Annotated in this window: 60 protein-coding genes and 1 other annotated feature (1 of these 61 running past the window's edge); of the genes, 43 read left to right on the top strand and 17 right to left on the bottom strand. The window is 40.7% G+C overall.

The features are described from left to right. Positions 1-1496: the final stretch of a Cna B-type domain-containing protein gene (locus H4683_RS11630; RefSeq protein ID WP_192599008.1), read on the top strand. The gene continues 1597 nt to the left of window position 1, outside the view; 1496 of the gene's 3093 nt are visible here — the last part of the coding sequence; the start codon falls outside the window, past its left edge; its stop codon occupies positions 1494-1496. Between the two features lie 142 nt (positions 1497-1638). Here H4683_RS11630 and H4683_RS11625 read toward each other — a convergent pair whose 3' ends face one another. Beyond that, positions 1639-2994: an FAD-binding oxidoreductase gene (locus H4683_RS11625; RefSeq protein WP_225942056.1), complete on the bottom strand. Its 1356-nt coding sequence runs from the start codon at positions 2992-2994 to the stop codon at positions 1639-1641. Positions 2995-3101: 107 nt separating this feature from the next. On the opposite strand from H4683_RS11625, the gene H4683_RS11620 reads away from it, so the two are divergent. The 17 genes from H4683_RS11620 to H4683_RS11540 all read left to right on the top strand — a co-directional run bounded on the left by H4683_RS11620 (position 3102) and on the right by H4683_RS11540 (position 17441). Then, the gene (locus H4683_RS11620; protein ID WP_192599006.1) at positions 3102-3770 is read left to right on the top strand and encodes a GntR family transcriptional regulator; all 669 of its coding nucleotides are present in this window, start codon (positions 3102-3104) and stop codon (positions 3768-3770) included. Beyond that, on the top strand, positions 3767-4792 hold the full coding sequence (locus tag H4683_RS11615; RefSeq protein WP_192599005.1) for a TRAP transporter substrate-binding protein: 1026 nt from the start codon (positions 3767-3769) through the stop codon (positions 4790-4792). Before H4683_RS11620 ends, H4683_RS11615 begins: the two co-directional genes overlap by 4 nt. A gap of 60 nt (positions 4793-4852) precedes the next feature. Further along, the gene (locus H4683_RS11610) at positions 4853-5347 is read left to right on the top strand and encodes a TRAP transporter small permease (protein WP_192599004.1); all 495 of its coding nucleotides are present in this window, start codon (positions 4853-4855) and stop codon (positions 5345-5347) included. Next, the gene (locus H4683_RS11605; RefSeq protein WP_192599003.1) at positions 5344-6630 is read left to right on the top strand and encodes a TRAP transporter large permease; all 1287 of its coding nucleotides are present in this window, start codon (positions 5344-5346) and stop codon (positions 6628-6630) included. Before H4683_RS11610 ends, H4683_RS11605 begins: the two co-directional genes overlap by 4 nt. A 62-nt stretch (positions 6631-6692) precedes the next feature. Further along, the gene (locus H4683_RS11600) at positions 6693-7847 is read left to right on the top strand and encodes an aminotransferase class I/II-fold pyridoxal phosphate-dependent enzyme (RefSeq protein ID WP_192599002.1); all 1155 of its coding nucleotides are present in this window, start codon (positions 6693-6695) and stop codon (positions 7845-7847) included. 35 nt (positions 7848-7882) lie between these two features. Beyond that, on the top strand, positions 7883-9514 hold the full coding sequence (locus H4683_RS11595; protein WP_192599001.1) for a M20/M25/M40 family metallo-hydrolase: 1632 nt from the start codon (positions 7883-7885) through the stop codon (positions 9512-9514). 93 nt (positions 9515-9607) lie between these two features. Beyond that, a complete protein-coding gene (locus H4683_RS11590; RefSeq protein ID WP_192599000.1) occupies positions 9608-10315 on the top strand; it encodes a response regulator transcription factor in 708 nt (235 codons plus the stop codon). Next, positions 10305-11666, top strand: a complete 1362-nt coding sequence (locus tag H4683_RS11585) for a HAMP domain-containing sensor histidine kinase (RefSeq protein ID WP_192598999.1) — start codon at positions 10305-10307, stop codon at positions 11664-11666. Before H4683_RS11590 ends, H4683_RS11585 begins: the two co-directional genes overlap by 11 nt. Positions 11667-11714: 48 nt before the next feature. Then, the gene (locus H4683_RS11580; protein ID WP_225942062.1) at positions 11715-12398 is read left to right on the top strand and encodes a PepSY domain-containing protein; all 684 of its coding nucleotides are present in this window, start codon (positions 11715-11717) and stop codon (positions 12396-12398) included. 87 nt (positions 12399-12485) lie between these two features. After that, positions 12486-13019: a PepSY domain-containing protein gene (locus tag H4683_RS11575; protein ID WP_192598997.1), complete on the top strand. Its 534-nt coding sequence runs from the start codon at positions 12486-12488 to the stop codon at positions 13017-13019. 148 nt (positions 13020-13167) lie between these two features. Next, entirely contained in the window at positions 13168-13425 is a 258-nt protein-coding gene (locus H4683_RS11570) for a hypothetical protein (protein WP_192598996.1), read from the top strand. A 15-nt stretch (positions 13426-13440) separates the two neighbouring features. Further along, on the top strand, positions 13441-14421 hold the full coding sequence (locus tag H4683_RS11565; protein ID WP_192598995.1) for an ABC transporter substrate-binding protein: 981 nt from the start codon (positions 13441-13443) through the stop codon (positions 14419-14421). 1 nt (position 14422) lies between these two features. Further along, positions 14423-15457 (top strand): FecCD family ABC transporter permease, encoded by a 1035-nt coding sequence (locus H4683_RS11560; RefSeq protein WP_192598994.1) that lies wholly within the window; start codon positions 14423-14425, stop codon positions 15455-15457. Next, positions 15444-16229 carry an ABC transporter ATP-binding protein gene (locus H4683_RS11555; protein WP_192598993.1) on the top strand — a complete coding sequence of 262 codons (786 nt, stop codon included), beginning with the start codon at positions 15444-15446 and terminating at the stop codon, positions 16227-16229. Before H4683_RS11560 ends, H4683_RS11555 begins: the two co-directional genes overlap by 14 nt. Beyond that, positions 16226-16636, top strand: coding sequence for an ankyrin repeat domain-containing protein (locus tag H4683_RS11550; protein ID WP_192598992.1), 411 nt, complete (start codon positions 16226-16228; stop codon positions 16634-16636). The genes H4683_RS11555 and H4683_RS11550 overlap by 4 nt, the downstream gene beginning before the upstream one ends. Next, positions 16633-16971: an antibiotic biosynthesis monooxygenase gene (locus H4683_RS11545; protein ID WP_225942055.1), complete on the top strand. Its 339-nt coding sequence runs from the start codon at positions 16633-16635 to the stop codon at positions 16969-16971. Before H4683_RS11550 ends, H4683_RS11545 begins: the two co-directional genes overlap by 4 nt. Before the next feature lie 200 nt (positions 16972-17171). Then, positions 17172-17441, top strand: a complete 270-nt coding sequence (locus H4683_RS11540; RefSeq protein WP_192598991.1) for a glutaredoxin family protein — start codon at positions 17172-17174, stop codon at positions 17439-17441. Between the two features lie 356 nt (positions 17442-17797). Here H4683_RS11540 and H4683_RS11535 read toward each other — a convergent pair whose 3' ends face one another. Continuing rightward, complete coding sequence (locus H4683_RS11535; RefSeq protein WP_192598990.1) at positions 17798-19030, bottom strand: MFS transporter; 1233 nt, start codon at positions 19028-19030, stop codon at positions 17798-17800. A 145-nt stretch (positions 19031-19175) separates the two neighbouring features. Between H4683_RS11535 and H4683_RS11530 the strand changes: the two genes are divergently transcribed. Both H4683_RS11530 and H4683_RS11525 read left to right on the top strand, forming a co-directional pair. After that, on the top strand, positions 19176-20459 hold the full coding sequence (locus tag H4683_RS11530; protein ID WP_192598989.1) for a helix-turn-helix domain-containing protein: 1284 nt from the start codon (positions 19176-19178) through the stop codon (positions 20457-20459). A 119-nt stretch (positions 20460-20578) separates the two neighbouring features. Next, positions 20579-21769, top strand: a complete 1191-nt coding sequence (locus tag H4683_RS11525; protein WP_192598988.1) for an ABC transporter permease — start codon at positions 20579-20581, stop codon at positions 21767-21769. Positions 21770-22082: 313 nt separating this feature from the next. On the opposite strand, the gene H4683_RS11520 is transcribed toward H4683_RS11525, so the two are convergent. Next, positions 22083-22886: an RDD family protein gene (locus tag H4683_RS11520; protein WP_192598987.1), complete on the bottom strand. Its 804-nt coding sequence runs from the start codon at positions 22884-22886 to the stop codon at positions 22083-22085. A 145-nt stretch (positions 22887-23031) separates the two neighbouring features. On the opposite strand from H4683_RS11520, the gene H4683_RS11515 reads away from it, so the two are divergent. Next, positions 23032-23997, top strand: coding sequence for a stage II sporulation protein M (locus H4683_RS11515; protein WP_192598986.1), 966 nt, complete (start codon positions 23032-23034; stop codon positions 23995-23997). Here the strand turns inward: H4683_RS11515 and H4683_RS11510 are convergent. The 6 genes from H4683_RS11510 to H4683_RS11485 form a co-directional block, all read right to left on the bottom strand. Further along, positions 23990-25351: a DUF58 domain-containing protein gene (locus H4683_RS11510; RefSeq protein WP_192598985.1), complete on the bottom strand. Its 1362-nt coding sequence runs from the start codon at positions 25349-25351 to the stop codon at positions 23990-23992. The genes H4683_RS11515 and H4683_RS11510 overlap by 8 nt on opposite strands. Then, complete coding sequence (locus H4683_RS11505) at positions 25302-26231, bottom strand: AAA family ATPase (protein WP_192598984.1); 930 nt, start codon at positions 26229-26231, stop codon at positions 25302-25304. Before H4683_RS11505 ends, H4683_RS11510 begins: the two co-directional genes overlap by 50 nt. Further along, entirely contained in the window at positions 26228-27361 is a 1134-nt protein-coding gene (locus tag H4683_RS11500) for a DUF4350 domain-containing protein (protein ID WP_225942054.1), read from the bottom strand. The genes H4683_RS11505 and H4683_RS11500 overlap by 4 nt, the downstream gene beginning before the upstream one ends. A 36-nt stretch (positions 27362-27397) precedes the next feature. Next, a complete protein-coding gene (locus H4683_RS11495; RefSeq protein ID WP_192598983.1) occupies positions 27398-28027 on the bottom strand; it encodes a DUF4129 domain-containing protein in 630 nt (209 codons plus the stop codon). Between the two features lie 24 nt (positions 28028-28051). Next, on the bottom strand, positions 28052-28954 hold the full coding sequence (locus H4683_RS11490) for a hypothetical protein (RefSeq protein ID WP_225942053.1): 903 nt from the start codon (positions 28952-28954) through the stop codon (positions 28052-28054). Between the two features lie 435 nt (positions 28955-29389). Next, entirely contained in the window at positions 29390-30064 is a 675-nt protein-coding gene (locus H4683_RS11485; protein ID WP_192598981.1) for a GNAT family N-acetyltransferase, read from the bottom strand. Positions 30065-30251: 187 nt separating this feature from the next. On the opposite strand from H4683_RS11485, the gene H4683_RS11480 reads away from it, so the two are divergent. After that, a complete protein-coding gene (locus H4683_RS11480; protein ID WP_192598980.1) occupies positions 30252-30425 on the top strand; it encodes a hypothetical protein in 174 nt (57 codons plus the stop codon). Between the two features lie 11 nt (positions 30426-30436). After that, a complete protein-coding gene (locus tag H4683_RS11475) occupies positions 30437-31399 on the top strand; it encodes a nuclease-related domain-containing protein (RefSeq protein ID WP_225942052.1) in 963 nt (320 codons plus the stop codon). A gap of 318 nt (positions 31400-31717) precedes the next feature. Here the strand turns inward: H4683_RS11475 and H4683_RS11470 are convergent, their stop codons facing one another. From H4683_RS11470 to H4683_RS11455, 4 genes are all read right to left on the bottom strand, one after another. Continuing rightward, positions 31718-32608 carry a glycine betaine ABC transporter substrate-binding protein gene (locus H4683_RS11470; RefSeq protein ID WP_192598979.1) on the bottom strand — a complete coding sequence of 297 codons (891 nt, stop codon included), beginning with the start codon at positions 32606-32608 and terminating at the stop codon, positions 31718-31720. Between the two features lie 2 nt (positions 32609-32610). Then, positions 32611-33264, bottom strand: coding sequence for an ABC transporter permease (locus H4683_RS11465; protein WP_192598978.1), 654 nt, complete (start codon positions 33262-33264; stop codon positions 32611-32613). Next, positions 33261-34391, bottom strand: coding sequence for a betaine/proline/choline family ABC transporter ATP-binding protein (locus H4683_RS11460; RefSeq protein ID WP_192598977.1), 1131 nt, complete (start codon positions 34389-34391; stop codon positions 33261-33263). The genes H4683_RS11465 and H4683_RS11460 overlap by 4 nt, the downstream gene beginning before the upstream one ends. 174 nt (positions 34392-34565) lie before the next feature. After that, complete coding sequence (locus tag H4683_RS11455; RefSeq protein ID WP_192598976.1) at positions 34566-34787, bottom strand: hypothetical protein; 222 nt, start codon at positions 34785-34787, stop codon at positions 34566-34568. 61 nt (positions 34788-34848) lie between these two features. On the opposite strand from H4683_RS11455, the gene H4683_RS11450 reads away from it, so the two are divergent. The 6 genes from H4683_RS11450 to H4683_RS11425 all read left to right on the top strand — a co-directional run bounded on the left by H4683_RS11450 (position 34849) and on the right by H4683_RS11425 (position 41624). Beyond that, positions 34849-35526 (top strand): response regulator transcription factor, encoded by a 678-nt coding sequence (locus tag H4683_RS11450; RefSeq protein ID WP_192599072.1) that lies wholly within the window; start codon positions 34849-34851, stop codon positions 35524-35526. A gap of 15 nt (positions 35527-35541) precedes the next feature. After that, positions 35542-36588: a sensor histidine kinase gene (locus tag H4683_RS11445; protein WP_225942051.1), complete on the top strand. Its 1047-nt coding sequence runs from the start codon at positions 35542-35544 to the stop codon at positions 36586-36588. A 125-nt stretch (positions 36589-36713) separates the two neighbouring features. Next, the gene (locus tag H4683_RS11440) at positions 36714-37502 is read left to right on the top strand and encodes an ABC transporter ATP-binding protein (protein WP_192598975.1); all 789 of its coding nucleotides are present in this window, start codon (positions 36714-36716) and stop codon (positions 37500-37502) included. Next, complete coding sequence (locus tag H4683_RS11435) at positions 37486-39471, top strand: FtsX-like permease family protein (protein ID WP_338062460.1); 1986 nt, start codon at positions 37486-37488, stop codon at positions 39469-39471. The genes H4683_RS11440 and H4683_RS11435 overlap by 17 nt, the downstream gene beginning before the upstream one ends. Positions 39472-39711: 240 nt before the next feature. Beyond that, positions 39712-40068 (top strand): YxeA family protein, encoded by a 357-nt coding sequence (locus tag H4683_RS11430; RefSeq protein WP_192598973.1) that lies wholly within the window; start codon positions 39712-39714, stop codon positions 40066-40068. Between the two features lie 152 nt (positions 40069-40220). Further along, the gene (locus tag H4683_RS11425) at positions 40221-41624 is read left to right on the top strand and encodes an alanine/glycine:cation symporter family protein (RefSeq protein ID WP_225942050.1); all 1404 of its coding nucleotides are present in this window, start codon (positions 40221-40223) and stop codon (positions 41622-41624) included. A gap of 144 nt (positions 41625-41768) precedes the next feature. Here H4683_RS11425 and argS read toward each other — a convergent pair whose 3' ends face one another. Continuing rightward, entirely contained in the window at positions 41769-43439 is a 1671-nt protein-coding gene (gene argS / locus H4683_RS11420) for an arginine--tRNA ligase (RefSeq protein ID WP_420826558.1), read from the bottom strand. A gap of 44 nt (positions 43440-43483) precedes the next feature. After that, positions 43484-43691 (bottom strand) — a binding site (T-box leader). An 85-nt stretch (positions 43692-43776) separates the two neighbouring features. Between argS and H4683_RS11415 the strand changes: the two genes are divergently transcribed. The 6 genes from H4683_RS11415 to H4683_RS11390 all read left to right on the top strand — a co-directional run bounded on the left by H4683_RS11415 (position 43777) and on the right by H4683_RS11390 (position 48910). Beyond that, on the top strand, positions 43777-44013 hold the full coding sequence (locus H4683_RS11415; RefSeq protein ID WP_192598971.1) for a hypothetical protein: 237 nt from the start codon (positions 43777-43779) through the stop codon (positions 44011-44013). Positions 44014-44508: 495 nt separating this feature from the next. Continuing rightward, on the top strand, positions 44509-46731 hold the full coding sequence (locus H4683_RS11410; protein ID WP_192598970.1) for a ribonucleoside-diphosphate reductase subunit alpha: 2223 nt from the start codon (positions 44509-44511) through the stop codon (positions 46729-46731). Beyond that, positions 46716-47156: a flavodoxin gene (locus H4683_RS11405; protein WP_192598969.1), complete on the top strand. Its 441-nt coding sequence runs from the start codon at positions 46716-46718 to the stop codon at positions 47154-47156. The genes H4683_RS11410 and H4683_RS11405 overlap by 16 nt, the downstream gene beginning before the upstream one ends. After that, positions 47111-48172, top strand: coding sequence for a ribonucleotide-diphosphate reductase subunit beta (locus H4683_RS11400; RefSeq protein WP_192598968.1), 1062 nt, complete (start codon positions 47111-47113; stop codon positions 48170-48172). The genes H4683_RS11405 and H4683_RS11400 overlap by 46 nt, the downstream gene beginning before the upstream one ends. Positions 48173-48410: 238 nt before the next feature. Then, positions 48411-48662 carry a type II toxin-antitoxin system Phd/YefM family antitoxin gene (locus tag H4683_RS11395; protein ID WP_192598967.1) on the top strand — a complete coding sequence of 84 codons (252 nt, stop codon included), beginning with the start codon at positions 48411-48413 and terminating at the stop codon, positions 48660-48662. Beyond that, on the top strand, positions 48647-48910 hold the full coding sequence (locus H4683_RS11390; protein WP_192598966.1) for a Txe/YoeB family addiction module toxin: 264 nt from the start codon (positions 48647-48649) through the stop codon (positions 48908-48910). The genes H4683_RS11395 and H4683_RS11390 overlap by 16 nt, the downstream gene beginning before the upstream one ends. Before the next feature lie 190 nt (positions 48911-49100). On the opposite strand, the gene H4683_RS11385 is transcribed toward H4683_RS11390, so the two are convergent. From H4683_RS11385 to H4683_RS11375, 3 genes are all read right to left on the bottom strand, one after another. Then, a complete protein-coding gene (locus tag H4683_RS11385) occupies positions 49101-49808 on the bottom strand; it encodes an ABC transporter permease (protein ID WP_192598965.1) in 708 nt (235 codons plus the stop codon). Further along, entirely contained in the window at positions 49805-50653 is an 849-nt protein-coding gene (locus H4683_RS11380) for an ABC transporter ATP-binding protein (RefSeq protein ID WP_192598964.1), read from the bottom strand. Before H4683_RS11380 ends, H4683_RS11385 begins: the two co-directional genes overlap by 4 nt. A gap of 194 nt (positions 50654-50847) precedes the next feature. Next, positions 50848-51867: a LytTR family transcriptional regulator DNA-binding domain-containing protein gene (locus tag H4683_RS11375; RefSeq protein ID WP_192598963.1), complete on the bottom strand. Its 1020-nt coding sequence runs from the start codon at positions 51865-51867 to the stop codon at positions 50848-50850. 223 nt (positions 51868-52090) lie between these two features. Here H4683_RS11375 and sigY point away from each other — a divergent pair, with 223 nt between their 5' ends. From sigY to H4683_RS11335, 8 genes are all read left to right on the top strand, one after another. Beyond that, complete coding sequence (gene sigY / locus H4683_RS11370) at positions 52091-52621, top strand: RNA polymerase sigma factor SigY (protein WP_192598962.1); 531 nt, start codon at positions 52091-52093, stop codon at positions 52619-52621. Further along, positions 52608-52952, top strand: a complete 345-nt coding sequence (locus H4683_RS11365) for a YxlC family protein (RefSeq protein WP_192598961.1) — start codon at positions 52608-52610, stop codon at positions 52950-52952. The genes sigY and H4683_RS11365 overlap by 14 nt, the downstream gene beginning before the upstream one ends. 297 nt (positions 52953-53249) lie before the next feature. Beyond that, the gene (locus H4683_RS11360; RefSeq protein WP_192598960.1) at positions 53250-53453 is read left to right on the top strand and encodes a PLDc N-terminal domain-containing protein; all 204 of its coding nucleotides are present in this window, start codon (positions 53250-53252) and stop codon (positions 53451-53453) included. Then, positions 53453-54358 carry an ABC transporter ATP-binding protein gene (locus tag H4683_RS11355; protein ID WP_192598959.1) on the top strand — a complete coding sequence of 302 codons (906 nt, stop codon included), beginning with the start codon at positions 53453-53455 and terminating at the stop codon, positions 54356-54358. The genes H4683_RS11360 and H4683_RS11355 overlap by 1 nt, the downstream gene beginning before the upstream one ends. Further along, positions 54355-55134, top strand: coding sequence for an ABC transporter permease (locus tag H4683_RS11350; RefSeq protein ID WP_192598958.1), 780 nt, complete (start codon positions 54355-54357; stop codon positions 55132-55134). The genes H4683_RS11355 and H4683_RS11350 overlap by 4 nt, the downstream gene beginning before the upstream one ends. Positions 55135-55739: 605 nt before the next feature. Next, positions 55740-56024 (top strand): hypothetical protein, encoded by a 285-nt coding sequence (locus H4683_RS11345; RefSeq protein ID WP_192598957.1) that lies wholly within the window; start codon positions 55740-55742, stop codon positions 56022-56024. Between the two features lie 209 nt (positions 56025-56233). Next, entirely contained in the window at positions 56234-56992 is a 759-nt protein-coding gene (locus tag H4683_RS11340; RefSeq protein WP_192598956.1) for a hypothetical protein, read from the top strand. Positions 56993-57187: 195 nt separating this feature from the next. After that, positions 57188-57394 carry a hypothetical protein gene (locus tag H4683_RS11335; RefSeq protein ID WP_192598955.1) on the top strand — a complete coding sequence of 69 codons (207 nt, stop codon included), beginning with the start codon at positions 57188-57190 and terminating at the stop codon, positions 57392-57394. Positions 57395-57671 lie beyond the last annotated feature (277 nt).

Raw genomic sequence — 57671 nt, 5'->3', positions numbered from 1 at the left:
TCACAGCGACAGAAGATTGGAAGTATAGCTTTCCTGACTTAGCTGGTTTCGACGTCAAAGGTAAACCCTACACTTACTCGGTAAAAGAGCAAGTAGTTCCTGAAGGCTATGAAGCCACTGTTGATGGGTATAATATTCACAATACTCTAATTGCCGTACCTGTCACGGTTAACGTAGAAGGAATAAAAACGTGGGTAGATGGCGATTCAAATGAGCGTCCAACGAAAATCGTTGTTGAACTTTTTCAAGATGGGTCCTCCTATGAAGAAGGAGCAACAATGGAAGTAACAGTAGAGAATGATTGGAAATACAGTTTTACTGAACTTCCAAAATTTAATTCCGATGGGAAACTTTATATTTACACTGTAAAAGAAAAAGAGATTCCTGTAGGTTACAGCTCTAGTGTTGAAGGTTTTAATATTACCAACACTTTAATTTCGGTACCTGCCCCGATTGAAGTGGAAGGAATAAAAACATGGGAAGATGGAAATTCAGTTAACCGTCCAACATCAATCGTTGTTGAGCTTCATCAAAATGGCGAGAAAATAAAAGACGTACCAGTAACAGCGGCAAAAGATTGGAAGTATAGCTTTACGAATTTAGCTCGTTATGATGAAGGTGGAAAAGAATTTGTTTACACAGTAAAAGAACAACCTGTTCCTGGTTATACATCAACTGTGAATGGCTATGATATTACAAACATAAAATTTGCAACAGTTGAAGTAGAAGGAACGAAAACGTGGAAGGACGACGAATTAGCAAATCGTCCAGAATCAATCGTTGTTGAGCTTCATCAAAACGGCGTACAACTAAAAGAGATAACGGTCACAGTAGCTGGAGATTGGAAATATAGCTTTAAGGACTTAGCAGGTTTTGATGAGAACGGCGTGGCTTATAAATATACAGTAAAAGAACAACCTGTTCCTGGATATACAACAGTGATTGCTGGATATAACATTACGAATACCCTGTTACCAGTAACACCACCAGTAACACCACCAGTAACACCACCAGTAACACCACCAGTAACACCACCAGTAACACCACCGGTAACACCGCCGGTAACACCACCAGTAACACCGGTGACGCCAGTGACACCAGTAACACCAGTAACACCAGTAACACCACCAGTTCTAGTGTTTCCGGTAGATCCGATATCTCCTTTGAACCCAGTCACTCCGGTGATTCCGGAAACACCAGAGATACCGGAAACACTAGAGATACCAGCCATTCCGGAAACTCAAGCAGAAATCCATGAACGTGCATTTAATCCAGATGAATCAGAAAACAAAGAAAATTCATCGAATGAGGTCAAATCTATAAATCCTATCGCTACAGTTGCGAAGCAATCAAAATACGTTAATTCTAGCAATGTACTTCCGCAAACTGGGGAAGAGCAATCTATGACAATGATGATGGTAGGATTCATGTTAATGGCATTAGGAAGTGTAGTATTTGTTCGTCGGAAGAAAAGCACAAAATCTATTAACTCATGATTAATCTATAAAAACTGTCTGCAGATTTAATTCTGCAGGCAGTTTTTTACTATAACGAAAGGTGAAATGGTGATATTTCAACGATTTTCAACTCACAATTCACCTGAAACCCTCAGCTATATTTTAGGATTTCTCCTGTTGGTTAGTAAAAAATCTTCCCAGGGTTCAAGAGATTACTAGGGTCAAGTAGTTGTTTTATATCTTTCATGACTTCAATTGCTGCACCGTGTTCTGCTTCTTGAAACTTTCTTTTTCCAAGTCCGACTCCATGTTCACCTGTGCAAGTGCCACCGAGTTCGATTGCTCGAAAAGTGAGTGCTTCGTTTGTATATTCAGCTTTTGTCTGCTCACTAGGAATAGTGGGATTGAAGGACACCAAGGTGTGAAAATTCCCGTCACCGACATGGCCAAGAATTCCTCCGTTTAACCCACTTTCTTCAATCAGCAAACGCGCATAGTCAACCATTTCAGGTAATTTTGAGATAGGTACACAAACATCTGCACCAGTAACAGCGACACCTTTGACATGGCGATAAGCATAGGCGATTTCATGTCTTGCTGTCCAAAGCTGGCTACGTTCCTTTGATGTACTTGCGTCTTCCCAGTTATTGCAACCAAGTTCCCGCATGACTTCTTCAGCTAATTTTGCCTCTTCCTCCACGCCTACTTTTGTTCCCGCAAACTCGAAAAATAACGAATGTGCTACTGGAATATCATAGTTCCCATAAGCGTTGACAGCCGCGATACTTTTATCATCGACAAGTTCCATCCGTAGTACTTGGATGCCGCATTGAAGGATGGTTTGTGCAGCTTCTGCGCATGCACTTAAGGTATCGAACGTGCAGCGTGCGGCAATTGTATGTTCAGGAATACCATGTAGTCGTAACGAAATTCCAGTAATAATTCCGAGTGTTCCTTCTGACCCTGTAAATAAACCAGATAAATGATAACCAGAGGATGACTTTTTCGCCTTTGTCCCGGTGCGAATCACTTTGCCACTTGCTAATACGATTTCAAGGTCAAGTACTTGGTCGCGCATCGATCCGTACCGGACTGCGGTCGTTCCACTTGCATTCGTTGCGACCATCCCCCCAATCGTAGCATCTGCACCAGGATCAATAGGAAAGATTAGTCCTTGCCGATTTGATACTTCGTTCAATTCGCTCCGTGTAATCCCGGGCTGAATTGTAATTGTTAAATCTTCTGGTGAAAAATCAATTACTTTATTCATTCGTTCAAAATTAATTGTAATTCCTTTGTTTACTGGAATTGCTTGACCCTCAAGCCCCGACCCAGCGCCGTATGGGGTAACGCTTACATTGAACTCGTTTGCAACTTGCATGATTTTAACGACATCATCAGTGCTTTCGGGGAAACAAATGATATCTGGTTCGACGGGTTGGTGGAAAGATTCATCTTTACTATGACGATATAATTCAGATTCACTAGCACTTACTAATTCAGATCCAAGTAGTGACTTCAATTTTTCAATAAACAAAAAAATCAACCTCCAAGCACCATTTTTTGAAAATTCCTATTTACAAATATAATAACTTAATATATTGTTGTTGTATACAGTATACAGAAAGAAATGAGGTGTGATAATTGGAGAAAATCATTAAATCAAAGACTTTGGCGGAACAGGCCTATTCCCTATTAAAAAAAGAAATTATTTCAGGAGAATTGGAACCCGGAACAGGATTGCGAGAAGAAAAATTGGCTTCTAAATTAGGACTAAGCCGAACACCTTTACGAGAAGCTATCCGAAGACTTGCTATGGAAGAACTTGTTGTATTAAATAAGGGAAAGCCGGCAACAGTTGCTACTTTTACTAAAGAGGAATCATTGGAATTTATGGAACTTCGTCGAATGCTGGAAATCTACAACATTGAGAAAATTATTTTTAATGAAGACACATTTTTTATTCGAGAATTAGAGGAAAATCTTCAAAGACAAATGGAAGCAATTTCAAACGATGACTTTCAAGAATATATAGATATCGATAGAGAGTTTCATCTTATTTTAGCTTCGCAAAATGACAATGGGAAAATGAGAGAATTGATTCATCTTATGAACACGGGAGTAAACAGGGCATTTCTTGTTCTTTCTAATACCGTTCATATGAGTGCGAAGGGAGCGTATGAAGAACATCTACGTATTGTTAACGCACTAAAATATAAAAATTTTGAGTTAGCAGTGCAAGAAATGAAGGAGCATCTAATAAACGTGGAAAAAAGATTTTTAGTTTACTTTAAAGGGGAGGAAGAAAGATGAAAAAGTCACTTATACTATTAACCATTGTAATGCTCATTTTGACGGCGTGTGGCAGGCCAACTGAGAAGGAGAAAACAAGCGAAACAGGTGCAAAGAGCAAGGATGCTTATACAATCCGAATTGCTCACCTCGTACCTGAAGAGCAATCTACACATGTAGCAGCTGTTACATTCAAAGAAAAACTCGAGAAAGAATCCAAAGGGCGTCTGAAAGTAGAAATTTATCCGAATGGTCAGCTTTTCGCATCTGATAGGGAAGCGATTGAAGCCGTACAACTTGGAAATGTTGAAATGACAATCCCGGCAGTAGCACCGCTAGCCTCGTTTAATAAGAAGTTTATGGTTTTTGATCTTCCTTTTATCTTCAATGATAACGAAGCTGCATATAAAGCACTTGATGGTGAACTTGGAAAGAGCCTTTTGAAAGAGCTTGAAACGAACAGCTTAAAAGGTCTTGTTTTCGCTGAAAATGGTTTCCGTAATATGTCAAACAACAAGGGTCCAATCACATCACCAAACGATTTGAATGGTTTGAAATATAGAACACTAGAAAACCCTGTACATACGGATACATTCAAAGCTTTTGGTGCAAATGCCTCTCCGTTTGCGTTTGGAGAGCTTTATACAGCATTACAACAAGGGACTTATGATGCAATGGAAAGTCCGATATCCCTTTACTATTTAAATAAATTCTATGAAGTACAAGACTATTTGTCACTTACAGGTCATGTTTACGCGGCTACGATATTACTTATGAACAATGAGTTTTATAATGAATTGCCAGAGGACCTTCAAAAAATGGTAGTAGAGGCTTCAGAGGAATATCGTACGGAGCAACGTAAATTGGCTCAAAAGCAGGATATCGAGTTTCTTGAAAAACTAAAAGAAAGTGGTATGAAAGTAAATGAAGTCACTGCTGAACAGAAGGATGTATTCCGAGAGGCAGCAAAAGTTGTTTATGATAAATATACAACTGAAATTGGTGAAGATCTTGTAGAAAAAGCAAAAGCAGCCAACAATTAATAACGCAAAGAGTCAAGGTGCAAGCCTTGATTCTTCCTTTTTTGAAGGGAGATGAATAGAATGGGGAAAAAGTTCAATCGGTTTGAAGAAAGTGTTCTAGTGTTAACATTAGCCGTCATGGTCATTTTAATATTCGGACAAGTCGTAGGTCGTTATGTTTTTGGATCGGCTCCTAGTTGGACAGAAGAATTGGCTCGTTATATACATATCTTCCAGGTATGGGTGGGTGCTAGCTATGCTGTGAAAATCCGTCAACATATTAGGGTAGGCGCTTTCATCGAACTATTTAGTGGAATGAGAAGGAAACTATTGGAGACGATTAGCATCATTGTTTGGTTCGCACTAGCCCTATTTTTAGCAATATTCGGCACACAACTTGTCATGACGAGCATTCAGAATGGTCAAGTGACACCAGCTCTTCAATTGCCGATGTGGATTCCATTCATTGCGATTCCGCTTGGGGGCGGAGGCATGGCTTTAAGGTTGATTTATCAAATTATCAAGGTTTGGCAAGGGGATTATGAGAAGCCGGAAAATGAGGAGGTTGCGGCATGACAATCGGTTTACTGTTTGGTACATTATTCATCTGTTTACTTATTGGTGTTCCGATTGCAATTTCTCTAGGTGTATCGGCATTGGTTGCGATTTACTTCGGTTCAACTCTCCCACTTTCGATTATTACACAAAAAGCATTCACATCGCTTGACTCTTTCCCGCTACTTGCTATTCCTTTCTTCATGCTTGCGGGTATTTTAATGAGCAAGGGAGGCGTTTCAAAGCGTCTACTCGATCTTGCGACAACAATGGTCGGATGGATGACAGGCGGATTATCTATGGTAACAATTGTTGCTTGTATGTTTTTCGCGGCAATTTCAGGCTCTGGTCCAGCAACGGTCGCTGCAATAGGCGGATTCATGATTCCTGCAATGGTTGCCCGAAAATATGAAGGGGGTTTTGCTGCGGCAATTTCAGCTTCGGCAGGTTCTATTGGAGTCATTATCCCGCCAAGTATTCCATTTGTATTATATGGCGTTATCGGTGGTGTATCCGTAGGGAATATGTTTCTAGCAGGGATTATTCCAGGGATTCTAATTGGAGTAGGTCTCATGATTACGGCATATATCATTTCAAAAAAACGCGGATATAAACCAACTTCGGACACAAAGTTTAACTTTATGGACGTGTTAAGATCGACTTATGATGCGAAGTGGGCGTTATTGATTCCAGTCATTATATTGGGTGGGATTTATGGGGGGATTTTTTCCCCAACAGAGGCAGCTGTCGTTGCAGTTGTTTACGCGTTCATTATCGGGAAATTCGTTTATAAAGAATTATCTTGGGAAGAAATGTTTGTGGCCTTTCGTGAAGCGGTCATCATTAATGCAACAACGATGATTATTATTGGGCTATCTGTTTCATTTGCTTATTTTATGACACTGGAACAGATTCCGAACCAAATATCGACTTTCCTAATTGAGTTTTCTCAAAATCCAATTGTTATCTTGTTAGCAATAAATATCTTGTTATTAGTTGTTGGAATGTTCATCGATACGATTTCAGCACTCGTCGTTTTAACGCCGATTTTGTTGCCAATCGTGACAGCTGTCGGAGTGGATCCAGTTCATTTCGGTGTCATTTTAGTTGCTAACTTGGCAATTGGTTTCATCACACCGCCCTTAGGTGTTAATTTATTCGTTGCATCTAGTGTTGGGCATGTGAAATTTGAAAAGATTGTGGTTGGTGTACTTCCATTTCTTTTGACGATGATCATTGCGCTATTAGTGATTACCTATCTTCCATCACTATCACTGTGGTTACCGAATCTTCTTAATAAATAAAAGGATTTTTACTAATCAAATTGAAACTTGTATGAGCACAATGATTTTGAAGGGTGAAAAAAATGAAAATATCCATTAATAAGATGGCAGAAATGATTGAAGTTCCAGGTATTAGAAAGTTTTCGAATAAGTTAGTTGATTACCCGAATGCCGTAAATTTGACAATTGGTCAACCGGACTTCCCAACACCGGAGCTGGTAAAGAAGGCGGGGATAAAAGCCATTGAAAATAACGAAACAGGCTACTCCCATAATGCAGGTTTACTAGATTTACGTAAGGCTGTATCTTTGTTTTTTAAGGATTGCTATGGTTTTTATTATAACCCAGAGCATGAAATTGTAATTACGAATGGTGCAAGTGAAGCAATTGATTCTACTTTTCGAACAATTTTATCACCGGGTGATGAAGTTATTTTACCGACACCAATCTATCTCGGATATGCCCCGATAATTGAGATGTGCGGGGCAAAAGTTGTGTATTTGGATACGACGGATACGGGCTTTACGCCTTCTCCACAGCGACTAAAATCACTTATTACCGCGAAAACAAAAGCAGTCCTTTTTAATTTCCCGTCGAATCCGACAGGAATGACGATTGAAAAGGAGCAGATGGATGAACTTGTTGCCGTTTTAGAACAGCATGAAATTTTTATCTTATCAGATGAAATTTACAGTGAAAATACGTTTACTGGCGAACATGTTTCATTTGGGCAATATGAGGTTATACGTGATCGTTTATTTCTTATTCACGGATTATCGAAGTCACATTCGATGACCGGCTGGCGAATTGGTTATGTTTTAGGCCCGAAAGAATATATGGCTCACGTGCTAAAAGTGCATTTATATAACTCTGTTTGTGCTTCTTTACCGAGTCAGCATGCTGCTATTGTAGCCTTGAATGAATGCAGACATACACCGGAAGAAATGAATGTGGAATATATGAGGCGCAGGGATTTTGTCTACAATCGGCTAGTGAAGATGGGGTTGGATGTTATTAAACCAAATGGTGCCTTTTATATTTTTCCTTCCATTGCGAAATACGGGATGGATTCTTACAGTTTTGCAACGAAATTATTGAAAGAAGGTGGGGTTGCTGCTGTACCAGGCAGTGCTTTCTCTACATATGGAGAAGGATATCTTCGCATTTCTTACGCTTATGCAATGCCTGTTCTCGAAGAAGGAATGGACCGATTGGAGAAGTTTTTACAACAATTTTGAGTGTTCCATATTTTATTAGGAAAGGGGATAGTGTGATGAAACAACTTCTATGGGGAACTCCTTCTACACTCCGGTCACTATTATGTGAGCTTGTTAGTTGGGATAGCCGGACGTTGACGGAAGGGGAGCGGGCATTTGCGCCGAAATTGACAGCGAAAATGAAAGAGCTTTCTTACTTCAAAAACAACCCGGAACATCTGGCTTTGCATGATGCCGGACTGGGGCGCAATGTTGTCACTGCTTTGTACAAACACCCAGAGGCAACTGAAACGATTGTACTAATTAGCCATTTCGATACGGTATGGACTGAAGAATATGGTGTGCTGGAACCACTAGCATTCCATCCTGAGGAACTGACGAAAAAACTGCTTGAACATAAAGAAGATTTGCCGGAAGCAGCGCGCATTGATCTGGAATCTGGGAATTACTTATTCGGCCGCGGCACGATGGATATGAAAATGGGTCTTGCCCTCCATATGCAGCTCATCGAAAAGGCGAGCATCGAAAACTGGCCCATTAATCTCCTGTTGACAACGGTGCCTGATGAAGAAGTAAACTCAGCAGGTATGCGCGCTGCTGTAACAGAGCTCGTTCGTCTCCGCGCGGAACATGGCTTGATGTATAAACTCTTTTTAAATAGCGAACCGTCATTTTCACAAGGCCCTACGGATACGAACGAATACATTTACTCGGGCACCATTGGCAAGATCATGCCGGCAGCACTGTTCTACGGAAAAGAAACGCATGTCGGGGAGCCGATGAAAGGGATGACTGCGAATTACATCGCTTCATTCTTGACGCAACATATGGAATGGAATTCTCTCTTCCGTGAAACGGATCTTGGAGAAAGTACACCATTGCCGGTTTCATTGCAACAAAAAGACCTGAAGATGCAATACTCGACACAGACACCATACCGTGCAGCAGCCCTATACAATGTTTTCCTATTGAAACGAACCGCGGCGGAGATAATGGATTTATTCGAGCAAGTGACAATTGAAGCGATGGTGGCTTGCAATGAAAGCTACAAAGCCATTTGCCAACGAGAGCAAGTGGATGGCATAGGGAAAGTGAACGTGTTGCGGTATGAACAGTTGCTGGAACATGCCCTGCAAAAGCTTGGCGAGGCAGAAGTTGAACGCTTGAAACAGGAAGCACTTAAAAATGATGCGTGGGATGATCGTGAGAAATCGTTGCGAATTGTCGACAACTTGATGATTCAATGTCAAGAGCTGTCACCGGCAACCGTGATTCTATATGCACCGCCTTATTATCCGGCCATCAATTCATCGAATGACCCGCTTGTAATCGAAACGATTGAGTTAATGAAGAAAACAGCGAAAGCATTTGACATCACAGTCGAACAAATTCACTACTTCAACGGCATCTGCGATTTGAGCTATGTCAATTACGAAGATGACGCAAGTGGCTGGACCACGTTCGAGCGCAATACACCGGTCTGGGGCGACACATACAGCATTCCATTTGAAGAAATGGCGCAATTAAAAGCGCCTGTCTTGAACGTTGGCCCTTTTGGTAAAGATGCGCACCAGAAAACAGAACGGCTCCACGTCGACAGTGCGTTTAAAGAAATGCCGGTCATGTTGGATACGCTTGTTAAAAGTATGTTTGCCGTGAATGAAAACCTGGTAACAATCACAGACTAATGGAAATGACAATGGAGACCTTCGGAAACAGCGAGGGTCTCTGTTTTTTATTCGAATCTGTTAAGATGAAAGAAAAAGTGGCAGGTGAGTAAAATGAAAGAACGGATCTTGATTATCGAAGATGAAGAGAACATTGCGCGTGTACTTCAGCTTGAACTCGAGTTTGAAGGGTATGAAACAGGTGTCGCTCATACAGGTTCGGATGGACTTATTAGCTATCGAGAGCAGGCATGGGATCTTGTTTTGCTTGATTTGATGTTGCCGGGAGTGAGTGGACTGGACGTTCTTCGGCGGATTCGGGCTACGGAAGTGGAAACACCTGTCATTTTATTGACGGCAAAAAGCGATGTTGAAGATAAGGTTGCGGGACTTGATCTCGGGGCAAATGATTATGTGACAAAGCCATTTGAAATCGAAGAATTGCTGGCAAGAATCCGTTCTGCACTTAGGTTCTCGAAAGGGAAAGTAGCGTCTCTTGAGGAGGATGACTATCTTCATAAGTTCGCTGGGCTGTCGATGCACGAACAGACGCGGGAAGTGAAACGGGATGGGCGTACGATTGAGTTGACGCCGCGGGAATATGATCTAATGCTCCATCTTTTGAAGCATCCGAACCAAGTATTGTCCCGCGAGCAATTGCTTGATGCTGTATGGGGATACGATTATTACGGTGACACGAATGTTGTCGATGTCTATATCCGCTATATTCGCAAGAAAATTGATCAGGGTGAAAAACGGACGCTGATTCAAACGGTGCGTGGTGTGGGGTACGTTTTGAAGGAACAATCCCATGAAAATTAAGACGAAAATCCACTTATTGTCGACGCTGCTCATGCTCGTCATTCTCACACTTACGAATATTGGAATTTACTTTTTATTCGAGAAAATGGCTTATGACACGGAATACAATCAGTTACGCACGCAGGCAAAGGAGCTAACCACTTCATTGAGCAAGTTGACTGGCCAGAACGATCCGCGGAATGTATTGCTGGCCTATATTCCTCCAAATGGGGCTGTTCGAATTGTGGATAAAACCGGTAAAGTAAAAGCTAATGTCCAATCTGCGGAGGGAATTAAAAGCTTCAAACCCGATTTGGAACAGGGCGAGCGGTATGCCATCGATACGTTTGACGGCGTACCGGTTCTGTCCATGCGTATGCCTGTTATTTGGAAAGATGGCGAGGTTGTGGAGTTAACTATGATCCAACTGCTCGATAATACGAAGCATAATTTGAATACCCTTGTCATTGTTTTAATCGGCGTGATGTTGGTTGCGATGATCCCAATCGTCATTTCGAGCATAGCACTTGGACGCATCGTTACACAGCCAATCGAAAAATTGATCAAAACGATGGCGCAAAGTCGAAAGGCTGGGACCTTTGAAAAAATTGCCGTCGTCGCTGAAGGAAGAGACGAGATGACGCAAATGGGCCGAACGTTCAATGACATGATGGAACAACTGGAGCGGAATTACAAAAAGCAGGAGCAGTTCGTTTCAAACGCTTCTCATGAATTAAAAACCCCGCTTACAGTCATCGAAAGTTATGCCCGACTGCTATCACGCCACGGTTTTGATGATCGGTCGGTTGCAGAAGAGGCGGTCGTAGCAATCCTTGGGGAATCAATTCGCATGAAAGAGATGATTAAGCAGATGCTTTTGCTTGCGAAAAACCATGAGAAAGGTGCATTCAAATTCGGGGAATCGGATGTATACGCATTGATTGAGAAAACGTTGCAACCAATGCGTCAAGCGTATGCAAGGGAGTTCTATTTGGAAGGGAATGGCCCAGCGATTGTCGTTACGGATGCGGAAAAATTAAGGCAACTGCTTTATATTTTGCTCGACAATGCACGGAAGTACAGCGATAAGGAAATAAAAACGGTTATTGAAGAAAACGTTACGGGTTTCACTATTTCAGTTATCGATGCGGGCAATGGGATCCCGCAAGATGCTTTGCCCTATTTATTCCATCGTTTTTATCGGGTTGATGAAGACCGTAATCGGAAAACAGGCGGTACGGGACTTGGGCTCTCGATTGCGAAGGAAATTGCGGATGGACTGGGTGCAGAATTGGAAATTGAGAGTATAGTTGGTGAGGGAACGACAGTCTGGCTTTTCATTCCGAAAAATCGGATTCTCACCGTTTCTTAATGTTCGCAGCGTATGGTGGATGAAAGGAGGTGGCCGGAATTGCGAGTGATGAAAAGGCCGTGGTTCATTCCCATGCTTTTGACGCTTATTATTTTAGCAGTTGGCGGGTTGTTCATTGGGAGTTTATTGACGAAAGAAAAGGTGTTAGCTGATGTGGAAATCCGGTCGCTGCTTGAAGGTATGTACAATGGAAGCGTTGCGGATTTGACGATGGAGAATGGCGTCTATGGAGCGGAAATAGTCCGTAATGATGCGGTTTACGTAGTTGAAATTGATGCTGTGACGGGGAGCGTACTGTCCCTAGTCCAAACAGGAGGGGCAGGAAAAGCGTCGACACAAGTGCTTTCTGAAGAGGAAATACGCGGCATGATTGCCGAGAAAAACACGGGTGAAGTAGAGCATATTTCATTGGATGAAAGCGATGGCGAGCCAGTTTACGAAGTGAAACTATCGAAAAATCAGCAGCTTACGACAGTGAAAATGGATGCCAAAACTGGTTTGGTTCTGTCTGAAAAAATAGATGAGACAACAATTGAAAATGCAGTCATTACAAAAAAACAGGCGATTAAAATAGCACATAAGAAATTGAAAGGCGAAGTGGAATATGTAACCTTTAAAAAGACGGATGATGGGGGTTATTACCTCATTGAAATAGACGGAGATCATGATGAAGCCGTCTTCCAAATCCACGCCATTTCTGGAAAAGTTCTATCCATTATTTGGGATGACTAGTCTCTCATCAAATTCTAATAAACCTCTCCCTGTCCTCTCATCTTCGTCGGGTAGTATGAAGATAACAACAAAAAGGAGAGATGCGAGATGAAGAAATGGTTAGCAATTCCGGCGTTGGTCGGAGTAGTAGCGATAGGCGGAGTGGCGATGGCGGCGAACGTTGAAAAGGGTGCAGTACCCGCATCGAAAGACCTTTTAACGATTGAAGAAGCGAAAGCAATCGCAGTTAAATCAGTCGACGGTAAAGTGACAAAAATTGAACTTGAACAGAAAAAAACAGGCACGGTGTATGAAGTCGAAATCCAATCAAAAGGTGTCGAATATGATCTCGACATCGACGCGAAAACAGGAAAAGTGTTAGCTACAGAAAAAGATGACGATGATGATGATAAAGACGAGCAAGAAATCATCCCAGAGGGCAACTATATAACGGAAGATGCTGCTACTGCAATCGCAATGAAACAAGCAAAAGGCACAGTGAGCAAAATCAAATTGGACAATGAAGACGGTCGCGTAATCTATGAAATTGAAATCACAGACGACACACATGAATATGATTTCGATATCGATGCAAGATCAGGTGAAGTTTTGAAGTTTGAAAAAGAGCGCAACGATGAGTGAAGAAAAAGGGCTGTTTCCTAAACAGCCCTTTTTTTGTGGAGAAAATGTGGGGAGTGATGATGAATGCCATGTTGGGGTTGTGATAATGTACTAATTTGAAGGCAAGTCGCATCCTGATGCTGCAAGAAAATGTCAAGGCGGTGATAAAGTGCATCAAGGCGGTGATAACGTGTGTCAAGGCGGTGATAAAGTGCATCAAGGCGGTGATAACGTGTGTCAAGGCGGTGATAAAGTGCATCAAGGCGGTGATAACACATGTCAAGGCGGTGATAATCAACATCACGCCATTGATAACCCCCAAAACTGGCCAAGTCTTCACACTAATTCATCATTTCCAAATTATTGCTTGACAATGAGAAACGTTATCAGTAGAATGACAATTAGTGAGAATGATTATCATTATTAATTAGGAGGTTGAGAGATGAAGAAAGCGTTATTGGTTGCCATATCACTGCTGTTGCTGATTGTTCTAGCTGCATGCAGTACAGGGGAAAAGAAGACGGTTGAGAAAGACGATGCAGTAAAAGATAAGCCCGTAAAAGAGGAAAGTGTTGAGAAAGAAAGTCCGTCGGTTGAAGTGACGGATTCATCTGGACAGCTTGTTACGTTTGAAACCGTCCCCGAATCTGTCGCAACATTGAACTCTGGCGACTTGGATATCCTATTAAATCTAGGTGCAAATGTCACGGGACGTCCGACATCGAGTGGACCCGTAGCAGCTGAGGCGGAATCGATTCCGGTGATTGGCAATCCTCACCAACCAAACTTTGAAAAAATCGCAGAGGTTCATCCGACCGTCCTGTTGGCTGGAATGAGTTTCAAGCAACATGCTGAAAATATAGAACGACAAGGAACGAAGGTACTTTATACGCAAGCGAATTCGATTGAAGATATTCAATCGACCATCACTATGTTTGGAGAACTTTTCAAAAAGCAGAACGAAGCTGAAGGTTTGAATAAAACCATTACAGACAAAGTCGAAACGGCTATAGCCGACAAAGCTAAACCAGTTAAAACGTTGCTCATTTACGGCGCACCAGGAACTTATTTAGCAGCATTACCAAACTCTCTCACAGGAGATTTACTAGAAAAAGCAGGCGGAGAAAATATCGCATCTGATTTTCCTAAAGAAGAAAACTACCCGCAATATGCAAGTTTAAGTGTTGAAAAAATCATTGAGCGAAATCCACAAATGGTTATGCTCATCACGCATGGCGAACCCGAAGCAGTGAAAGCGGCATTTGAAGAGGAAATGATGAAAAATGCCGCTTGGAAAAATCTTGATGCCGTTAAAAATGGGAATGTAGTAATCCTACCATCACATCTCTTTGGTACAAACCCAGGAACTAAAGTGACAGAAGCACTTGAAGTAATGAAAGAAAGTTTAGCGAAGGCTAAATAACATGAAGGCGGCAGGGGTTAAAGAACATAAGAATGCACATCCATTCGCCAAAAAACGTACGGTTGTACTAGTTGCATTAAGCATATTACTCGTACTCTCTTGTACAGTAAGTCTGATGATCGGCCCTGTTTCCTTCTCTTTCAATGAAATATGGAGTGGACTCTTCTATTCCGACGAGTCACTCGAAAGACGAATTGTATGGGAGCTTCGTTTTCCGAGGGTCTTAATTGGACTAATTGTCGGCATGTGCCTTGCGACATCAGGTGCTATTTTACAGGGTGTAATGAAAAACCCGTTGGCAGATCCCGGGATAATAGGCGTATCATCGGGCGCAGGTCTTGCAGCAACAGTCATCATGATTATTTTTCCAGCATATATATTATTTTTACCGCTTGCAGCTTTTCTAGGAGCTCTTATCACGGCTCTCGTCATTTACACATTGTCCTGGAAAGGTGGAACTTCGCCTATCCGCATTATTTTAGTCGGAGTCGCCATCAACGCCATCATTGGTTCATTTATGAGCGCGCTTATGCTTTTGTATAGTGATCGCGTGCAATCGGTTCTTCCATGGCTTGCCGGGGGAATTGCAGGAGTCGGTTGGGTTCAGTTTGAAATGATCATTTATTATGCGATTGCTGCGCTCGTCTTTGCATTATTTTCGATTAAACATATTCGGATACTCAGGCTAGGGGATGAAGTTGCAAAATTACTAGGTCACAACGTTGAAAAGAGTAGATTTTTCCTGATTATCTTAAGTACACTATTGGCGGGTATTGCCGTAAGTGTTTCGGGTTTAATTGGCTTCGTGGGGCTTGTGGTGCCTCATATATTGCGAATCATGATCGGCGGGGATTACCGGTATTTATTGCCGGCATCTGCACTTGGGGGTGGCCTACTTGTGGTGTTAGCAGACACAGTTGCACGCAGTGCGTTTAACCCAATCGAGTTACCAGTCGGAATTTTGTTAGCCTTTTTCGGCGGACCATTTTTCTTGTATATGATTCAAAGACGGAGGGATTCTTTTGCTTCTAACTAAAGATGTGTCGTTCGAACATTCTTCTTCGTTTCAGTTGGAATCCATTGATTTACACATCAAAGAGGGCGAGATTGTTAGTTTAATAGGACCGAATGGCTCTGGAAAGTCGACATTCCTACGACTCATTTCGAGGCTCATTTCCCCAAAAACGGGTGAAGTTTTTCTTGACGGGCAAAGTGTTGAATCAATGAAGAGCCAAGACGTCGCCAAAAAACTTGCGATGCTCCCCCAAATGCAAGATCATGAACTAGATTTAACAGTGGCGGAACTTGTTGAATTCGGAAGGTACCCGCATCGGGGCGCATACAGTAAATTAACAAAAGAAGATGAGGAAATCGTTCAATGGGCAATTGACGTCACAAGATTAAATGACTTTAAAAACCGGATGTTGCAGTCACTTTCCGGCGGTGAACGGCAGCGAGCTTGGATTGCAATGGCGATTGCACAGCGTCCCAAGATTTTATTGTTAGATGAACCCACGACATTTCTTGATATTTCTCATCAGCTTGAAGTGATGGAACTTGTGAAAGAATTGAATGCGCGATTTGATATGACGGTTGTAATGGTATTGCACGACATCAATCAGGCAGCCCGTTATAGCGACAGGTTAATTGTGTTGAAAAAAGGCAAGATCCAGTTCGATGGTATTCCGCAATGCGTGTTATGCAAGGAAATGTTTCAATCGATTTTTGAGATTGATGCAGACATTTATCAGGAAAATGGGAAGTCATTTTTCACTCCAATTAAGCTACGAAAGGAAGGTTTTGTATGACAAAAGAACAGTTAAATAATGAGCTGGTTAGGTCATTTATTATCGCCGCACATGGAGATTTTGAGGGTGTGCAGACGTTGTTGGAACAGGAGCCGGCACTCGTTCATTCCGTAATGAATTGGGGTGGAGATGATTGGGAAAGTGGTCTCGGGGCGGCGGCACATACCGGGAATCGAGCGATTGTTGAATGGCTTCTCGACCGTGGCGCAAGAATGGACATCTTCACAGCCGCGATGCTTGGCGAATTGCCGATTGTAACCGCAATGATCGAGCGCGTTCCAGATAGTATTCATGCGAAAGGTCCACACGGTATTCCACTCATTCGCCATGCACAAATGGGCGGGGAAAGCGCGTTGCCAGTGTTCGAGTACTTAAATTCTTTATCAAATAGGGAGGAAGCGATATGAAAATGATGACTGCGGTAAACACGATTCGAATTGAAAAAGGACAAGTGGATGACATACTTGTTCGTTTTAAAACAGCGAAATCGGTCCATACATTTGAGGGATTCATTTTAATGGAAGTGTTGAAAAAGGAAAATAGTTCGGAATATGACGAGCTGAAGATTTGTACAACATGGGAAGATCGAACGTTTTTTGATAAATGGCTGGAAAGTAGAGAATCTCAAAAAGCACATGGCAAGAAAAGTGAGCAGAAATCAGAAGAAAACCCGATTATAAGTTCAGAACTGACCACATTTGAAGTTGCAATTCAGCACAAACCGGCTAAACAAGAAGTTTAATTTTATTCAGCAGGTGAAAAAAACTGCTGAATAAAATTAAAGCCTCCGGGGCATGCCGTGGATTTTGAAAGGAATTAATTGAGCAAGCTCAACTCAAAATCCAGGCGCATTTGATTAGGGAAGGTAGTCCTTTACGGGGCTATCCTTTTTTTGTTATATAGAGATTCATTTAGTTGGTTAAATACCAGTGGAGGTATATAATGAAAGCACAAGAAAATAGGAGGAGAAATAAAATTACAAATGTAGCGACAGTTTACACATCATCCACATGCCCATATTGCACAATGATGATAAACTACCTAAAGGAACAAAATATCCCATACAAAGAAGTAAACGTTCAGAAAGACCAAGCAGCTGGCCAAAAACTTGTCGAAAAAACAGGTCAAATGGGCGTCCCACAAACAGAAATCAATGGCAAATGGGTAATCGGTTTTGACATGGACGGCATTCAAGAAGCGTTAAAAGGGTAAGTGATTTGGTGAAAAAGAAGAAGTCCACACGCTTTTGCAAAACATGTTCCATGGATCCGCCGGAGATGTGGGAAAAGGAACTGAACCGAAAATTATTTCCCCGAATCTGCATCGAGCATATAGCTCTTTTTCTTATAGGGGTTATTATAGTGGTGATGGAGTTCATGAAGTAATCATTTACAAAGCAGGATTCCCTAGACTGAAATGGTCGATGGGTATCCTGTTTTTATTATGGAGATAGGGGAATTTTAACGCGAATATAGTGAGTGGCGGTGATAAAGTATGTCAAGGCGGTGATAACTCGACCCAAGGCGGTGATAATCAACACCAAGGCGGTGATAACTCCTAATTCACATTCATTCTTCGCGCGGTAACCGCTCAATTGCGCGAATATCACGGTCAAATAAGGGAAAGAGTGAACAGATAAGTACCCAGCAACCCCCAAAAATGAAAAGATAGTTAACTGGAATCGAATCTGCAATAAGTCCACCCGCCAGCGAAAAAATTGGAATAAGGAGTGATGCAATGGCAACTTTCAGCATGAAAACACGTCCGCGGAATTCATCTTTTACAAGCACAATCATCAATGTGTTGTCGATAATGCTAAAAATGATGATTGAAGCGGTCATCATCATAAAGAACAATGTCCCGAAATAGAAATTCGATGTAAGCCCCATTGATAGAAAGGCAACTCCACTTATTCCAAGCGTAATGGCCATAACAAGATAGGGTTTTGCGAAATTCGTCAGCTTATTTGCCACCAATCCGATGATAATTCCACTTACAGCAGCTACAGCATTGATCAAGCCAAATTGTACTGCGCTTGCACCATAATGATCCGAAACGAGGACGACGAACAAAGCGCCTGCAATTGTTGTCGCATTTAGGGCGGTAGCTAGAAAAACTAGTTTAAAGATAGGACGATTTTGTTTCAAAATAAGCATACCTGCTTTTAATTCGGCCAACATAGAAGTTTTCGGGGTGACTGTACTCTCTTCTTCTGTTTGAATTTTGTCCTTCACCAATGAAACATTAATAACGAAAATAAGTAAAATACTAGCAAGTAGATAGACGCCTGAATGAAAGAGCATCACTCCAACAAATCCGATAATTCCAATTAGCACACCGCTTATGGCCTGACCGATTAGATCGGCGGTTTGGCTAGTAGAATAAATATACCCGTTTACTTTCACAATTTTTGATACGCCGACAATTCGGGGAAGTAACTTGTTTTTAGCGGGAGAAATGAACATCATACAAATGTGATGTACAACAAGCGATAAATAAATTACGACAATGAGTATGTCGACGAAATAGAAATAGACAATAGCTAAAATAATTCCAACTAAAATCATGCATGCATATCCGATTTGCATGGAAGTTTTCGGCTCCCTACGATCGACTAATACTCCTATAAAGGGCCCAACGATAATACCAGTGAGTGATATGATCACCATAATAAGTGATGCTGATAATGCTGATTTTGTGATTTCATATACATACCACATGATTGCCAGCGAAAAAATACTATCCGATAATGCTGTTAAAAACTGATTCGTAACGATGAGTGAAATATTGCGTTTAATCATTCGTTCTCCATCCTTTCATTTTGTTTAATATACTAAACAAAACTATACACGATACAGACATGGAGTTCAATATAGTAAACAATTTAATGTCGTAAATTAAACATGATATACTAAAAGGAATAGAAAGGTAGAGGGGATGAGCGCGATGAAGCATGTCGGGGAAAACATTAAAAGAATTCGCACAGCGAAAAAAATGACGATTTCTGACTTGGCAAACGAGCATGTTTCAAGAGGAATGATTAGTTTAATAGAAAATGGTAAAACACAGCCATCGATAGAACGGCTGCATCATATTGCGGTTCAGTTGGATGTAGATATTACCGAGCTTGTTGAAGAGATTTCAAAGGAGAAGCTCCGAAGTAAAATAAATGAAGCATTCGAGTTGCTAAATAGACATGACGTTGACGATGTTTTAGCAACAATCTCATTATTACAGCCACTGCTAAAGAAATTAGATCAAAGTTATGAAGCGGCACGAATTTACGAGTTATATGCGAAGTCCCTTTATCATCTGTATGTTTATTCCAATGAGGCGTATTTAAAAATAGAAGAGAATAAATGGGAGCAATATGTGGAGAAAGCGATAGCTATCTATGTCAACTTGCAAATGGAATGGCGTGTCATCAAATTATGGTTATTCTTAGCGAACATCGAGTTTCGGCGAGCTAACTACCGTGAAACGATAGCCATTATTGATGAAGGGCTTGATAACTTAACAATCAAAGACAGCTTGGAGACTAAAGCGACATATATTGAATTGATGTTTGGGAAAATTTCTACACTTATATCGATGGGGGAAACCCTAAAAGCTCATGAACTACTAGATGAAACAATCGATTTTTCACGTATGAACCTTGTGTTTATAAATTATTACAGTCTGTTAAATATGAAGGCCTGGCTTTATTATGATGAACAAAAATATGATGAAGCACGAAAGTATGTCGCTGATGCTACTTCATTTGTTCAACTAGTGAAGAAAGAGGATTTATTTATAGAACATGAGGGTACGAAGATTTTAATTGAAGAGTTTTTTGAGGGGAATTATGAAAATGCAATTCAATTAGAATCCGAATTTGAACGGTATTTGTTGAATGAAAGCACCATACAAGATTCAATCAAAGAGGAAATAATGGTATTTACGCGAAATGTAAAAGCGCGAGCGTTAACAAGGTTAGCACGTTACGAAGAAGCACAAACCTTGTTTAAGGAAAATCAAATCGTGATGAACGACTTTATGGAAATGGCTCCATTAGATGTAGCTATCCGAGAAATCTCAAAAAGTTATGAGGCACTCTGCCACTTTCATTTGGGCGATGCTGCGAAAGCGCAGCAACTGGCAAGACATGTAGTTGATAAATTACATAAAATGCCGTATTCATCGTTTTACCATTTTGCACGTGAAGTATTGGCGGATGTAATGAGAGGGTAGGATTTTAATGGCTAAAGCATATTTCCTGAAGAAATAAAACAATAATTGTTTACCATTTCCAAATCGTTACCTAGGGTCATTAAATATGAATTTAAGTAGTTGAAAGTTGAGGTGTAATTTTGGAAGTTAATTCGATATGGAATAAAAGATTTAAGGATTTTTATATTGAAATGGCTAACTACTTTGCGGTAATTGCGATGAGTGTTCTTTACTCTTTCATCATTTTTGGTAGTGTCTTCATATACTTTTATATGAAGTTTATCCAATGGTTGCCTCCGTCTGTTTCAACTGAAATCATAGCCGCAGTAGTAATTACTTTTATCTTTTTGCAGACAAGAGTTCGAACATTTGTGAAAAAAGCGGATGTTGTTTTTCTTATGCCAACCGAGGCGGCATTATCTTCATATTTCAGGAATTCAATACTTTATAGTGTGTTTATGGATGTAATTAGATTACTTATTTTTATGATAGTAATGAGCCCTTTGATAAAAAATAAAGAAGTTATCAATCTCCCATTTGTACTTATTATTCTAGGCTTAATTATCTTGAACATTCGTTTGACTTGGGTTGAACAATGGCTAACTACTAAAACTCAAAAGGTAGTTCATAGATCTATTAGGTTAATATTATTTAGCACGGCTCTCTATTTTATGTTTCTAGGCATATGGGAGATTTCAGGGATAGTAATAGTTGTTAATTTCATTATCTGGTTTTATGTGTTTGGTAAGAGGGCGAGAGGGATTAATTGGAGTTTTTTAATAAACCAAGAGGAAAAGTCTAAGTTGAAAATATATAAATTCATTAGCCTATATATCGATGTTCGGCACCTTGAACGTTCTTTTAGTCGTAGAAGACTTTTGGGATGGATTGTGAAAAAAGTCGTAACTCATAAGCAATCCTCATCCCACGTTTATTTATTCTCACATTTATTTGTCAGGTATGACGATTTTTATTATCTATATGTAAGGCTATCACTCATTGGTTTTAGCATTATTTATTTCTTACCCGATTATGGGTGGATAGTTGCCTTGCTACTATTATTTTTAACAGGGTACCAACTATTACCTTTGCAATACTCGGTAAATGACAGTATTCGTTTATACCCCATTTCATTCAATATATTTAAAAAGTCTTTCAAAAAACTTATAATGAATCTATTGATTTTACAGTTGATTATTATAAATTTAGCTTTACTTATTCATGTTCCTGAGATGAAGACTTTTTTTTCCATAGTTATAGAATTATTATTTGTATATTGGTTCGTTCATTCTTTTGCATCCAAGCGAATTAGTAAGGATTCCATATCATAGTGATAAAGAGCCTAGAGCAGTGATAACTTCCTGAATTTATGCAAAAAAGCGTACCTATTTTCAAGAGGTACGCTCCCACATTCAATTCTTTTCCATCAAACCTACTTTCACAAGAAAATCTTGTGCGGCTTGTTCAACCATCATGCCATTATGTTGCTACAAAACTTTCTCGATTGATGGATATCTGCAAGCGTCTCTTTCCCTAGACCGAAACGTCCTTTCAATGGATACCCCTGGAAGACATATGCCATTGATCTGGCAGCATGTACTGCTTTAAGTGTTTCAAAACATTCGTATCTAGTAGTACCGTACACTACAATTCATACGCCCACTCCTCTTTCAAGATTAAGTAAAGGACAAGCAGGGTATTTTCTAAATCAAGGTTGCTTTTCCCTACTAATTCTAATCCGAATCGCGGGAATAATAACCAAGCCATTTGTAGAGTGAGTTCAGATCGCTCATTTGTTGGCAACTGCATAAGACGATTGCTATAGGTTTTAATTAGGTTCCAATCTTTTTGACTGATCGATTTTAAAGACCATTCCTCAATGGTGAGATCGTCTTTCGTAAGGCCTTTCTTAGCGATTTCTTGTTCAATCGGTGAAAGCTTCTTCTTTCGTTTCCCTTTTCGCTCATGAACGACAATCGTTCCGGCGACAAGGTCCCCAATTCTTTTATGTTTTGAGTGGAAGAAAATCATTATGATTCCAAGAAAATAACCTGCTGGCAAGTTATCAATAACCCGAAGAAAGTTACGGATAAAACTGGATAACAGTGTTAAACTATGACCGTTTTCCTGAATGGCCCGAATTCCGATGACTCGCTTTCCAATCGTTCTTCCACCTGAAAAGTATTCAAGAGCGATAAAGTATCCCGTGTTAATAAGAAAGAGTCCAACGATTGTAATCCCTAATAGAAGGGAGTCTGTTCCTGTAAAATCCAATAAATCTCTCCCACCAGCAAAAACGATAATGAGGGCAATGATGATTAATATATTCACGACTAGTAGAATAAGTAGGTCGATTATAAACGCTGTGGCTCTACTACCAAGGCCTGCGAGCTGAAATTGAAGGGACACGAATTCTGGTGTTTTAATTCCTACTTGCTCTTGGTTCATAATGGTGTCCTCATTTCCATGTTATTTTATTCTGAGTTCTTTACATTCATCTGTTATACTAGCAGATATACATCTGAGTGCTTACTAGCCATTCTCCAGTTCGTATGTAAAGTCCTCGGATCCAGAGAAGTAGGAAGGTGACTATATGAATATAAAGCAATTTGTAAAGTTGCATCGTGATGATTGGAATCAGCTTGAAGATTTAGTATCAATCGTACATAAAAGAAAATCCAGTATGACGGGTGCCACGATTGATCAATTTTATCAGTTCTATCAAAAAACAAGCCAGAACCTTTCCTATGCGCAAACATATTTTCCAAATGCTGAAGTGACACTTTACTTAAATGAACTTGTGTCAAAATCGCATAATCTTTTATATAAAGACCAAATATCGAGTGTGAAACAAATTGGACATTTTTTAAGCACAACATTTATACGCTTACTTTTGGAACAATGGAAGTTTATCATTGCCGCAATGCTGTTGTTTGTACTAGGTACGTTAGGTAGCTTTTTTGCAGTTTTCAATAATCCGCAAACGATGTATGCGATCCTACCCGCAGAAGTAGCCCAAGGTGTGGACCCTGAGCAACTGGGTAGCGCGGATGGCCAAGTTAATTCCTCGATGATGTCTGCTAGTATCATGACAAATAATATCAAGGTAGGGATTTTGGCATTTGCTGGCGGAGTCACATTTGGATTATTAACAGTCTATGTGCTCATTTATAATGGTATCTTAGTAGGGGCACTCGCTGCCTTGTTCTTTCATCACGAAAAATCGTATGAGTTCTGGGCATATATCGTTCCCCATGGGATGATTGAACTTGCAGCCATTTTTATCGCCGGTGGTGCTGGTTTATTAATGGGCTACAAGCTCCTTGTCCCAGGACAGTTCTCCAGAGGCTATCAATTAAAGACACAGGCGAAACGTTCTGTCCAACTATTGATTGGAACAATTCCTTTATTTGTGATTGCTGGATTGATTGAAGGCTTCATCACCCCAGCAGCGATTCCCTTAGCAGTAAAATATAGCGTTGCATGCGTAACTGTGATTGGCTTAATTCTTTATATATTGATTGGCAGGGTATTATTAGCAAAAAGACAGCTTATATAAGATTTCGATTCATAATATCGATATAATGGGAGACTGCTGCTACTGCAAGCTTTTCCTCACGGGCCTCGATCATTTGCAGGCCTTGCTTTTCCCATTGTAGTTTTCTCTTTTTCTTGATTAGGATTTGCTGCTGCGCAATACTTTTCACCATTGCGCTCCGAATGTCTACGGGCTCCTCATTGATTTTTTTCAATATCGCTACATCTTCAATTCCAATCATTACAAACAAATGTCGTTGTCTAAGTCGCTGTAAGTATGCAAGTGCGCTTTCCTCATGAAGAAATGTGCGTACATCACTAAATAATAACAGCAAACTCCGTTTCTTTTGCATTGTTTCTAAATAGGTGAGCACAGCTGCATAATTTGACTCTGCCGGATCGACTTTAAGATTGTAAATCGCCTGAAGAATTGTCTGTAAATGCGTCATACCTTTTGCCGGTGGTACAAATACTTTTACTTCTTTCGAAAAGGCTAATATAGAGACATAATCACCTTTTTTCAAAGCAGCTGCGGTCACTGTTAATGCGGCTTCCAACACTTTTTCAAGGCGATTGTCTACCGTCAATTCCGCGCCCATCATTCTTCCACAATCGATTAAAATTGTTACATACTTTCCGTGCTCAGGTTCATATTCATTTGTCATTACTTCCTGGACCTTCGCTGTTTGCCGCCAGTTGATCATCCGTGGATCATCACCGACAACATAGTTTCTAATCTGTGCGAAATCTCCAACACCACGTTGTTGTTTGCGGATTTTTGAGCCTTCATATAATAAAAATCGCTGGGCGTTCCCTAAATAGTGTTTCGTCTCTGTTAAATCGGGAATCACTTTTACAGAATCAACTAATCCAATCGTCTGTTGCTTTTTCCACAACCCAAAACGACTTGTATAACGAAAGTAAAGTTTCTCAATTTCATACTTTCCCCTAACGGGAGCATTTGTTTCATATGTAACTAGACTTGTTGATGCTTTTTGAGCCTTCCCCTGGAGAGGAAAGGGTTGCTTAAATGATTGGGGAATACCATCCACTAGGAAAAAGCTAAGATCATGTTCGGAAGTATTACTTACTTCAATTTCTACCGTGTAGGTAAGATTTCGTTCTAACTCTTTAGTGATTGTACGGCGAAAGCTCAGTTGCTTTTTCTTTGGCGAATAATTTAAATCTAGTAGACTTGCCAAAATAATAATGATGTTCAGGGCAATGATCAAGGACCAAGTAAGATCGAACAGGCTTACAAGCAAAATGATTAGTAACGAAAAACTAAGGTAAGCGCTGAGTAATCGTTTCGTCGGTAAAATCCCTCTACCTTGGAACAGGAATCGACCCCACAAGTTCTTCAATAATTTGGTCAACGGCCGCTCCCTCCAATTCTACATGTGGCGATAATTGAATCCGGTGTCTTAATGAAGGTTTCGCTACTATTTTAATATCATCTGGCGTTACATAGTCTCGACCTGCTAAATAGGCCCATGCTTGACATGCCTTTCCGATTGAAATTCCTGCTCTTGTACTCGCCCCAAAGCGGATTGACTCCGTTTCCCGGGTTTTTCTGACAATCTGCATAATGTAATCTAACACGCCATCTCCAATCGTAACACGCTGAATTTCTTTTCTGATTGTTAAAAATGCCTCCATATCTAGCACGGGGGCAATTAGACTTGTATCAAAACTTTTTTCAATCACTTGTTTGAGCACATTTTTCTCTTCTGCAAATGAAGGGAAGTCAATCTGCAACTTAAACAAGAAACGATCCTGCTGGGCTTCGGGCAATGGATATGTCCCTTCAAATTCAATCGGATTTTGGGTTGCTACAACACAAAATACATCGGCTAATTGATACGTATTTCCTTGAATAGTAACTTGCTGTTCTTCCATTGCTTCTAAAAGTGCTGCCTGCGTTTTTGCTGGCGTCCGGTTAATTTCATCGGCCAAAAGGATATTCGTAAATACAGGTCCCTTTAGCGTTTCAAACGTGCCTTCTTTCATGTTGTAAATCATACTTCCGGTAATATCACTTGGAAGTAAGTCAGGCGTAAACTGGATTCGACGAAAGCCTCCACCAAGTAGATTAGCGAGCGTTCTTACCATCTGTGTTTTTCCTGTACCTGGAACTCCCTCCAGTAGGACATGTCCTCCTGATAAAGCCGCCGCTAATAAAAGCTTTAGGTTGGTACTTTGACCTAAAACACGCTCTTCATATCTTTCCAGTAAGTTTAAAACTTGTATTCTCATCCTTCTTCCACCTCTTTCCTGATTTTTTCTAGCCTTTTAGACCATAACAAGTATTCCTGCTTGCTGACTTTGCTCTTTTCTAATACTTCCGTCAAACCATTTAGTAAAGAGTGAATCTCGTCTTTTCGCATATCCGGCCACTTTCGTTCGAACTGTTCGGTGAGATCCTTCCATTCTTTATGATAAGGAATTCTCCAATGTTCTTGCAGCAAGGTCTTTACATAATTAGCTTGAATGACTATCGAATCGTGATAACGACGCCCCCTTATATACCAGGCAGCTAATGCTTTTATCCCTTCATCACTGAAGCGGACTGTTTCTTCTCTTGAAATGAAAACAGGCCCGAATCGTTTTCCACGGGTCCATAGCCAAAGAATCGTCAAAAGAGACCCTTGGATCATTATCAATATAAACCAACGCGGATAGATGGTCAAAAGGGTTGCAGCATTCTTTTCACCATGTATGTATTCATCAAATAAAATTGTTTTTTTATCCTCGTCGTTGACAAGTGCTAAAATGAGTGCGAGGTAATCTTCAGTTACTATTTCCCCGTTTGTGATCCATTTCGGTGAATTAGCCACAATCAATTGGCCCTCTCCAACTACTCGCTTTAGTGCAATCGTTCCCACGTCATCAGATAGTAAGATTTCATCTTGAGCATTTTCCAGAAGTCTAAATGGGCTGTTTCCTCCAACTTTAGTACGATAAGTAGCACCCGCCGGATCGAACACATTTACTTCGTCAGTTTCCACGAATTTCGTTTCTAGCCCAAACATCCCTTTCGGATTTTCTTTCAATAAAAGTATCGCATTTCCTGCTTCCATGAAACGTGTGTAGCTGTCCAATTCTTCACTAGTCGGTATAAAGTATGGTTCGACCATCACGAGTAGTTGGTTTTCTGGATTGTTCGGTAATTGGTTTGGAGAATCAGTCCATCTTTTGACAGCATCCCTATGATTCAATATATATGTATAAAATGCCTTCACACCTGTAGGAGAAGGAGAATCAGAAGCATATATCGAATAATCTTTTGGTTGTCCTTGGACTAAAACATACCGGGAAAGTAGAAGTATAGTCAAAAGAATTGCCAGCCATATCCACATCTTTTTATTCGCAAGTTGGTTCTGCAATCAGTTTTCCTCCCTCCTTTCTCCTTATCACTTTGCTCATTCATCCACTTCAACCAGGTATGTCATTACTACCTTTCGAAACTGAACGTATTCTTCCTTCTGTACTTCTCGCTCTCCGTATGTAGCTTCATCGAAAAAATAGGCGAGATGGTGAAATTGATCAGCTGATTGTTGATTAACTTTCTTTAACTCTTCAAAATACTCCCAGTTCGTTTTCCAAATTCTTGCTTCTAACCATTCCTTTTCATGGAAATAAAGGAGCAATGCTAAAAATAGATGGCGAGTTGCGGACGAGAACTTTTCCAACTTTTCTAGTTTCATCGCTTCAGTTAAGTGCATTTGATACGACCAATCAATTTCCTTCATTGCTTGCAGAGGTGTTGCCTCACGGAATTTTCGTTTTCGCCCATGATTACGAACTATAATAAATAGGGCAATTGCTATTAACGCAAGCACGGCGACAATAATAATCGTCAGAATTAGTTCAGCTAACATGCTTATTTTTTCTAATGAAGGAAATGACTGTTCCAATTGATCTGCTAGCCGATTTTCAACTTTTTCCCACCAATTCGAAAATATAGTACTGGACTGATCACTATAATCTGTATATTCCTTTTCGTTTAAAATCTTTTCTAGTTCTTCTTTTGCCTCATCTATATTACCCATAGATTATCACCTTTGATTGCTTCATTATTGAACCACGTTATAATCTTCAATCATTTCTTTTAAATCGTCTGCATCATGCCTTACTTTTAAATCTAGGTACATCACTGCATAACCAACAGAGAAAATCATTGTCGTAAATATACTCGCCAGGGATATTATCATTGAAAGGAGTACACTATTGCCTAAAAACATGCCGAAAGTGAATTCAATCGTTACATTAATAACGCCAATAATTAAAGAGAAAATAATATAGAGGCCTATTAATGGCCACCCGCGATTGCGAGTTAGTTTCCAACTTCTTGTGAATCCGGGAGAACCTTCACCGAGTACGGCAGATCCAAAATAAAAGCTCCAACGAGTTAACAGATAGGCAATTCCGATAGCAATCGTCAGAGATAGGGTGATTCCTAAAACCACTCCAATAGTTGAGGAACTGGCAGCAGCGGCTATGAATATAAATATTACTATCATCACTGAAACAAAAATCAAGCCAATTGTTATCAAAGAAAATAAGATGCTACTACCAATAATCGGACCGTATCGTGAAAAAGCTTGTTTAATGGCTGAAATGATGGTGTACGCTTCATTTTTTCTTATCCGATTAACGACTAATAAAGTGGCCGCTGAAGCGACTGGAAATAAGAAAAAACTAGTAATACCTACAAGAGTAGTTCCTAAACTAACGGATTCCGTTCCATCGAAACTTGAAATGATCTTCTCATGCCAAGCTTCACCAACTCCGAATTCTCTAAAGAAGCTTACTCCAGAAGCTAGACTAATCAATGCTTGAATCAAATAAATTGGCCCCATAAAAATAAGCGAAATAAAGAAAAAGTCCCGAAGCTTGTTTTTACTTAAGCTAAACGTCAAGTCAAGGATCTCTCCAAATCCCTTTGGTCTATTCAATCTTTCATCCACCCTATCCATCCCCCCAAAAATACTTATATTTACCATTCTATCACTAACCTAATAGTCAGTGTTTAAATAGAATTAGAAATATATGTATGGTACGAATGAGCTCCTTTATTAAAAACAAAGAAGATGTTAATTATCCATTCGTACTTACTATTTTATGCTTAATTATCTTGAACATTCGTTTAACTAGGATTGAACAATGGCAGACTACTAAACTTCAAAAGGTATTTCGCAGGTCTATTAGGTTGTTATCATATAGCATAATTCTGTATTTTACGTTTCTGGGCATGCGGGAAACTTTAGGTTTATTAATATATATGTTGAACTTATGATTTCTCCGTAATCTCCAGCGAAGGCGTCTCCTGGGGTAGCCGAAGCGATAAGACAAAGAAGGAATGTAGTTCAATCCTTCTCAAGCGCCGAGCGTTGTTAGTAAGATTCTTTAGTTCAACATATATAGTTGTTCATTTTTTTGCATCGAAGCGAATTAGTAAAGCTCAATGGGGATCCTGTTTTTTGTTTTGAAGAATAATGCGTATTCCTATTAATAAACGTTCGTTTAATAGCACCCCAATCACTATTCGTTATAGAATATAAAACGGCATTTCGAATATAGCCGCTTGAGAGAATTCTTTCATTCCTCAGGACGCCTTCTTTGGTTGCCCCTAACCGTTCAATGGCTTTTTGAGAACGCTCATTTCTCTCGTCTGTCTTAATTTGAACCCTAATAAGTTCTAATTCCTCAAAACAGTATTTTAATAGTAAGAATTTGCAGTCTGAATTCACAAATGTTCGCTGGGCATTAACTCCGTACCAAGTAGAACCTAATTCGCAAGACTTTTGATTTTTATTAATTTCGTAAAGACGGGTCGTACCCACAACTTGATTTGTCTCTTTTAAGAGCACAACAAATGGCAAAGCGGTTCCCTGATTGCGAAGTTTTACTGCGTTTGTAACCCATTCATCCATGTCCTGTTGCGCTTTTACATCAATAAGCATGAAAGTCCAAATGGCTGGATGGTTAATTACAAACAGCGATAGCGAATGTTCTACTTCCATTGGGATTAGTTTAATGCGGTCATTTTCTAATGTAGGTGGTTTTTGGAATGATAACTGGTTCATTTCTATTCGCCCCTTTAAAAACTTGTTGTGAATATTCTATCAGTTTCAAAAGGATTTGTAACGATTAATACTACTTATTTTAGCCACTATATTGCCTGTGAATAATCATTGTAAAAAAGTTTCCTAACTAATTTTCATTAATATATGCCGAGGCGGTGATAAAGGGGTACAAGGCGGTGATAAACTCATGCAAGGCGGTGATAAACCGGGTCAAGGCGGTGATAACACCAGTCAAGACGGTGATAACCAATACCAAGACGGTGATGAAATTAAGATTGGCACCAAATATCTGAAAATTCTTTCATCATACTGGATTCCCCTATCAAAACATGGTACAATCCTTATATACGGTCATGAATAAAACTAAGGGAGTTGAAAGAATTCATCATTAAGGAAAGAAGCAAACCGCTCCTTTTGGAAGGACTGAACGCAGCAATAAAACGCCTACCGACTGGGCATGTAGTTTTGCCGATGATAGAATCAAAGTATGCCGCGATTAAAGCTGGATTTGGTGGAGAACAGCAACTCGATAAGGTTTTTGAGGATTACTCATTTCCGATAAAACATCGAATTCTTCACGATATATCACTCACATCTAGCACTTGCTTTCAAATGGACTCGCTATTTATAACCCCATCATATGCAGTTATTTTTGAAGTGAAAAATATTGCAGGCGAACTCACGGTGACGGAAAATCCACCGCAATTAATTCGCACATTGGACTCTGGGCAAGTAAATGGCTTTATGAGCCCTATTGCGCAGATAGAAAAGAATTGCGAGCTGCTGCGGGACTGGTTTCATAGCCGAAATACGTCATTGCCTGTATACGGTGTCGTCGTTCTTGCGTACGCAAAGCAGCGCGTCGAATTATTCGACACAACAATCCCATTTCTTTACCCGGGTGCGGTCCCCACATACATCCGTACGTTACCAACAGAACCCCCACTGTTGGATGATGTGACTTTCGTAAAGCTCACAAATGATCTTTGCGCCGGCCATAGAGAATTCATCCCAAACCCCATCTGTTCGACCTACCCAATTAATAAAAGTGATATAAAAACAGGCGTTTCCTGTCCATCCTGTGGTTTTTTGGGAATGGGAAAATATATGGGAGGTTGGCATTGCAAGGCCTGTAATGGGACGAGTCCTGACGCACATAAGCAGGCGGTTCATGACTGGTTTCACTTGTTTGGCGGAAAGATGAAGAATAAAGATTGTCGTGTATTTCTTCAAATCGAGCGGCAACAGACCGCAAATCGGATACTGAGGAGCATGGGTTTACATACCAGAGGAGCCAATCGCAATCGGACATATGAAATGAATTTCAGAAAATAGTTTTGGGAGCGTACTTGATTTTAAGTGCGCTTTTTTGTGTGGGATTTGATTAAGGATGTGGTGAGGCTGCAATAAATTGTCAAGGCGGTGATAAACCGGTGCAAGACGGTGATAACTCGAGCTAAGGCGGTGATAAACCCTGCGACGCAGTAATAAAGTACTAATCCGGAAGTGAACCGCACTTAAAACTACTATAAAATGTCAAGGCGGTGATAACCCGAGTCAAGGCGGTGATAACCACCCCAATCCACCCGCCGACACCACAAATCATGCAACAAAAAAAGCGCACCTCCGTCTATCCAAGAGGTGCGCCCAAACTCAGTTTTCTTCCATCAAACCTGCTTCTACAAGAAATTCCTGTGCGACTCGTTCGACCATCATGCCTTCATTATCGACTTTGGCATTCATTTTTTGCATCGCTTCTTCGTCGATCATGCCTTCGAGTTGCTTCAGAACTTCCTCGATTTCGGGATATTCAACAAGTGTTTCTTTCCGTACGAGCGGAAGTGCGTGATACGGTGGGAAATAGGATTTATCATCTTCTAACACACGTAAATCGTACATTTGTAACTGTCCATCTGTCGTGTACGAGTTGATGACGTCCACTTCTTTGGCGTTAATGGAACGGTACATGATGCCGTGGTCCATTCCTTTAACATCCTTGAATTTCAAACCATATTCTTTCTGGAAACCTGGCAATCCGTCCGGTCGGTCAATAAATTCAAAAACCGCACCTAGTCTAAAATCCTCTGAAACTTTAGCAAAATCACTAAACGTCACGACACCAAGTTCTTCAGCTCTCGCTTCATCCAACGCCAGTGTATACGTATTGTTGAAGCCGAATGTATTGAAAGCGATGATGCCATCCCCGTCGACAAGTCGTTTCGTTGACGCCAGTGTTTCATCAGCCGTGCCTGGATCTTCGTGATAATAGTTAACGACAATCGTCCCCGTGTAATCAGGGATAACATCGATATGTCCATTTAACATTGCATTCCAGACGACATTCGAACCACCAAGATTTTCTTTGTAAATGACTTTAATAGCTGTTTTATCCTCAATCAATTGCCCCATTACATGCGACAAAATAATGCTTTCCGTATTGTTCCGAGAGCCGAGTGTCAGAGAATCTTTTTCGATGAAGATACACCCCGACAGCATACTCGCGACGAGAACAGTCAGGAAGAAGCGCATAAATCTTTTTTTCATAATTACTTCAATCCTTCCGGCGTTGTCCAACGTTCGACTGCACTAAAGAACGTTTCAAGGATGATGGCAAGAAGTGCGGCTGGAATTGCGCCAAGTAAAATTAGGCCGTCGATTCCGCGTGTAATTCCGAGGAAGATGAAATCACCGAGTCCGCCTGCGCCGATGAAAGCGGCAAGTGTAGCGGTACCAACGTTAATGACCGCGGCGGTACGAATGCCTGCCATAATAACAGGAATCGCAAGCGGAAGTTCCACTTTGAATAGAATCTGCATGCTCGTCATTCCCATCCCTTTTGCTGCTTCAGTCGTCGCTTTGTCTACGTCTTTAATTCCCGCGTAGGTATTTCGAATGATTGGCAACAAAGAATAAAGGAAGAGGGCTGCAATCGCCGTTTTCACACCAATCCCGAAAATTGGAATCATGAAACCAAGTAGCGCAAGGCTTGGAATCGTCTGCATGACGCCCGCGCCACCAAGTACAAGTGTCGTAAGCTTCGGAACTCGGGTAATCAAAATGCCGAGCGATATTCCAAGGACGATGGCAATTAACATCGAGAAGAAAACGAGCTGGATATGGACAGATGTCGCTTCAAGTACTTCTTTCCATCTCATTTGTGATTGTTCAACGAGCTGTTCCCAAATAGTTAAATTCTTCATTTACCTTCCTCCGTTTCTGTCCATTGGCTGGACATGGCGGATAATAGCGAACCGCGTGTAACAAGGCCTACTATTTTTTTTTGAGCGTCCACAACTGGAATCATGCCGTAAGGAGACTCGTCCATCATGATAATGGCGTCCTTGGCAGTCGCTGAATTAAGCAAGAAAAGTTCATCGGATAACATGATTTCATCAATTGTTTGGATGTCATCTAGTTTTTTTATGAGATCATAAGCGGATACAATGCCGAGTAATTTATTTTCATCGTCCACGACAATGAGGCTTGTTATTTTACGCTGACGGATAAGTGTAAGTGCTTTTTCAGGAGAACGTTGCGGGAGTGATGTGACGACTGTTTCCGACATGATATCGGTGACCGGCATTAGTTCTGGGTTTTGAATAATCCGGTGTTTTCCGATGAATTCTTCTACAAAACCGTGGGCTGGTTCGTGAAGCAGTTTCTCGGGTGTGTCTAATTGTAGAAGTTTTCCATCTTTCATAATTGCGATACGGTCGCCCATTTTCAACGCTTCATCCATATCATGCGTAACAAAAACAATCGTTTTATTTAACTTTTTGTGCAATGAAATCAGTTCGCCTTGTAACTGGTCTCGGGTAATCGGATCGAGTGCACTAAACGGTTCATCCATCAAAATAATATCCGGATTGGACGCAAGAGCTCTCGCAATTCCAACGCGTTGTTGTTGACCGCCAGAAAGTTCTTTCGGATAGCGGGTTGCGTAAATTTTAGGATCCAGACCAACCAAGTCAAGAAGTTCGTTTACCCGCGCCTTGATTCTTTTGCTGTTCCAACCTTTTAGCTGTGGCACAATGGCGATGTTCTTTTCAATCGTATAATGGGGGAATAATCCGATTTGCTGAATGACGTATCCGATACTTCGGCGTAGTTCTGACGCATTATATGAATTATTATCTTTGCCATCGATGGAAATCGTTCCACTTGTGTGTGGTTCCATCCGATTAATCATTTTCATCGTCGTCGTTTTTCCTGAACCGCTCGGCCCGATAAGTACAAGAAATTCACCTTTTTGAATCTCGAAATTGACAGACTTCACCGCTTGAAAGCCGTCGCCATACACTTTACTTACATTTTCAAATTTTAGCATGTGGACCTCCCATAGTTTTTTTAAACACTTTTTATTTCCGAATACTGTATGAAAAAATAACTCGGAGTTAATAAAAAAGAAGACATTTGTGCACCTATTCTATCCAGGTGACCTGTCTTACTAATCCAGTATATCATATTTCAGACAGATTTTCAGTTAAGTCAGCAAAATACGTTAATTCAGATAGATGGTGAGTACTTTATTTGGCTGGATAACATGGTGGAAAATGTAACAAAATGGTGAGGCGGTGATAAAGTGTTCCAAGGCGGTGATAACCCGTGCCAAGGCGGTGATAAAGTGTTTCAAGGCGGTGATAACCACGCTCAAGGCGGTGATAACTACGCTCAAGGCGGTGATAACCCATCCGCCCAACCCACATAACAACCCCACACCCAACTGTTCGTACCCACTCATTTCATTTACAATGAATGAAAGGAAGGGTGTGTCTAGGGTGGATATGAATATATTTATCGTTGAAGATGACGTTGCGATTTTTGATTTGCTTAAAGAGCGGCTTGGGCAATGGTCCTTCCATGTTACGGGGCCGACGGATTTTCATGATGTGATGGGGGCATTTTTGAATGATAAACCGCAGCTTGTTATTATGGATATCCAACTTCCTGCATATGACGGGTTTCATTGGTGTCGGGAAATTCGTGCCGTGTCGAAAGTGCCGATCATCTTTTTATCATCACGCGACCACCCGATGGACATGGTTATGGCCATGAATATGGGGGCGGATGATTATGTTCAGAAACCATTTCACACAGATGTGTTGCTGGCTAAAATTCAAGCGATTCTCCGACGAACCTATGCGTATGGGGAAGAGGCACCCGATGTTTTAGAGTGGAATGAAGCGGTTATTGATATGAAACGAGGCGTCATTCGAATGGATGGCACTGAAGTTGAACTAACGAAAAATGAGTTTTTCATCCTTGCCGTGCTCGTTCAATCAAAAGATGAAATCGTTTCGCGCGATGATCTTATCCGAAAGTTATGGGATGACGAGCGGTTCGTCAACGACAATACGTTGACAGTGAACGTGACAAGACTTCGTCAAAAGCTTGCGGATCTTGGACTCGGGGAAGCGATCGTGACGAAAAAAGGACTTGGCTATATGGCGATTACGCTGTAGAAAGGGGACGGGCATATGTTCATTCGCTATTTGAAAGATATGAAAAGCTGGATCTTCTTCTTCGTGTTTTCGCTTGCATTGACTGATTTACTCATTTGGCTCGACAAAGGGATTGATGTGAAGGCGAGTTCCACTGTTTACTTGAACATGCTGTTACTCATTGTGTTCATCACCTTCCTCATATGGCGTTACGTGAAGGAAATGAAATTTACGAATGCGCTTCATTCGCTCATAGAAGAGTTGGATGAAGATTGGGTTGAAGCATTGCCAACACCGCTCTTTCTTCGGGATGAAGTGACGAATGAAGTATTGCGTGCTGTGATGAATTCATCCAGACGGAGATTGTCCGAATTAAACAACGTACATATCATCGAAAGTGATTACACTTCCGCCTGGGTGCATGAAGCGAAAGCGCCGCTCACCGCGATGAAACTGGCGATTGACGCAAATCGTAGCGTCCCAGCCATACGGAAAATTGAAGCAGAGTGGCTGCGTGTCCATTTGCTCATCGATCAGCAACTCTATATTTCACGTTTACCCACGCTCGAAACAGATTATATCTTGGAGAAAACTAGCGTCAATCAGCTCGTCATAGCAGAAGTTCAGGAACTGGCTTCGTGGTGTATGGAGAAAAATGTTGCAATCGAAATCGAAGGTGAAAATAAGGAAATCGTCACAGATAGTAAATGGGGTCGCTTCATTGTCCGCCAGCTGTTAACAAATGCAGTGAAATATAGCCCGGACAGCGGAACAATCATCATCTCGGTAGCTGTAAAACCGAGTGGAAATACTGTCTTGACCCTAAAAGACGAAGGACCGGGCATTCCGCCACATGATCTACCCCGTATTTTCGATAAAGGATTCACGGGCGGCACAGGAAGACTACATAACGCCGCGACGGGACTCGGGCTATATCTCGCACAAGCCGTTGCAGGAAAAATAGGAATCACACTCGCCGCACAGTCCAAACAAGGACATGGAACAACGATGCAAATGACGTTTTCAACCGAAAATGATTTTGATAAAGTGAAACTTCAATCAGTGGGATCTTACTGCCCGTAATGCGGGATCAAACTCGAACATGACAACAATGTCACATTGACCAACCTGTTTGTCATCCAAATCAAACGACCGGGGTCAAACTGCGCGGTACGATAAGGATATGAAAAACAGGGAGGCAGTTTAGTATGAATGAAACAATTAAAACTACAAAAACAGTGTTACACGCCCAAAATGTTCGGAAATCATTTGGTACACGGAGCAATGTCCAACAAGTATTGAAAGGCATTGATCTTCGGGTCGCTGAAGGCGAATTTGTCGGCATCATGGGTGCTTCCGGGGCAGGAAAAACAACATTGCTCAACGTTCTCGCGACAATCGACCGTACAACAGAGGGGTCAATTCTTATCGAAGGCTCCGATATCTCTAAAATGAAAGACGCGGAATTATCCGCTTTTCGGCGCAATAAACTCGGATTCATCTTCCAAGACTATAATCTACTCGATACACTGACGGTGAAAGAGAATATTTTACTTCCTATATCACTCGGTAAAATGAAGAAAAGAGTGGCAGAAGAAGAGTTCAATGCAATTGCAGACATCCTCGGAATTAAAGAGCTTGCCAACAAATACCCTCATGAAATTTCAGGCGGTCAAAAGCAGCGGACATCTGCGGCACGCGCCCTCATTAACAAGCCATCCATGGTATTTGCGGATGAACCAACCGGTGCCCTTGATTCGAAATCGGCTTCATCACTGCTCGGTACGTTGGAAGATGTCAATAAAAAACGGGGCGTCACAATCATGATGGTAACGCATGACCCGCTTGCATCGAGCTATTGCAGTCGTATCGTCTTCTTGAAAGATGGCAATATTTACTCGGAATTGTACCGTGGTGACAAAACGAGACAAGTCTTCTTCCAAGAAATCTTGAAAGTCCAAGGCGTTCTTGGGGGTGACAGTGTTGACACTATTTGACCTTGTCGTTCGTAGTATGCGGAAGAATATTAAGCATTACTATTTGTATTTCTTTGCATTAATATTTAGCGTTGTCCTCTATTTTGTATTTTCGACATTGGAACAAGATTCGGCTGTCCTTGATCGGTCTGGTGGCAGTATGGGTTTGGCATTCAAAGTGGCTGGCATTCTTCTGATATTGATCGCAGGCATTTTCGTTGTTTACGCAAATGCGATTTTTTTGAAAAGGCGAAGCCGAGAAATCGGTTTGTATCAATTGATCGGACTGTCAAAAAATAAGGTTGCACGCCTTCTTATTATTGAAAACGTTCTTCTTAGCGCAGGGGCACTTATTATCGGGATTGGGGCAGGTATGCTCGTGTCGCGTTTGTTTTTACTTCTACTTATGAAGCTTATTGGACATGAGGGCTTCATTACCGTGTCGTTTTCGCTTGCGGCAATTATTCAAACAATCATCGTATTCATGGTGATTAGTACACTCACATCCATACAAATGCTGTTTACTGTTCGTCGAAGCACGCTGCTTGGTTTATTCAATGCTGAGAAAAAAGGCGAACAACCTAAAAAGCCTAGAACATTTAGATCAGCCGTATTGGCCCTTCTAGGAATCGGCCTCATCGTATTTGGTTATTGGTTATCAGGAAATATGATGAATAAATGGCTTCTCTTTAATATGTTAGCCGTACTTGCGTCAACGATATTGGGAACATATCTTGTATTTCGTGTCACAATTAGCTGGTTGTTTTATCAAATTCGGTCGAGAAAACAGGGACATCTAGGGTTGAATAATAGTTTGTCGCTAGGATCACTCATGCATCGAATGAAGGGGAACGCCAACTCACTCACGATTATTACGGTTTTATCAGCGATGACACTTACAATGCTTGCGGGTGCGTATTCACTTTATTACGCGACAGAGAAGGTAACGCGTTACGTGATGCCGTATGATTTCATGTTTGACGAAGATCAACAAGATGAAGAATGGATGGAACGATATGGATTCAACGAAGTATCTGTGGAGGAATTTGAAGCTGGACTAAAAGAAAAAGGCATAGCGTATACAACGGAAACCATCGAATTACTTGGGGTAGAAGGAACGTATGAAAAAGGGGTTTTCCCTATTTTGATCGGTAAGATGGAAGGAATCTATAACACGTATATGGTAAGTGCCAAGCAATTGCAAAAGGCTGGGTTCCAAGTAGAAACACCAAAATCAGGAACTCTACTTCTTCATTATGCGCAATGGGGGTCCATGCTGAAAGATATAAAAGTCCCCTTCGAGGTGAACGTTACAAGTATTGAACCAGCAAGCGCATTTACCGCTGTAAAGTATGGTGCGGGGGACGTTGTGAACGCAAGTTGGGGACCTCAATTTGTAGTCAATGACGCCGATTTTGAAAAGTATAAAAGCGCTATGGATCAAGAAAATATGCTAAATATAAGTGAGGAAAGAGTAGTGCGGAATGTCCGAGTTTTTAATGTGGCTGATAAAGGCCAGCTCGCCATTGCATCGGGTATCCGCAACCAAAATAGAAGCGAGGGTTCATGGTCCCACGGCATCGATTACTATTCAATGTATGAAGATTCCATCAAGGTAAATGGATTGTTGATCTTCATCGCCGGATTTCTAGGCCTTGTGTTCTTAATTTCAACGGGAAGCATCCTGTACTTCAAGCAGATGACCGAAGCGGAACAGGAAAAACAAAGTTATGCAACGCTTCGCCAACTTGGTTTTACAGTGAAAGACATTATGCGGGGTATTATCCGTAAACAGGTATTCGTCTTCGGTTTGCCGCTGTTAATTGGCTTGCTTCATTCGATATTTGCCATCAAATCTGCATCATTCATTTTTATGTCTGATATTACAGTGCCGACAGCGATTGCAATGGGTGTTTACGCGTTGATTTATTTAACCTTTGCATTCTTAACGATTGGTTACTACCGGAAAACGGTGAAAGCAGCTTTATAACTACAGGACTCGGGACATTGTAAATAGTTTTTTGTAGTCTGGAATCATCAATCAGTAATCACCTTTGTTCGTATCAAAGGGTTTCCGGGGGAAATAGCATAGAATTTTAGCAAAAAAGCTACAATAAACTATTTTAGTTATAGTGAAACTTAAACCCTTTAAAGTATTGACTTTTGGTTTCCTGGTTACCATCCAAATTCGCATTGTCCCGAGTCCTGAACTAGAAAAGGTGGATAGAATATGAAAAAAGGTATCGCGGCACTCGTAGTTATAGCCGTTATCATTGGTGTGGTTTTCGGTTTCAGGAATGTGAATCTAAACAGATTAGGTGCAGTTAGTCATTATGTTCAAATCACGGAAAGTGGTACTAAAATAGAAGATACGATAAGTACGGGAGAGGTAATTGTCAGATATGAATACACATTGCCTGCTTATAATAAAGAAGGAAATAAAAAAGAACTTACATTTAGGAGCAATCACGAACTGCGTAAAGATGCGTATTTAAACTTATTTTTAAAGGATGGTAAGGGAGTCACTTCCTATCAAGAAGTGAAAAAGGAAGAGATTCCAGCTGAAGCAATGAAAAAATTAAAGTGACCAAATTATTTTGACACCCCACCAGAATTGACGCTGGTGGGGTTTTCATTATGGAAATTTATTCTGGACTATTAGAGTTCTATAAATTTCATCGAAAATAGGGTAAAGTGTTCTATAAGACTTGATTAGACGAGGAAGAGGAGGGAAATTCAATGATAATGGATGTATTGGAATGGCTGGTTGGTCCAGCGAATAATTTTATCTGGACATATATATTGATAGGCTTTCTTTTATTAATCGGCATTTATTTCACCATACGTACGAAATTTGTCCAAGTGCGGTTGTTCAGGGAAATGTTCCGCCTCGTCGTAGAGAAAAAGGACAGCAACGACGGGGTCTCACCTTTCCAAGCATTCACAATTAGTGCGGCTTCCCGCGTCGGAACGGGGAACGTAACCGGTGTGGCGCTTGCCATCGGAATCGGTGGACCGGGTGCAGTGTTCTGGATGTGGATCATCGCAATCATCGGGATGGCCACAGCTTTCGTGGAGAGTACACTCGCACAAATTTATAAGGTGAAGGACGGCGATACGTTCCGCGGAGGTCCCGCTTATTATATGCAAAAAGCGCTTGGTTTCCGTAAATTAGGGGTTGTTTTTGCGATTCTATTGACGCTGTGTTTTGGATTTATCTTCAATGCGGTGCAGTCGAATACAATCAGCCAATCATTCATGGATGTCTTTGGCATACCTGACTGGCTAATTGGTTTAAGTTTGGTCTTCTTAACGGCCATTGTCATTTTTGGCGGAGTCAAGCGGATTGTCAAAGTGACGCAGTTAATCGTCCCAGTTATGGCGACGTTTTACCTGATTGTTGCCCTTTACATTGTCGCTATGAATATCACAGAAGTTCCGGCGATGTTCAAATTGATCATTGAACATGCTTTCGGCATACAGGAAATGGTAGGTGGCGGTATCGGTGCTGCAATGATGCAAGGCGTTCGCCGCGGCCTATTTTCAAACGAAGCAGGGATGGGGAGCGTTCCAAATGCAGCAGCAACGGCAAACGTCTCCCACCCAGCGAAGCAAGGCCTTGTTCAAAGTCTAGGCGTATTTTTCGACACAATCATGATTTGCTCAGCAACAGCTTTCATCATCCTGCTCGCCGGACTTTATGGAAATGGGGAACAAGATGGAATTCTTTTGACGCAAGCATCGATGGCAGTACATGTCGGGGCATGGGCACCTTATTTCATCGCGATCGCCATCATGTTCTTTGCATTTAGCTCGATTGTTGGGAATTACTATTACGGTGAGACGAACATCGAATTCATCAATGCCCATAAAAGCTGGATGACGCTTTATCGCATCTCGGTTCTTGGCATGGTTATGTTTGGTGCTATGGCGAAAGTTAGCCTCGTTTGGGATATGGCAGACCTCTTCATGGGATTAATGGCGGTATTGAACCTAACCGTCCTCCTCTTGCTAGGTAAAGTCGCTTTCAAAGTGTTGGACGACTTCTCTACGCAGCGGAATAAAGGACTGAATCCCGTCTTCAAAGCAAGTTCGATTCCAGGACTCAAGGGTGCGGAGTGCTGGGAAGACAAGGATAAGTGATTAGCTACGACAATAAACCCACCAGCGTCCAAGCGGATACTGGTGGGTTTTTAGTTTTGCTAGCAAAGCGACTGATCTTCCGCACAAGCGACCAATCCCACTAGCGAAGCGACTGATCTTTCGCTCAAGCGACCAATTCCCAACTCACATCTCTTCCGGCGCCTGCATCCCCAAAAGTCGTAGCGATTCTTTCAGAACAATCGTGACACAGGTGACAAGTGCGATTCTATAAAATCTATGCGCGGAATCCGACAACACCTGGACATTCCCGTAGAACGAGTTAAAGGCTTGCGCAAGATCGACTGCGTACTTCGCAACGATGGAGGGGTCGAGTTCATCAGTAGCACGCTTCACGGTATGCGGAAATAGCCCAAGCATTCGCACGATGGCCCACTCAAAATCATTCACTCCTTCTATCATAAAGGCGTTCGTTTCACCGGCTTTTCTCAACACCGAATGTGCTCGGGCATTCGCATACTGCACATACGGCCCAGTCTCACCCTCGGTTTGCAGCATGGATGCCAAGTCAAATTCGATATCGTGTTTGCGGTGTTGCTTCAGATCACTGAAAATGATGGCGCCGACTCCAATGGCTTCGGCGACTTCCGTTTTATTTAATAAATCAGGATTTTTCGCCTCAATTGTGGACTGTGCAAGGGCAATTGCATCGTTCAAAACTTCTTCCAACAACACAATTTTCCCTTTGCGCGTCGACATCTTTTTTCCATCTTTCAAAATGAGTCCGAATGGCATATGTTGAATACACTCCGACCATTCGTGGCCCATTTTATGGAGCACTTTTTTAAATTGTGTGAAGTGTAAACTCTGTTCATTTCCAACGACGTAAAGCGATTTCACGAAGTCGTAAGTCGCTTTCCTATCTAAAGCCGCAGTTAAATCCCGAGTCGCATACAGCGTTGCCCCATCTGATTTTTTTATCAAACAAGGCGGCATTCCTTCATCGAGTTGAACGATTAACGCCCCATCCGATTCAATCAATAAACCCTTTTCAGCCAGCTCATCGACAATAGGTCCCATTTTATCATTATAATAAGCCTCACCATTATAGGAGTCGAACGTCACACCTAACAAATCGTAGATACGTTGAAACTCCTTCAAGGATTCCGTCTTGAACCATTTCCATAGCGCAAGTGCCTCAGAATCGCCATCTTCAAGCGCTTTGAAGGCAGCTCTTCCCTCGTCATTCAGTGAGTCATTCTGCTCGGCTTCCTCATGAAAGCGGATGTACAACCTCAAAAGCGTTTCGATTGGCGCAATCTTTACTTCCTCTTCATTTCCCCATTTTCGATACGCCGTGAGCAGCTTCCCAAATTGCGTCCCCCAATCACCGATATAATTGATTTTCACAATCTTGAAACCAATCTTTTCAAGCAATAAAGCAATCGAATTTCCAATAACAGTCGAGCGCAGATGGCCCATGGAGAATGGCTTCGCAATATTAGGAGAAGATAAATCTATCGTGATTGTCTCTTCATTGCCCTCATTAGAAGCTCCATAGGATGAGGATTGCTCCAGAATCGTTTGAAGAAGGGAACTAGCAATGGTAGTGCGATCCAGAAAAATATTAACATAACCGTTTACAGCCGCTGCTTGACGGATTAACGGGTGATCAATCGCCTTTGCAATGTCCTCCGCAATAACGATAGGTGATTTCCTTAATTCCTTGGCAAAAGGGAAACAGGGTAGTGCCCAGTCGCCCAAATGTGTATGAACAGGACTTTCTAACATGTTTTCATCTAACGGAATCGGACAGAATTGTTGTAGTACTTGTACAATAGTCGCTTTCATCCTCAACACTCCTTTTGAATTAAAATACAAAAAAAGCCCTCGCCTCAAACTAATGAGACGAAAGCTTAGCTTCCGCGGTACCACTCAACTTGCCCTGAAATTGGGCCACTTTCTCATAACGGCGAGACACCGGCGCTTCCTACTACTTTCGGAATAGCATCTTCGAAATGCGGTTCACAAGCATTTTCCACCAGGCTCACACCGTCCCCAGTTCGCTAAAGAAAAATGGGTTGCTACTCTTTTCGTCATAGATATTGTATTTGAATGTAGCAAATCGAGATGTGGATGTCAATAAAACTAGATTTAATTGCAGATAGAGCGATTTTTTCCATATGGATGAAAATTGAGTGCGTCACGCTGTGATAAAGAGTTAGTTACCGATGAAACCAAGTTTAATTTTGGTGAAAAATGTCAAGGCGGTGATAAAGTGTACCAAGGCGGTGATAACCTACATCAAGGCGGTGATAAAGTGTGCCAAGGCGGTGATAACCCGACCCAAGGCGGTGATAACCTACATCAAGGCGGTGATAACTTACAACATGTTGAGTTAAACAATAAAACTCGGATAGCCCCTCACTAAAAGTCGATCGAACCCCAACTCAAAACCTACAGAAAAACGAAATAAGAAATCGACTGCGTGATTGAAAAATACACTGAGCTAAACTTTTTTTTGACCTGAATTATTGTTTATAACATTTGCGTAAACTGTGAGAATGTCGGTGATATCGGTCACTGTGATGAGGGAAAATGGCTGTGGATATGTGGATAAGTTATTGATTGTTGTTTTAGTAAACTTTCTGCCTATTTACAGGGGTATACACAACATGTTAGGGTGTACAGAGCGAACTAGACACTACATATAGTATTATTCAATGGTGGACACCCATTGTTGGTTTGAAGAAAATCAAGTTAAATGCTTGATGTTTCTCCATAACCGCGAGTGCTATACATACAACTAATGTGGACTAGCATAACAGCGCACAAAAAAGCTGATTCAGCATCTAGAGGATAGCGAAACAACTTGAAAACTAAAAAAGTCAAGCAATGATTTTTCATATAAAAGGAGACAAATCACATGACAATTATTATTGAAAAAACAGGTATCAACCAACTTCTAGAAAAACTACAAACTGAATTCGGAGCAGAAAAAATTGCACCCCTTCTCATAGCCAGCCAAAAATGGGAGCAGAGGTATCCGGGAGCGACAGATTCAGAATGGTCGAAAGCGATGATTTTGGAGACGCTCAGTATCATTGACGAAACAGCAACGTATTGGACGTTTGTGGCGGCACGTATTTATCTTCAAGACGTTTATGTTCGCCAAGAACAAAATCGGGGCGTTCAAGTCTATACCGACTTTGCAGAAAACGTCACTCGACTCGTTGAAAAAGGGTTATACACGCCTGTTTTGACGAGCAAATATTCATTTGAAGAATTAAAAGCGCTAGGCAGCCTAATTGATCCAGAGCGGGACAAGTTGTTTACCTACATTGGCTTGAAAACACTAGTAGACCGCTATGTTGCTGTGGATTTCAACAAACAATCGGTTGAACTTCCACAAGAGCGTTGGCTTGTGATTGCAATGACATTGATGCAGAACGAAACGGCCAATCGTCTTGGAAAAGTTGCTGAATCCTACTGGGCGATGAGTAATTTGTATATGACAGTCGCGACACCTACATTGTCCAACGCAGGTAAACCACATGGTCAGCTATCAAGTTGCTTCATTGACACAGTCGATGATTCACTACAAGGTATTTACGATAGCAACACGGATATCGCCAATCTGTCGAAATACGGCGGCGGCATTGGTGTTTACATGGGAAAAGTTCGTAGCCGTGGTTCATCTATCCGTGGATTCAAAGGCGCGTCAAGTGGCGTTCTACCGTGGATTAAACAATTGAATAACACTGCAGTAAGTGTTGATCAGCTTGGTCAACGTCAAGGAGCAATTGCGGTCTATCTCGATGTTTTCCACAAAGATATCTTCACATTCATGGATCTTAAATTGAATAATGGGGACGATCGGTTACGCGCACATGATGTTTTCACCGGCGTCTGTCTTCCGGATCTATTCATGGAACAAATCGAAGTGCGCGGAGAATGGCATTTATTTGACCCACATGAAGTTCGTACTGTAATGGGGTACTCATTGGAAGATTATTATGATGAAACCAAGGGTGCAGGTTCCTTCCGCGAAAAATACGAGGAATGTGTGAACCATCCGGAACTTAGCAAAGAAACAGTCCCAGCAATCGATATTATGAAACGAATCATGCGCAGCCAGCTTGAAACAGGCGTGCCATTCATGTTTTACCGCGATGAAGTGAACCGTGCGAATCCGAACAAGCATGAAGGAATGATTTATTCATCAAATTTATGTACAGAAATCATGCAAAATATGAGCGCTACACAATTCGAATCTGTAACACTTGAAGATGATGTCGTTGTCACGCGTTCTAAACCAGGTGATTTTGTCGTCTGTAATTTATCGTCCATCAATCTAGGACGTGCAGTCCCAGCTGACGTATTGGAGCGGCTCATCAAAGTTCAAGTTCGTATGCTCGATAACGTCATTGACCTCAATAAAATACCGGTCGTTCAAGCGCAACGTACAAACGCCCGTTACCGTGGTATCGGACTCGGCACATTTGGTTGGCATCATCTACTTGCACTGAAAAATATTCAGTGGGAGTCGGACGAGGCAGTGGACTACGCGGATACACTTTACGAAAAAATTGCTTATCTAACAATCTCTTCGTCAATGGAAATAGCGAAAGAAAAAGGATCTTACCCATTATTCGAAGGATCGGATTGGCAGACAGGGAATTACTTTGAAAGCAGAGGGTATGACTCGAAAGCATGGAACGAACTTCGTAACGACGTTGCAACAAACGGTATGCGAAACGGCTATTTGATGGCCGTTGCACCGAATAGCTCGACGTCAGTTATCGCCGGTTCTACGGCTTCAATCGATCCCGTGTTCAAACCGTTTTACCATGAAGAAAAGAAAGACTATAAATTACCGGTCATCGCGCCTGATCTAGATCACAACACGTATGATGTATACCGTCGTTCTGCGTATATCGTTGATCAACGTTGGTCTGTTAAACAAAACGCAGCAAGACAGCGTCATATCGACCAAGCGATTTCCTTCAACCTTTACGTACCCAATACGATTCGCGCGTCTGTTCTACTTGAACTTCATGTACAAGCTTGGAAGTCTGGCATGAAGACGACGTATTACACACGGTCAACCGCGACGGAAATTGAAGAGTGCGAATGGTGTCATTCCTAATTGCCTACGCTTCTTTGAGTGGAAACACGAAAGAAGTGGCAGATCTAATCGCAGAGACGCTAATCGCTGAAGGCATGGAAGTAACGACATATCGAATCGGTGGGGGAGTCATGCCGACCCTCCATCAGTTTGATGCGATGATTATTGGCTCGTTTACATGGGGCAAAGGTGAAACGCCTGACGAAGTAAAGAATTTCGTTGCAGATATCGGCTATAAACCGGATAGCGTGTATGTCTTCGGGACAGGGGACACCCAATTCGGGGGCGATATATTATTTTGTCATGCAGCAGTGAAACTGGCCCGGTTTTACGGATCAACCTATGATCCATTGAGAATTGAACAAAGCCCACGAGGCAAACAACAAAAAATAGTAATCGAATGGTCGAAAGGAGTCCTAAAACATTGGAAACACTTACACGAGTGAAAATACTCGAACCAGCAAACCCCAATAAATCTACGGCAATTTTCGGTGGAAAAGCGAGCGGAATTCTAAACTGGAACGACATCGCACACCCACATTTCTATACATTGCGACAACAAATACGTGCGCTATTCTGGACAGCAAATGAAGTGGACATGACGCAAGATGTGAAACAGTTCGCCTCTTTGACAGCAAGGGAACAGGATGCATTTTTGAAAGTCACCGGTTTACTTGCAACGCTTGATGGACCACAGACAGTCATAGCAATGAAAATAGCTGATTTCACGACCGATCCCTCGGTAAAATCAATCATGGCAACAATTGCTGATCAGGAGAGCGAGCATAACCATAGCTATGCTTACGTTCTATCTTCTGTTACAACGCTCGACAAGCAAATGGCCTCCTTTGAAATGGGTCGCACGGATGAGGTACTCATGCGCCGCAACGAGCGGATTGTTGATGTATATAATGATTTCTCAGAAAATCCAACAATTGATTCAGCACTAAAAGCGATGATTTATACTACGTTATTAGAGGGTTTATTTTTCTATAGTGGTTTTGCATTCTTTTACAATTTAGCTCGCAATCAAAAAATGGTTGGAACTTCAACAATGATTTCTTATATTAACCGCGATGAATTACAACATGGTAAAGCGATGAGTGACATATTCCGTGCAGCACTCGCTGAAAACCCTGAATACAATACAGATGAATTCACGGAATGGATTTATGATCAATACCGTCATTCTGTAGAACAGGAAGTTATCTGGAGCCGCTACGTACTAGCAGACATCGACGGCATCGACCTTGAAGTGATGGAAGGTTACGTGAAATACCGAGCAAACAAAATGCTTCGTATGCTAGGACTTAGTGAAATCTACCCAGAATTCACCGACAACCCTATGAAATGGATTCGTGCCTACGTCGACAACTTCGACGACACAAAAACGGATTTCTTCGAACAATCTTCACGCCAATATGTAAAAACGAGTGAATTAAATGGGTTTGATGATTTGTGATTCAAAAATAGTGGAGATTTAGATAAAAAAACGCATACACCATTGTCGTGTATGCGTTTTTACGTTCGCAAAAATAATAAAAGAACGTGACTTCCGTTAATAATAATACTGTGAAAAAGAAAGTGATAGGATGAGTATGGGTGGGTAAAGTAGCAAAAATCCACCACACTGTACATAATAGAATTAGAACGTACCATTATCTGTACGTCTAAATTCAAAGGGTGAAAAGAGGGATCTTTTGAAAAATATCAATGCAACAAACGCAAGAAAAGATTTATTTAACCTCATTCGAGAAACAAACGAGAGCAGCACACCGATTGAAATAAATAGTAAAAATGGCGATGCGATTCTTGTCTCAAAATCAGATTGGGAATCGATTCATGAAACACTTTATATTTATTCCGTGCCAGACCTGACCGAATCAATTCTCCAAGATGAAGCATCAGATGAATACATTGATTCGAAGGACATCAAATGGGATACATTATAAAAATATCACAACGTTGTCTAAAAGACTTTTCGAAACTAAAAAGGGCAGGATTTCTCGATAAGGTTCAGGCGCTTATTAGCGTTTTAGAAGAAAATCCGTATGAAAACCCTCCGCCATACAAGAAATTAGTTGGTGACTTGAAAGATTATTATAGTCGTCGTGTCAACATTCAACATAGACTTATCTATAGGGTTGACGAGGAAAATAAAACACTCTATGTCAGAAGAGCATGGACGCGTTATGAGTGAACAACATGGATGGTTTTTATCCCGCATTAACGGGCACTAAGACTCCCTGAAATCACTTCAACCCAAAAATTTATACAAGTACACAGCAATTAAACCAATTCCAACCCCAATTATAAGCTTACTAAATTGCCTTATGGTAAAGGAACCTCCCTATAAAAATTCAGCAGTCTCACAAATGAGTTCCTTTACATTAATCCACCATCCGCTTCCGATAAACGACTACTGTCAGTGCAAAGATGACAACAACCCATGCCGCGATAATCCCCAAGTTGGAAAGTACATCACCAAATCCAGCACCTACTTCCACTTTTGTAGCCAAATCAATGAGTTGGATGTTTGGCAAATAGTTTGCAACTTTCAAGATTGGATATTGATCTACAAACCCCATAACGAAAGAGCCGAAAGAAAATACGATAATGACTGGCATCACAAAGAAAGATGCTTCCATGACAGATTTCGTCAACAGTCCGAGCAATGTGCCCATCCCGATATAGAAAAATGAAGATAAAACAATGGCGATGGCTACGACTCCGATATTTGCGGGCTTATACTCTACCAAGAATGCACTGAAAAAGATAATAATGATGGTAAGCACGAATGATAATAAGCTTTTTCCACCGAGAATTTCTGAGGTAGTCGCAGGAGAAAGCATTAATCCGCGCAACGTATTTTTCTCTTTTTCTTCTGCAATCAGGCAACATTGTACAAATGTTGCTACCATCCCGAATGTCATGTTAATAATCGTATAATGTGCATCAATGGAATCCATACCCATTCGGCTATAGAACGCTGCTAGGATTAATGGCATGAAGATGATCGAAGAGACGGCCATATTCCGAGAAAAGTCTTTCAAGTCTTTTTGAAAAATCGCGTGAACTCGTTTCATTGAAAATGTCATGCCAATTTCCTCCCTGTCACTTGTACGAAAATATCTCCTAATGTCGGTTCATTCGAATGGACTGTAACTACTTGATTGTCTTTCATTAATTCAAATAGCTGCTCTGCGCCTTCCGTACCCGCTGGCAGGACGACTTTTTCATCATTGATTAACTCGACAGTAATTGTTGAATCTGAATAATTTCTCTTTAGTTTTTTCGGCGTGTCCAATAGCTGGATTTTTCCTTTATCTAAAAATGCAATCCGATCGCATAGTGTTTCTGCTTCATGCATGTCATGTGTCGACAGGAAAATGGTCGTTCCTTTCGCATTGAGTGCACGTAAACCTTCGTAAATATGGCGCGTATTCACGGGATCGAGCGCAGAAGTCGGCTCGTCGAGAAACAGCAGTTCCGGTTCATGAAGTAAAGCACGTGCAAGGACCACTCGTTGCGTCATTCCTTTTGATAATAAAGAAACCTTCTTCGACTTCTCTGCTATCAAATTAACTCCGTCAAGTACTTCATTAATTTTCGAGAGCGGTACATCGTACAGGTCACAATACAGTTTCAAGTTATCATAAATTGAAAGTCTCCCATATAGACCGCTATTATCCGTTAGAACACCAAAACGTTTACGGAATGACGATTTCTTCAGATTGGAAACGGGCTCCCCGAAAACAGTCGCTTCTCCATTCGTAGGATTTAATTGCCCAGTTAAAATTTTAATCGTTGTCGTTTTTCCGGATCCACTAGGACCAAGAAAGCCAAAAATTTCTCCTTTTTTAACACAGAAATCGACGCTCTCAAGTGCAGTTTGGTTTGCAAAAACTTTAGCTAATGCCTTCACTTCGATAATATTCTCCATATTCATCCTCCTGAATCGTGAGTTGTATATTTCGTACTTGCAACTTTAGATTAAGGGAAGATGAACTTAAAAACATCATATTTCGGGTGAAAAGAGTCGTATTGGGGTTGAATGGAGCATTTTCAACACTGAATATCCACTATTATTGTTGGTTTATGCAGAATATTCCCCAGGAAATAAGTCGTAAGTTGTCATTATTTCAGACCAAGCATTACTTTTAAGTCCGCCATTTTCGTTTTTGAAAGGGGAATTGTCGATTTTTCAGCGTCATCCAAAACAAGGCTGAAACTATTTCTTGTCCATGTAATAACTTCTCGAACTTTTTGTAGATTGACAATGTATGAGCGATGACAACGGAAAAATCCGAATGGTAATAGACGTTCTTCCAACTCGTTCAAGGTGAAAACACTTGGGAATGACTCTCCCTTTATATGTAAAAATGATTGTCCATCATTGCTTTCGATGTAGTCGATTTCCGGTGGGTCGAACAGAACGATTTTTTCATTTACCTTCGTAGGTATTTTTTCGAAACGGACGGGTTGGATGGAATCAGTTATTTCGGAAGTATCTTCATCAAGCGATTCTTCACTAATTCCAATCTGAATCGTATGAAGTCCATTTTCATCCAACCGATAGATTTCATCAGCTGCCGTAACTGCACTTTCCATATTCCCTGTTAAGATAAGAACACTTTTCTCAGCACTTCGAAGTTGGTGGAGGAGTGTGATGAAAATTCGTTTTGACTCAATATCGAGGTTTTGATCGGGTTCCTCAAATAGGTAAACGGCTGGATTTTGAAGAAGTAGGCATGCAAATTGGACACGTTTTTTCTCCGAATAGGATAAGCGTGACGTTTTCACTTTGCGTTTTGATTCCAACTGAACTGTGCGGATGATGTCTTCAATGCGATCGCTGGAACTATGCAGTCGCTTGAAAAAAGTTAAGGTTTCCTCGACAGTCAATCGATCGTACAAGCCGCCATCGAGAAAAAGAAACCCGATATCCCGTCTATTAGAAATAATATTGCTACCAGCGATCCGGATCTCTCCGTTGGAAAGGAGTGTTTTCCCAAGAAGCAAGTCAAGCAACTGCTCACGAACATTGACGCTTGAATGGATTGCAACAACGTTTCCAGCCTGTACAGATAGGTCGAAAGAAGGGAACAAAAGTGTGTCATTTATACGTTTTTCTGCATTAATAAATTGGAGTGGCATGTCATAATCCTCATCTCTCTATATACTATAAAACGTTTGCGCTGTCTGTATTATAGCAGAGATATAATTGAGAATGAGCGTGAGGACATTATGAATAATATTTTCAAAACCGTAAGAATATGCATATGCTTTAGTTGCATATGCTTATATTTATTTTGAAAATGAACGATTTTACCCAGTTAGTCGTATTACATATAGAACATTATAGTATGGAGTAGATCTCATGGATGAAAAGGATTTAATTCGAAGGGCGAAAAAAGGAGATACATTGGCGCTTTCGAAACTGCTAGAACAGAATTATTCATTCCTCGTAAAGTATTTAATGAAAGTTACCCTTCATCCACAAATCGCAGAAGATTTAACACAAGAAACGATGATGAAGTGTATTGAAAAAATCCAACTGTATAATGGTAAATCCAAGTTTTCCTCATGGCTCATCACAATCGCAACGAACCTTTTCATCGATCAACAGCGTAGAAAGAAGCGGGAGAAAAACTGGCTAGAGCAGGAACGAGCGCTCCGGAAAATGAAATGGAATGCAGCCAATATGAACGAAGAATGGACAGATGTACTTGATGTACTTGCCCATATTAATGAAGAAATACGTATGCCAATCGTGTTAAAGCATTATTACGGATATTCATATGAAGAAATCGGAAAAATTATGGGTATTGCAGAAGGAACAGTAAAATCTCGAGTTTCAAATGGTCTAAAAAGGGTAAGAAAGGAGTTGGCTGAACTTGAAGGAGTATGATTCTAAAAATAGTAATTCTATGTTGGATGATGAAGATGAATTAACGGTTAAGCAATTAATAGATGGTTTAGAAAAACTGGATCAATGGAATCCGGTATCTACTCCAAACTTACAATGGTTTCAACAGAATGTTGAATTAGAGAAAAAAAGAATACGAGAAAAACAATGGAAAGACCTCCTCACGTTTATCTCTGTTGCAGTATTTGTGCTTTCGGTTGTGATTGCTGTCGTTTATCGTCAGCCAATTATTTTTCTTTATTTTCAGCTTGTGGGGATTATCTTATTGCCCTTAGCTCTTAACAAAACTAGAAAGAAGGTCAGTAATGAATGAACTCAAACGAACTAAGTAGCACACCCCTTTGGTTATTGGTCGTGATTGCATTCATTCTGATTTGCCAGAGCTCATGGATGTTTTGGGATGCACAGAAGAGGGGACACAATGCTTGGCTATGGGGCTTTTTAGGCCTTATTCAATTTCCAATGTATCTTATTATCTATCTTATTTTTGTAAGAAAAATATTTAAAAGAAAGGTCTCAGGCTCAAATTCCTGAGATTTTTTTTATTTTATTTTTTCGTGAGTGAACGAGTAGACGAACGTAATCGTATTAAGGGTAGGGGGAGAAAAAAATGAATGAACTGTTAAATGGAATCCCATGGGGAGCGATTGTGCCAATTCTTGTCTTACACTTAATTCTTATGATTACCGCATTAGTTTCTTGTATTAGAGAAGAAAAAACGAACGGACCAAAATGGTTGTGGATCCTTATTATTCTCTTTATCAACTTAATAGGACCAGTGCTTTATTTCGTTATTGGAAGGAGAAATGATTAATGGAGTTATTAAAGGCAAGCGATTTAGTAAAAAGATTTGGAAATACGAATGCTGTTAAAGGAATCAATTTTCATATTGAAGAAGGCAGGTGCGTTTCATTACTTGGACCAAATGGAGCAGGAAAAACAACGACATTAAAAATGCTATCCGGATTGTTGAAACCGACTTCAGGCAGTATTGATTTTAAAGGGGAAAAAGCAAAGGATTTAAGGAAATTTATTGGGTATTTACCTCAATATCCTGCTTTCTATAATTGGATGAGCGGAAAGGAGTTTCTTGTTTTCATAGGACAATTAGCAAAGTTGAATCGTAAAGAAGCAGAAAAAAGAAGTGAAGAATTACTTGAACGAGTGGGGCTCACAAATGCGAAGAAAAGAAAAATAGGGGGTTATTCTGGTGGAATGAAGCAGCGCCTCGGATTGGCACAGGCACTAATTCATCGTCCGAAATTACTTATTTTAGATGAGCCTGTTTCAGCACTCGATCCACTTGGGAGACGGGAAGTGTTGGACATGATGAGAGAGATTAAAGAGGAAACAACAATTCTCTTCTCAACTCATGTCCTTCACGATGCAGAAGAAATAAGTGACGACATTCTTATCATGCATGCCGGGGAAATTGCGATATCAGGTAGCCTGGGAAGTGTAATGGAAGAGTATCGACAACCTATTTTACAAATTGAATTCGAATCACAGGCTGCCGATTGGCTAAAGAGCATAGCGAGTTATAGCTTTGTATCTGAAGTAAACATTCAAGGTAATAAAGCCAGCATCGTATTAAAAGATATGGTAAATGGGAAGCAAATATTATTAAAAGATATCGTGGATAGAAAACTTCCGATTCGTAAGTTCGAGATTTCTCAAACGACATTAGAAGATTTATTTATGAAGGTGGTGAAGGCATGACACAATGGACTGTTCTTTATCGAAAAGAAATGATGGAAATGGTGCGAAATTATAAATTTTTATGGATACCCATTATCTTTATTTTGCTAGGTGTCATGCAGCCGGTTAGTTCGTATTATATGCCGGAAATTTTGGACACTTTTGGCGGTCTTCCAGAAGGTACAATCCTTGAAATGCCTACTCCAACTGGGGCAGAAGTATTAATGAAGGTTCTATCTATTTATGGGATGCTTGGTGTACTTATTCTTGTTTTGAGTGCAATGGGTGTCGTTTCCGCAGAAAGACAGAGTGGAGTAGCAGGTATGGTCATGATTAAACCAGTTCCTTATTCCTCGTATATATTATCGAAATGGGCTGGGTTACTTACAATTACACTCATTTCATTGTTTATCGGATATGTAGCTTCTTGGTATTATACGAGTTTACTCATTGAAACAGTCGCTTTTGAGCGCATTTTTCAAAGTGGAGTGATCTACAGCATATGGTTAGTTTTTGTTGTTACATTGACGCTCTTTTTTAGTACGATAATGAAAGGAAATGGCAGCGTCGCTTTTGTTACAATTTTTGTGGTCTTTGCCATTTCGACGGTTACATCCATTCTAGGAAAGTATATGAAATGGAGTCCGGCTACGATGACTGAGCACACAGGACAGGTCTTGTTGTCAGGAGAACTAAATTCTAGTTTCTTGCTAGCTTTTATTACAACAATTGCTATTCTCATCGTCATTCTCATCTCATCCATACAAATCTTTAAGCAAAAAGAGTTATTGGAATAAAAAAGGTATCCTACTGTGTGTAATCTTTTTTTATGAAGTTTATGAAATACTTGACTTAAAATTTAGGGGGCTTTACTTCAATAACATTATGCAGCAATAGGACATGTTTGTGGAGGATTATAAGCCTGATTCCTAGCCGAAAAGACGGAGAAATCAGTCTCTCTATCTTTAAATCCTCAACGTCATAAATCAGTACTTCCCTCATAACACCCATTGGTAAATGCGATGACAATCAGTGGTAGATATCATGGAAACCGTTGGTAAAAAACATGGTAGAAGTTGTACATTATTAAGGCTGTAATCAATTGATTACGGCCTTAATAATATACCAATGTTGATATACTTCTTACTGCTGAATGACAAGGGATGTACTAGTAAATGACAAATAATTACCATCCTACATCTTCTTGATGATTAAAGTTAAAAAGACATACGTATTTTGAATTGTAAATGTTATACTTGTTGTACTAATTTGAAAGATTTTCAATAAGAACTGTCTTCGACAACCGGACCATATTGTTGTGAAATGAATTGCACATATTCTTGAAAAACCGGTCCAATTGACAATAGAGCAGACTAAGCAAAAAGTTGAGGGGTGGAAATTCATGTCGCTGTTAAAACGTTTTGCCTTTTGGTTTCCTGTAATGGCAGTCATTCACTACATATTTGAATTGTTGTGGAACCCAGTTAAAGACATAGTATTCGCCTTCGATCCCTTGCTAGCAAAAATATTTGGAGTGCTGAACAGTCATGGTTTTCTGTATGATAACGAACATTTTAAAATACTTTTTTCAGGCTTTTTGGTGCACTTTTTCTTGTGGTTAATCTATGGTGTTATTATTGATTACATTCTCAATGTGTTATTCAGGCAAAATAGAAAAGATGACTAAGAGTGCGTGCCTATTAAGTCTGCAGATGGGGAGAGATTAATTGCTACTACCTAAATGTGGAGTGAAAAATATGTTTTTGTTAAAGCTCAAAGCAAATAGAAAAAAATTAAGTTTTATTAAACTAACCGTGCGATAGCCGAATAAGTATTTGCCACAATCGGGCCATTTAGTTGGGGAATGAAAAGAGTGTCCAATGCGAGGGGGATCATATGAGTCCTAGTGAAAATATATATTTTTTTCTGATTGGGGTTCCAATAGTAGTTGCGGTTATTTTTATTTGGCTTATTTTTAGAAAAAGAAAAAAGATTGCAATTGTGTTCTCTAGCATGCTGGTCATTGGATATGTAGGTTACTATACTTATTATCCAACGCTTAAAGAAAACCAACATGCAAAGCGATACGAGCAAGTGGACTCTTATTTAACGGAAAAATATCCGGACGGAATTTTCACCATTTCACCCGAACAATATGAAGAAGGACATAGGGTCGGTGACTTTTATGTGAGTGATATTGAAACGCCAAGGATAGGAGCCACATTACATGTTGATAAAGAAGGGCTAGTAACACAAACAAGCTGGTGGTCGAATTCCGACAATCCTACTCAACGAGAAGTTTGGAGAACAATCGAGTTCAGTTATGGAGAATCTTATACGTTAGATAAAAAGATCGCAGATATCACGAAAGAAGATGAATGGATTGATGGTGAACTAACGGCTTTTGCGTTAATAATTAACGACATTCCTGCTATTGCTTTATTTAATTACTCAAGAGAAGGTTATGGCTTGGTAGAATTAAAAGAAGAAGAACGTGATGGATTTGTGATTATGGAAGAAAGTGACTATATATTTATTTATGTAGATGAACGGTATCAGGGAGAAACGATTACGGTTAATTTAGAAAATGGTGAAGAGTTTTCATTAAACGTCCAGCAACAAAAAGGCCAATTAATTGTTGAGAAACAGAAATAATCACTATCATGAATTTTCATTAAGGGGCGCGTTTGTGGAAGATTATAAGTCTGATTCCTAGCTGAAAAGACAGAGGAATTAGGCTTTTTTATCTTTAAATCCTCAACGTTATGAGTTAGTACTTCCCTCATAACACCCATTGGTAAATGCAATGACAATCAGTGGTAGATTTCATGGCAACCGCTGGTAAAAAACATGGTAGAAGTGGTACGTTCAATTAACGATCATGCAAAACAGAACGGGAGATTAGAAAGCAAATGGGATACAGAAGTCATTGCATCGACAATTGTTAGTATCTTTTTTCATACTATGATGTCTTGGTTATTACCACATCACCAGAAGTCTGATATCGTCAAAATGTTTCAACAACACTTCGACGTCGTGTGGGGTGGAATAAGATAGACTCTCGGAGTTCCTAGAGCGAAATCAGCGATATATCCGATTATTTACTGGGAATTAGGCATAATTGATAATCTAGGACTTCTTTTTTAAGGCATTTTCAAAAATACGCATACCAAAGAAACATCACGAGTAATTTTTTTTTGAAAAAGACTTAAGCTACAGACGGAAAAATATGACCTTTCAGAAACGCAAGTTCATCTTTTCGATGAACATACCAAGCATCTATATGCTGGCACATCATGATTCCGAAAATGCGAATGGTCCACATCATCGTAGA

Origin of the sequence: Sporosarcina limicola, assembly GCF_014873855.1 — a bacterium.
GTDB lineage: Bacteria > Bacillota > Bacilli > Bacillales_A > Planococcaceae > Sporosarcina > Sporosarcina limicola.
The sequence above is the reverse complement of the archived record's forward strand: the minus strand, read 5'-3'. Positions and strand labels throughout refer to the sequence as shown.

Coding starts and splice junctions, on each gene's coding strand:
- H4683_RS11615 (WP_192599005.1), top strand. CDS start 3,767: ATGAAAAAGTCACTTATACTATTAACCATTGTAATGCTCATTTTGACG.
- H4683_RS11610 (WP_192599004.1), top strand. CDS start 4,853: ATGGGGAAAAAGTTCAATCGGTTTGAAGAAAGTGTTCTAGTGTTAACA.
- H4683_RS11605 (WP_192599003.1), top strand. CDS start 5,344: ATGACAATCGGTTTACTGTTTGGTACATTATTCATCTGTTTACTTATT.
- H4683_RS11600 (WP_192599002.1), top strand. CDS start 6,693: ATGAAAATATCCATTAATAAGATGGCAGAAATGATTGAAGTTCCAGGT.
- H4683_RS11595 (WP_192599001.1), top strand. CDS start 7,883: ATGAAACAACTTCTATGGGGAACTCCTTCTACACTCCGGTCACTATTA.
- H4683_RS11590 (WP_192599000.1), top strand. CDS start 9,608: ATGAAAGAACGGATCTTGATTATCGAAGATGAAGAGAACATTGCGCGT.
- H4683_RS11585 (WP_192598999.1), top strand. CDS start 10,305: ATGAAAATTAAGACGAAAATCCACTTATTGTCGACGCTGCTCATGCTC.
- H4683_RS11580 (WP_225942062.1), top strand. CDS start 11,715: ATGAAAAGGCCGTGGTTCATTCCCATGCTTTTGACGCTTATTATTTTA.
- H4683_RS11575 (WP_192598997.1), top strand. CDS start 12,486: ATGAAGAAATGGTTAGCAATTCCGGCGTTGGTCGGAGTAGTAGCGATA.
- H4683_RS11565 (WP_192598995.1), top strand. CDS start 13,441: ATGAAGAAAGCGTTATTGGTTGCCATATCACTGCTGTTGCTGATTGTT.
- H4683_RS11560 (WP_192598994.1), top strand. CDS start 14,423: ATGAAGGCGGCAGGGGTTAAAGAACATAAGAATGCACATCCATTCGCC.
- H4683_RS11550 (WP_192598992.1), top strand. CDS start 16,226: ATGACAAAAGAACAGTTAAATAATGAGCTGGTTAGGTCATTTATTATC.
- H4683_RS11545 (WP_225942055.1), top strand. CDS start 16,633: ATGAAAATGATGACTGCGGTAAACACGATTCGAATTGAAAAAGGACAA.
- H4683_RS11540 (WP_192598991.1), top strand. CDS start 17,172: ATGAAAGCACAAGAAAATAGGAGGAGAAATAAAATTACAAATGTAGCG.
- H4683_RS11535 (WP_192598990.1), bottom strand. CDS start 19,030: ATGATTAAACGCAATATTTCACTCATCGTTACGAATCAGTTTTTAACA.
- H4683_RS11530 (WP_192598989.1), top strand. CDS start 19,176: ATGAAGCATGTCGGGGAAAACATTAAAAGAATTCGCACAGCGAAAAAA.
- H4683_RS11520 (WP_192598987.1), bottom strand. CDS start 22,886: ATGAACCAAGAGCAAGTAGGAATTAAAACACCAGAATTCGTGTCCCTT.
- H4683_RS11515 (WP_192598986.1), top strand. CDS start 23,032: ATGAATATAAAGCAATTTGTAAAGTTGCATCGTGATGATTGGAATCAG.
- H4683_RS11505 (WP_192598984.1), bottom strand. CDS start 26,231: ATGAGAATACAAGTTTTAAACTTACTGGAAAGATATGAAGAGCGTGTT.
- H4683_RS11495 (WP_192598983.1), bottom strand. CDS start 28,027: ATGGGTAATATAGATGAGGCAAAAGAAGAACTAGAAAAGATTTTAAAC.
- H4683_RS11490 (WP_225942053.1), bottom strand. CDS start 28,954: ATGGATAGGGTGGATGAAAGATTGAATAGACCAAAGGGATTTGGAGAG.
- H4683_RS11485 (WP_192598981.1), bottom strand. CDS start 30,064: ATGAACCAGTTATCATTCCAAAAACCACCTACATTAGAAAATGACCGC.
- H4683_RS11480 (WP_192598980.1), top strand. CDS start 30,252: ATGCAAGGCGGTGATAAACCGGGTCAAGGCGGTGATAACACCAGTCAA.
- H4683_RS11470 (WP_192598979.1), bottom strand. CDS start 32,608: ATGAAAAAAAGATTTATGCGCTTCTTCCTGACTGTTCTCGTCGCGAGT.
- H4683_RS11465 (WP_192598978.1), bottom strand. CDS start 33,264: ATGAAGAATTTAACTATTTGGGAACAGCTCGTTGAACAATCACAAATG.
- H4683_RS11460 (WP_192598977.1), bottom strand. CDS start 34,391: ATGCTAAAATTTGAAAATGTAAGTAAAGTGTATGGCGACGGCTTTCAA.
- H4683_RS11450 (WP_192599072.1), top strand. CDS start 34,849: ATGAATATATTTATCGTTGAAGATGACGTTGCGATTTTTGATTTGCTT.
- H4683_RS11445 (WP_225942051.1), top strand. CDS start 35,542: ATGTTCATTCGCTATTTGAAAGATATGAAAAGCTGGATCTTCTTCTTC.
- H4683_RS11440 (WP_192598975.1), top strand. CDS start 36,714: ATGAATGAAACAATTAAAACTACAAAAACAGTGTTACACGCCCAAAAT.
- H4683_RS11430 (WP_192598973.1), top strand. CDS start 39,712: ATGAAAAAAGGTATCGCGGCACTCGTAGTTATAGCCGTTATCATTGGT.
- H4683_RS11425 (WP_225942050.1), top strand. CDS start 40,221: ATGATAATGGATGTATTGGAATGGCTGGTTGGTCCAGCGAATAATTTT.
- H4683_RS11410 (WP_192598970.1), top strand. CDS start 44,509: ATGACAATTATTATTGAAAAAACAGGTATCAACCAACTTCTAGAAAAA.
- H4683_RS11405 (WP_192598969.1), top strand. CDS start 46,716: ATGGTGTCATTCCTAATTGCCTACGCTTCTTTGAGTGGAAACACGAAA.
- H4683_RS11400 (WP_192598968.1), top strand. CDS start 47,111: ATGGTCGAAAGGAGTCCTAAAACATTGGAAACACTTACACGAGTGAAA.
- H4683_RS11390 (WP_192598966.1), top strand. CDS start 48,647: ATGGGATACATTATAAAAATATCACAACGTTGTCTAAAAGACTTTTCG.
- H4683_RS11385 (WP_192598965.1), bottom strand. CDS start 49,808: ATGACATTTTCAATGAAACGAGTTCACGCGATTTTTCAAAAAGACTTG.
- H4683_RS11380 (WP_192598964.1), bottom strand. CDS start 50,653: ATGGAGAATATTATCGAAGTGAAGGCATTAGCTAAAGTTTTTGCAAAC.
- H4683_RS11375 (WP_192598963.1), bottom strand. CDS start 51,867: ATGCCACTCCAATTTATTAATGCAGAAAAACGTATAAATGACACACTT.
- sigY (WP_192598962.1), top strand. CDS start 52,091: ATGGATGAAAAGGATTTAATTCGAAGGGCGAAAAAAGGAGATACATTG.
- H4683_RS11360 (WP_192598960.1), top strand. CDS start 53,250: ATGAATGAACTGTTAAATGGAATCCCATGGGGAGCGATTGTGCCAATT.
- H4683_RS11355 (WP_192598959.1), top strand. CDS start 53,453: ATGGAGTTATTAAAGGCAAGCGATTTAGTAAAAAGATTTGGAAATACG.
- H4683_RS11350 (WP_192598958.1), top strand. CDS start 54,355: ATGACACAATGGACTGTTCTTTATCGAAAAGAAATGATGGAAATGGTG.
- H4683_RS11345 (WP_192598957.1), top strand. CDS start 55,740: ATGTCGCTGTTAAAACGTTTTGCCTTTTGGTTTCCTGTAATGGCAGTC.
- H4683_RS11340 (WP_192598956.1), top strand. CDS start 56,234: ATGAGTCCTAGTGAAAATATATATTTTTTTCTGATTGGGGTTCCAATA.
- H4683_RS11335 (WP_192598955.1), top strand. CDS start 57,188: ATGGTAGAAGTGGTACGTTCAATTAACGATCATGCAAAACAGAACGGG.